Raw genomic sequence first — 54,699 nt, 5'->3', positions numbered from 1 at the left:
TCCAGTCGTTCGTCTTGAAGCGGTCGTAGATCAGGTCGAAGCGCAGCGTCAGGTTCTTCTGCAGCGTGTAGTTGCTGTAGAAGCGCAGGGTCGTGCGCTGGCTGTGGATGTCGGGCAGCAGGGCCTCCGGCGGCACGATGGCCTCGACGCCGTGGACGTTGGTGTCGCGCCCCCATTGCACGTCGGCCCCGAGTTCCAGCTTGCTCATGGGCTGGCCGCGCACGCCCAGGCCGTAGGCCAGGCCCTTGTTGCGCAGGTGCGCCTTCCAGTTCTGGGCCGGGATCAGCGTGCCGTTGGCGCTGGTCTGCGTGGACTGGTCGATCTTGTTGTCGTCGTACGACGCGAAGCCGTACAGCTGCCAGGCATCGGAGAGCGTGTAGTTGGCGTCGAGCGCGAGGGCGGTGGCCTTGCCGGTCTCCGGCCCCAGGGTACGGGTGTCGTAATCGTCCTTGGCGAAGTCGAGCAGCGTCTGCACCTGCAGCGCCGGCAACGGCAGCCAGTCGAGGCTCAGGCGCATCTTGCTTCGCTTGCGGTCCGCGAAGTGCACGGGGTCCACGAGGTCGTTCGCGACGTTGTTGTTGGCCGGCAGGAAGTCGGAGCCGCCGCGGTTGGCGAACGAAAGCGTCAGCGCGCCGTTGAGGGTTTCTGAGATGCTGCGGCGCGCCTCGAACCTCAGGGTGGTCTCGTCGTTCTCCTCGCGCCAGCTGGCCTGCCGCACCGGCAGGGTCGAACGCTTGCGCTTTTCCCAGTCGAGGCCGCCGATCAGCTTGATGCCGCTCGGCAGCAGGTACGCGGCCTCGCCCTTGGCCGACGTGGTGGTGCGCGAGAAGGGCGTGTTGAAGCCGTCGCGCCCGGCCGAGGGGGTCAGGAACTGGACCCGGGGCGTCTTGTCGTCCCGGTCCTCGTAGCGGATGTTCGCCAGCAGCGTGAGCTCGCGGCTCGCCCGCGACGTGATGCCGGCCTGCAGTTGCGTGACGTCCATGCGGCCGTTGAGGCTCGTCTGCGTGTTGCCGGGGAAGTCGGGCGCGGTGAAGAAGGTCTCGTTCTGCCGCATCCGGGTGTAGGCGGCCTTGAAGTTGGCCCGCGTGGCGGGCGAGAAGTTGTAGCCGCCGTTCAGGAACAGCTGGTGGGAGTCGTTGCTGGGGGGCAGCGCGATGTCGACGCCGGTGTTGACGTCCAGAACCTTGTTCTTGTTGTTGAACAGCGTGCCGTAGTAGCCGCCCAGGAGCTGGTACTTCTCGGTCTGGTAGCCGAGCGTGGCTTCCAGCTGCTGCGTGCGGTAGTCGATGGGATCGGTGAGGAAGTCCCCGGTGCCGCGCCCGAACATGCGCGCGCCGGTCTTGGTCTCGTGCGTGTAGCGCACCTTGAAGCCCAGGGCGGGCGACAGCTCCTTGTCGAAACCGAGGCCGAAGCGGTCGCGCCGGGTGTCGAGGAAGACGTTGCGCGGCGCCGTGCCGTTGATCGTCTGGGCGGGGTCGCCGATGCCGGTGAGGCCGGTGTTGGGGATGAGCGGTTCGTTGCGCGGGATCTGGCTGAAGTCGATGAAGCCGCGCCAGTTGCCCTGCCGCTCGTACTCGCCGCGCAGTTCGCGGTTGTCGAGCCCGAGGTTGCGCGCGGACGCGCGGTACCAGGTGCCCGTCTCGTCGACGCGCCGGTTGTAGTCCAGGTCCAGCAGAAGGTAGCCCTTCTGGTCGCTCAACCCGTTGTACTGGCCGCCGCGCCGGTCGTCGTCGGTGAGGTAGCCGAGCCCGACCCGCCCGGACGACTCGGGTTTGCTCAGTTGCTTGATTTCGTCTTCGTCGGCGATGGCGGGCGTTCCGGCGGCGAGCAGTGCGACCCCCGCCAGGAGACGGCCGGTCGCGGAGCGGACGGGCTTCGTGTTCCTCATTTTTCAGCTCCCTTGGCTAGCGTCGCAGCGACCGGGACTCGGCGTTGTTGGTCGGATTGCTGCCGCCGTGGATCTGCGTGTGGCAGTTCAGGCAGGCGCGCCCCTGGGTGATGCCGCGCGTGCCGGCGTTCGTCCCCAGGCCGTTCAGCAGCCCCGGCACGTTGCCGCGGTGGCTGGTCGGCTCGTGGCACTGCTGGCACAGGAAGGGCGGCCGCGTCTTCAGCAGGTTGGCGATGCTGCTGCCGTGCGGGTTGTGGCAGATGGTGCAGTCGTCCGTCACCGGCTGGTGGTTGAAGATGAAGGGCCCGCGCTTCTCCATGTGGCACGTGTAGCAGGTGTCGACCACGGTGTCGCGCACCAGCAGCTTCACGCCGGCGGTGCCGTGCGGGTTGTGGCAGTCCGAGCAGCCCACCTTGCCCTCGGTGATCGGGTGGTGCGACATCCGCGTGATCTGGGCCCGCTGCTCCTTGTGGCACATGAAGCAGACCTCCGACTGCGTGACCCGGTCGCGCACGCGGTCGTGCTGCACGTGGACCTGGTGGCAGTTGCTGCAGGCGACGTCGCGCGTCTCGTGCATGCTGCCCTGCCAGTGGATGCGCTTGTCGCCCTGGTGGCACTTCAGGCAGGGCGCATTGAGCGTCTGGGCGGGCAGGATCATGCGCTTGCTGACCACGGGGGCCAGGTTCTCGGCCGCGAAGTTCTTCACCCGCGCCGAGGGCAGCCCGCGCAGCGGCCCGTCGAAGACGATGTCCGGCTTCGGCCGCTCCTTCTGGCCTTCCGCCTTCTGGTTCTTCACGTGCCGCGTGCTCTCGCCGTGGCAACTGGTGCAGGTCGGGGTGCGGGCGTCGGCCACGGTGCCGTGGCGCGTCTTGCCGATGCCGAAGACCGGGTAGGCCTCGGATTCGTCGTGGCACTCGGTGCAGACGGCGTCGCCCTTGAGCACGACGTCGTCGGCCGCGAGCCCGGGCGGCGAAGCGAGGAGCAGGGCGATGAACCCGAGGCAGGACAACAACCGCTGGCGTATCTCTGTCACGACATCACCTTTCTGCGATCTGCGAAAGGCCGTCGCACGCTTGCTGCGGCTGGCCCAATCCCCGTGCGGCGCATCCTCGTTTGGGGGGTTTGGCTCTGCCATTGGACGTAGGTCCAATTGCATGGAAAGGTTCCCCATAGCTTCTAGAGGTCTTCCCCTAGACGCACCGTGGGAAAAAATCGGTCAAAATCGCACGACCGTTCGTTTTATTTTCCCCGGATCCTCCACCATGCCCGTCACCGACCTGCCCCTGAAGCCCGCCCGTGCGCGCGAGGGCAAGGCCTTGCAGAAGGGCCAGCAGACCAAGGCGGCCATCGTCGACGCCGCCCTCGGCCTCGCCACCCAGATCGGCCTGGAAGGCCTGTCCATCGGCGCCCTGGCCGAAGTCACCCAGATGAGCAAGTCGGGCGTGTTCGCCCACTTCGGCTCGCGCGAGGAACTGCAGATCTCGGTGGTCCGCGAATACCACGCCCGCTTCGAGCAGGAGGTGTTCTTCCCGGCCATGCACGAGGCGCGCGGGCTGCCGCGCCTGCGCGCCATGTTCGCCAACTGGATGAAGCGCACCTCGATCGAGATCGACTCCGGCTGCATCTACATCAGCGGCGCCGTCGAATTCGACGACCGCCCCGGCCCCGTGCGCGACGCCCTGGCGTCCTCCGTGCAGACCTGGCACGCCGCCATGCTGCGGGCCATCGCCCAGGCCAAGGAAGAGGGCCACGTGGACGCCGCCACCGACGACGAGCAGATGCTCTTCGAGATCCACGCCCTGATCCTCGCGCTGCACTACGAGGCGCGCTTCCTCAAGATCCCCGACTCGATCGCCCATGCCAACAAGGGCTTCGAGAACATCCTGCAGCGCTACGGCGCCCCGCCGCGGCCCGCCCTCAAGTCCGTTTCCAGAACCCCTCGCCCGACCCGGAACGCCAAGGAGTAAAGAAGAGATGCCCAGCTACACCCCGCCTTTGCGCGACATGCAGTTCGTGATCCACGAAGTGTTCAACCTGGCGGAGGAACTCAAGCCCTGTCCGCGCCATGCCGACCTCGACGCCGACACCATCAACGCGGTGCTGGAGGAAGGCGGCAAGTTCGCGGCCGAAGTCACCCTCCCGTTGAACCGCATCGGCGACGAACAGGGCTGCACGCTCGACCCGAAGACGCACGAGGTCGCCACCCCCGAGGGCTTCAAGGAGGCTTACGCGAAGTACGTGGAAGGCGGCTGGCCCTCCCTGTCCTGCGACCCGGACTTCGGCGGCCAGGGCCTGCCCTTCGCGCTGAACCAGTGCCTGTACGAGATGCTGAACAGCGCCAACCAGGCCTGGACCATGTACCCCGGGCTGTCGCACGGCGCCTACGAGGCGCTGCACGCGCACGGAACCCCCGAGCAGAAGAAGCTGTACCTGACCAAGCTGGTGAGCGGCGAGTGGACCGGCACCATGTGCCTCACCGAGCCGCACTGCGGCACCGACCTCGGGCTGCTGCGCACCAAGGCCGAACCGCAGGCCGACGGCAGCTACCGGCTGACCGGCGCCAAGATCTTCATCTCGGCGGGCGAGCACGACATGGCGCCCAACATCGTCCACCTGGTGCTGGCGCGACTGCCGGACGCGCCGGCGGGCAGCAAGGGCATCTCGCTGTTCGTGGTGCCGAAGTACCACGTGAAGGCCGACGGTTCCATCGGCGAGCGCAACGGCATCCATTGCACGGGCCTGGAGCACAAGATGGGCATCCACGGCAACGCCACCGCGCAGCTGGTGCTGGAAGACGCCGTCGGCACACTGGTGGGCGAGCCGAACAAGGGCCTGCCCGCCATGTTCGTGATGATGAACGCGGCGCGCCTGGGGGTGGGCAACCAGTCGCTGGGCCTCACCGAAGTGGCGTTCCAGAACGCGCTGGCCTATGCCAAGGAGCGCATCCAGATGCGCTCCCTGAGCGGCCCCAAGGCCAAGGACCAGCCGGCCGACCCGATCATCGTGCACCCGGACGTGCGCAAGATGCTGCTCACCGCGAAGGCCTATGCCGAAGGCGGCCGCGCGCTGGCGGTCTTCTGCACCATGTTGCTGGACAAGGAGCTGTACCACCCCGACGCCAAGGTGCGCGCCGAATCCGGCGAGCTGGTGGCGCTGCTCACGCCCATCGTCAAGGCCTTCCTCACCGACAACGGCCACGTCGCCACCAACGCCTGCCTGCAGGTGTTCGGCGGCCACGGCTACATCGAGGAGCACGGCATGTCGCAGTTCGCGCGCGACAACCGCATCAACATGATCTACGAGGGCACGAACACCGTGCAGTCGCTGGACCTGCTGGGGCGCAAGGTGCTGTCCAACAACGGCGCCACGCTGAAGAAGTTCGGCAAGCTGGTGGCGCGGCTGGTGGAGGAAGAGGGCGTCAACGAGAAGATGGCCGAGTTCATCAACCCGATCGCCTACCTGGGCGACCAGATGACCAAGTTCACCACCGAGATCGGCTTCAAGGGCTACCAGAACCCCGACGAGGTCGGCGCCGCCGCCACCGACTACCTGCGCGTCCTGGGCCACCTCGCGTTCGGCTACTTCTGGGCCCGCATGGCGCAGGTGGCGCTCAGGCAGATCGACGCCGGCAACGCCGACCCGTTCTACCAGGCCAAGCTGCAGACCGCGCGCTTCTACTTCGCGCGCCTGTTCCCCGAGACGGCCACGCTGATGCGCACGGCGCGTTCCGGCGCGAAGGTGCTGCTCGACACGGACGCGGCGCTGGCATGATGCGCTCCCTCGTCTTCCTCGGTGCCGCGTTCGCGCTGTCCGGCGCGTTCGCGCAGATGACGCCCGTCGGCCTGTGGCGCAGCATCGACGACAAGACCGGCGAGGCGAAGGCGGAGATCCGCATCGTCGACAACGGCGGCGTGCTCACGGGGCGCATCGAGAAGTCGCTCAAGAAGGACGGCAAGCCGACCTGCGAGGAGTGCAGGGACGAGCGCAAGGGCCAGGCCATCAACGGACTGGAGATCATCCGCGGCGCGAAGAAGGCGGAAGGCCAGGACGCCTGGGAGAACGGGAAGATCCTGGACCCCGAGAACGGCAAGGAATACACGCTGCGCATGGCGCCCGTCGAAGGCGGGCAGAAGCTGCAGGTGCGCGGCTACATCGGGCCGTTCTTCCGCACGCAGACCTGGGTGCGGGTGCAGTGAAACAACAAGGAGTTGCCGTGTACAAGGAACACGACGGAACCGGCGTCGGCGGCAGGGCCGCGTCGGAAGAAGGCAAGGCCAGGGCGGCGCAGCGCTTCCTGGTGCGCAAGGTCGCCGTGCTCGGCGCCGGCGTCATGGGCGCGCAGATCGCGGCGCACCTCGTCAACGTGAAGGTGCCCGTGGTGCTGTTCGACCTGCCCGCCAGGGAAGGCCCGAAGAACGGCATCGTCACGAAGTCGGTGGAAGGGCTGAAGAAGCTCAAGCCCTCGCCGCTGGGCGTGCCCGAGGACGCCGCGCTGATCCAGCAGGCCAACTACGAGGAGCACCTGGCGCTGCTGGGCGAATGCGACCTCGTGATCGAGGCCATCGCCGAGCGCATGGACTGGAAGCTGGACCTGTACCGGAAGATCGCGCCGCACGTCGCGCCGCACGCGATCGTGGCCTCGAACACCTCGGGGCTGTCGATCACGAAACTGTCGGAGGCGCTGCCGGAGGCGATCCAGCCGCGCTTCTGCGGCATCCACTTCTTCAATCCGCCGCGGTACATGTACCTGGTGGAACTGATCGCCACGCCGACGACCAGCCCGCAGATCCTGGACGACCTCGAGAGCTTCGTCACCAGCGGTCTCGGCAAGGGCGTGGTGCGGGCCAAGGACACGCCCAACTTCATCGCCAACCGGGTCGGCATCGCCGGCATGCTGGGCACGATGCGCGAGGTGGAGAACTTCGGCCTCACCTTCGACGTGGTGGACGACCTGACCGGCAAGAAGCTTGGGCGGGCCTCCAGCGGCACCTTCCGCACCGCGGACGTGGTGGGGCTGGACACGATGGCGCACGTGATCAAGACGCTGCAGGACACGCTGTCGGCCGAGACCGACCCGTTCTACGGCAGCTTCGGCACGCCCGAAGTGCTGCGGGCGCTGCTGGAGAAGGGCCACCTGGGGCAGAAGACCCGGGCCGGCTTCTACAAGAAGGTCGGCCGCGACATCCTGCGCTTCGACCTGGCCCGCAACGACTACGTCCCGGGCGGCGAGAAGGCCGACGAGGTCTACGGCCGCATGCTGAAGAAGCCGGCGGCGGAGCGCCTGAAGCTGCTGCGCAATGCCAGCGGCGCGCAGGGCCGCTTCCTGTGGTCCATCCTGCGCAACAGCTTCCACTATGCGGCCGTGCACCTGGCCACCATCGCCGAGACCGCGCGCGACGTGGACCAGGCGATGCGCTGGGGCTTCGGCATGAAGCAGGGCCCCTTCGAGCTGTGGCAGGAGGCGGGCTGGCTGCAGGTGGCGCAGTGGATCCAGGAAGACATCGCCGCCGGCAAGGCGCTGTCGGATGCGCCGCTGCCAAGCTGGGTGTTCGAAGGGCCGGTCGCCGAGGCGGGTGGCGTGCACACGGCGCAAGGCTCGTTCAATCCGACGACGGGCCGCTTCGAGCCGCGCCGCGTGCTGCCCGTGCACGGCCGGCAGCTGTTCCCGGAACTGCTGCGCGGCGAGGCCGGGCCGCGCTTCGAGACCGCCGGCACGACGGTGCACGAGGACAAGAACCTGCGCCTCTGGACGCTCGACCACGAGGTGCTGATCGTCAGCCTGAAGACCAAGATGCACACCATCAGCCCCGAGGTGTGCGAAGGGCTGCAGCAGGCGATCGAGGCGGCCGAGAAGGAGTACCAGGGGCTGGTGATCTGGTCCGGCGACGAGCCTTTCAGCGCGGGCGCGGACCTCGAGTCCACGCTGCCCGCCTTCGTGGCGGTGGGCGTGGCGGCGATCGAGGATGCCGAGGGCTTCATGCAGCAGACCATGCTGCGCCTGCGCTATGCGAGCGTGCCGGTGGTGGCCGCCATCCGCGGGCTGGCGCTCGGCGGCGGCTGCGAACTGGGCCTGTATTCGAGCCGGCGCGTGGCAGCGATGGAGAGCTACATCGGCCTCGTCGAGGTGGGCGTGGGGCTGGTGCCGGGGGCCGGCGGCCTGACCTACATCGCGCGGCGCGCGGCGGAGAACGCGGCCACGAGCACCGACAAGGACCTGCTGAAGTTCCTCACCGAGGGCTTCACCGCGGCAGCGATGGCGAAGGTGGGCACCAGCGCCATCGAGTCGCGCAAGCTGGGTTACCTGCTGGACAGCGACGTCGTCGTGCCGAACAAGGACGAGCTCCTGTACGTGGCGCTGCAGCAGGCGAAGTCGCTGTACGACGCGGGCTACCGTCCGCCGCACCGGCGCATGTTCCCGGTGGCGGGCCGCAGCGCGAAGGCCACCATCCAGGGCCAGCTCGTGAACCTGCGCGACGGCGGCTTCGCCAGCCGGCACGACTTCCACATCGCTTCCCTGATCGCCGACGTGGTGACGGGCGGCGACGTGGACGCGAACACGCTGGTGACCGAGGACTACCTGATGGCGCTGGAACGCAAGGCCTTCTGCGCGCTGGTGCAGCACCCGAAGACGCAGGAGCGGATCCTGGGGATGCTGAGCACGGGCAAGCCGGTGCGGAACTGAAGGAGCAGGACAGGATGAAAGAACAGCCATGACCCGACAAATCCAGGACGCCTACATCGTCGCCGCCACCCGCTCCCCCATCGGGCGCTCCCATCGCGGCTTCTTCCGCAACACGCGGCCCGACGATCTGCTTGCCGCGGTGCTGAAGTCCGCGCTGGCGCAGGTTCCCGGGCTCGACCCGCAGGCCGTCGAAGACGTGATCTGCGGCTGCGCCATCCCCGAAGGGGCGCAAGGCCTCAACGTCGCGCGCGTGGCCACCGTGCTCGCGGGACTGCCCAAGAGCGTCGGCGGCATCACGGTCAACCGCTTCTGCGCCTCCGGCCTCTCCGCCGTGCAGATGGCCGCCGACCGCATCCGCGTCGGCGAGGCCGACGTGATGATCGCCGCCGGCACCGAGAGCATGAGCCTGGTGCCGATGATGGGCAACTCGCCCTCGCTGTCGCCCTCCATCTTCGCCAACCCCGACGATCTCGAGTCCTATGGCATCGCCTACGGCATGGGCCTCACCGCCGAAAAGGTGGCGCGCCAGTGGAAGGTGTCCCGCGAGGCGCAGGACGAGTTCGCGTACCGCTCGCACATGAAGGCCATCGCCGCGATGCAGGCCGGCGAGTTCGCCGACGAGATCACGGAGATCGAAGTGGCCGAGCGCTCCCTCGACCTCGAGTCGGCGGAAGTGGACGTCCGCACGCGCAAGGTGAGCCTCGACGAAGGCGCCCGGCCCGACACCACGGTCGAAACCCTGGGCAAGCTCAGGCCCGTGTTCGCCGCCCGTGGCAGCGTGACGGCCGGCAACAGCTCGCAGACGTCCGACGGCGCCGGCGCACTGATCCTCGCCAGCGAGGCCGCAGTCAAACGCTTCGGCCTGCAGCCGCTCGCCCGCTTCGTCAGCTTCGCCAGCCGCGGCGTGCCGCCCCACATCATGGGCATCGGCCCGATCGAGGCGATCCCGGCCGCGCTCAAGTCCGCCGGCCTGAAGCAGGACGCCCTCGACTGGATCGAGCTGAACGAAGCCTTCGCCGCGCAGTCGCTGGCCGTGATCGACACCCTGGGGCTCGACCCCGCCAAGGTCAACCCGATGGGTGGCGCGATCGCCCTCGGCCATCCGCTGGGCGCGACCGGCGCGATCCGCGCCGCCACCGTCGTGCACGCGCTGCGCCGCAGGAACCTGAAATACGGCATGGTGACCATGTGCGTCGGCATGGGGCAGGGCGCCGCGGGCATCTTCGAGCGCGTCTGAGGGGATGCACGCCTTCGCATGACGGTCTACTATCACGTCGACGCGGCGCAGTTCGCGGCCACGGGATCGGGCCACCTGCTGCTGCAGGCGCGCGGCCAGGGCTTCGGCGGCGGCTATTTCGACCACGGCGGCCAGCCGTGGGACGAAGGCGGCAGCTTCCTGGCCACCACGCACCAAGTCGTCTACTGCAAGGAGTGAGCCGCATGGCTGCAGACTCGAGCCGCCCCGTCGCGCTGGTGGTGGGCGCCGGCGACGCCACTGGCGGCGCCATCGCGCGCCGCTTCGCCCGCGGGGGCTACGCCGTCTGCGCCACGCGCCGCAACGTGGAGAAGCTGCAGCCGCTGCTGGACCGGATCCGGGCCGAGGGCGGCGAGGCCCACGGCTTCGCCTCCGATGCCCGCAAGGAGGACGAGGTCGCGGCCCTCTACGAGGACATCGAGGCGCGCATCGGGCCCATCGAGGTCCTGGTCTTCAACATCGGCGCCAACGTGGCCTCCAGCATCCTGGAGGAGACGGCGCGCAGGTACTTCAAGGTCTGGGAGATGGCCTGCTTCGCCGGCTTCCTCAACGGCCGCCAGGCGGCGCGCTGCATGGCCCCGCGCGGCAAGGGCACGATCCTGTTCACCGGCGCGACGGCCTCGCTGCGGGGCTCCGCCAGCTTCGCCGCCTTCGCGGGGGCGAAGCACGCGCTGCGGGCGCTGGCGCAGAGCATGGCGCGCGAGCTCGGCCCGCGCGGCATCCACGTCGCGCACGTCGTCATCGACGGCGCGATCGACACCGAATTCATCCGCGGGAATTTTCCCGAGCGCTATGCGCTGAAGGACCAGGATGGCATCCTGAACCCCGAGCACATCGCCGAGAGCTACTGGATGCTGCACACGCAGCCGCGCGACGCCTGGACCCACGAGCTGGACCTGCGGCCGTGGATCGAGAAGTTCTGAGCAAGGAGACCTGCCATGACCCGAGCCGTCGAATTCTTCTTCGATGTCGGCAGCCCCGCCACCTACCTCGCCTGGACCCAGCTGCCCGGGATCGTGCGGCAGGCCGGCGCCGAGATCGAGTACCGGCCGATCCTGCTGGGCGGCGTGTTCCAGGCCACCGGCAACCGTTCGCCGATGGAGGTGCCGGCCAAGGGCCAGTACATGCAGGACGACCTGCAGCGCTACGCCCGGCGCTACGGCGTGCCGTTCAAGCACAATCCGTTCTTCCCGGTGAACACGCTGGCGCTGATGCGCATGGTGCTGGGCCTGCAGCTGCGCGAGCCGCAGCGCATGGTTGCCTTCGTCGACGCGGTGCTCCGCGCGATGTGGGTCGACGGCCGCAACATGGGCGATCCGGCCGTCGTCGGCGCGGTGCTGCGCGAAGCCGGCTTCGATCCGGAGCAGATGCTGGCGCTGGCCAACGACCCCGCGATCAAGGACGACCTGAAGGTCGCGACCCAGGAGGCGGTGCAGCGCGGCGTGTTCGGCGCGCCGACCTTCTTCGTCGGCGGCGAGATGTTCTGGGGCCAGGACCGGCTCGATTTCGTGAAAGAAGCCTTGCAATGACGATGAACGACGAAGTGCTGGTGCACGCCGAAGGCGGGGTGATGACCCTCACCCTCAACCGCCTCGCGCGCAAGAACTCCCTGACCGGCGCGATGTACGCCGCGCTCGCCGACGCGATCGCGCGGGCCCAGGAGGACGCCTCCGTGCGGGTGGTGCTGGTGCAGGGGCACGAGACGGTGTTCTGCGCCGGCAACGACATCGGCGACTTCCTGAACCAGCCGCCCTCGGGCGAGGATTCGCCGGTGTTCCGCTTCCTGCGCGGCATCGCGGGCCTGGGCAAGCCCCTGGTCGCGGCCGTGTGCGGGCCGGCCGTGGGCATCGGCACCACGATGCTGTTCCACTGCGACCTGGTGTACGCGGGCGACAACGCGGCGTTCTCGCTGCCCTTCGTGAACCTGGGCCTGTGCCCCGAGGCGGCTTCGAGCCTGCTGGCGCCGCAGCTCCTCGGCTACCACCGCGCGGCCGAGGCGCTGCTGCTCGGCGAGCCCTTCATGGCCGAAGCGGCGCTGGAAGTGGGCCTGGTGAACCGCGTGCTGCCGCCGACCGAGGCGAATGGCTACGCGCAGGCGCAGGCGCGCAAGCTGGCCGCCAAGCCGCTCGCGAGCCTGGTCGAGACCAAGCGCCTGATGAAGAAGGGGCAGCAGCAGGCGGTGCTGCAGCAGATGGCGGACGAAGGCGAGAGCTTCCGCCGCATGCTGGTGGCGCCGGCGGCGAAGGAGGCCTTCACGGCCTTCATGGAAAAGCGCAAGCCGGATTTCTCGAAGCTCTGACGCGGTAATCCGCGGGCGCCCCGTGGCCGCCGCTCCCGCGGAGGCGGGGGCGACGATGCACGCACGAAGGAGGCGCGAACGCATGGACCTCAAGGACAAGACCCTCTTCATCACCGGCGCCTCGCGCGGCATCGGCCTGGCGATCGCGAAGCGCGCGGCGGCCGACGGCGCCAACGTCGTCATCGCCGCCAAGACCGCCGAGCCCGATCCCCGGCTTCCAGGCACCATCTACAGCGCGGCCGAGGAGATCCGTGCGGCGGGCGGCCAGGCGCTGCCGCTGCAGGTGGACATCCGCGACGAGGCTGCCGTGCTGGACGCCGTCGAGCGCGCCGTGGTCACCTTCGGCGGCATCGACATCCTGGTCAACAACGCCAGCGCGATCAGCCTCACCGACACCGAGCACACGCCGCTCAAGCGCTACGACCTCATGAACGGGATCAACGCGCGCGGCACCTGGCTCTGCACCCAGGCCTGCCTGCCGGCGCTGAAGAAGTCGGCCGCCGCCGGGCGCAACCCGCACGTGCTCAGCATGTCGCCGCCGCTGTCGATGAAGACCCGCTGGTTCGAGCATCACACCGCCTACACCATGGCCAAGTACGGCATGAGCATGTGCACGCTCGGCCATGCGGGGGAATTCCGCAAGTACGGCATCGCGGTCAACAGCCTGTGGCCGCGCACGGCCATCGCCACGGCGGCGCTGCAGATGATCCCCGGCGTCGACATCGGCGCCTGCCGCAAGCCCGAGATCCTGGCCGATGCCGCGTACCTGGTCCTGACCTCGGACGTGCGGGACGAGCGCAACAGCGGCAACTTCTACATCGACGACGAACTGCTCGCGGCGCACGGGCACACGGACCTCGACCGCTATTCGGTGACGCCCGGCACCACGCGCTTCGTGCCCGACTTCTTCGTCGACTGACGCCCTCCGTCCGGGTCCGGACCCAGGGGGGCACCGCCCCGCGCGCTCTGGGTGCTCGGGGCGGGGCGCATGCTCGCGCGGGCGCGGGCGTGACGGGACGCCCCGTCACGCGGATGGCGGGAAATCCTTATGATCCCCCGCATGGCCTACATGCTCCTCATCGTCGAAGACCCGGCCCAGCGCGGCACGCGCACGCGCGCCGAGGGCGAGGCGGTGTTCCAGCGCATGCGCGATTTCGCCGAGACGCTGAAGCGGCAGGACAAGCTGCTCGCGGTCGAATCGCTGGCCTCGCAGCAGAAGGCCGCGCGCGTGCGGGTGCGCGGCGGCCAGGCGCAGGTGCTCGACGGCCCGTTCGCGGAAGCGAAGGAAATGGTCGGCGGCTTCTTCCTGCTCGATTGCGACAGCCAGGAAGAGGCCCTCGCCATCGCCCGCCGCTGCCCGGCCGCCGAATGGGCGACCGTGGAGGTGCGGGAGACGGCGCCCTGCTACCTCTGACGCCTTACTTGGGCGCCTTGGTGCGCAGCTGCGCGATGTAGCGCAGTTCGGCCTGTGCCGTGCGGTCGGCCGGATCGAGCTTCACGCACTCGTTGTACAGCTTCTCGGCGCCGTCCAGGTCCTTCTTCTCCACCATCACGAATGCCTGGCCGCGCAGGGCGCGGGCCAGTTCGCGGTTGCGCACGGTGCCGGGCGAGAACTCGCGGGCGTCGCTCTCGGCCCGCTTGAACTCCTTGATGGCCTCTTCCCACGCCTTGTTCTTCAGCAGCAGCTGGCCCAGCTCCGCGCGGTAGGCGGCGTTGTGCGGAGCGAGCGCCACCGCGGCCTCGATGGCCGCCTTGGCCTCGGGCATGCGCTTCATCTCGGTCAGGATGAAGCTCTTCAGGTAGTACGCATCGCCCCAGGTGGACGGATAGATGCCGGCTTCGGTGGCCTCCTTGCCGGGGCTGGGTGCGCGCCCGACCTCGTTGAGGTAGGCCTGGCTCTCGACCGGGCCGCGCGAGGCGAACACCTGGCGCTTGCCGCGGCGATAGCGGTCCTCATACGATTGGGCGACGGCGTCGGCCAGCACCAGCGCTTCCTGCAGCTTGCCGCCGCGCATCAGGCGCGAGACTTCGTCCAGTTCCGCCGTGTTCTCGGTCTGGCGCGGCGCGGGCGGCGGCGAGGCCGAAGCCGCCTGCGCGGGGGGCGTGGCCTGCGCCAGCGCGACGTTCAACGCGCAGGCCAGGACACCGGGGACGAGCAAACGAACGCTAACCATGATCAAACTTCCTCCTCGTGACAAATTGTGACTCGCGCATGGCCGAGTTGTGGAGGCACTTTGGTGCCATCTGGGGTTTTTCCCGATCGGTGGGCGTCGAAAGTGTCGCGATCCACACGTCGTGGGGAAGAGGCCGCAGCCGGCCTTGCCACCAAGGAACCGACCATGCGATTCATGATCCTCGTCAAGGCCACCCCCGACAGCGAGGCCGGCCGCTTCCCCGAGGACAGCGACAAGCTGTTCCAGGCCATGGCCGCATACCACGAGGAGCTCTCGCGCGCCGGCGCGCTGCTGGATGCGTCCGGGCTGCAACCGAGCGCCAGGGGCTGGCGGGTGCAGTACGACGGCGGCAGGCGCACGGTCGTCGACGGGCCGTTCACCGAAAGCAAGGAACTCGTCGCCGGGTACACCCTGATCCAGACCCGCACCCGCGACGAGGCCGTCGAGTGGTCGCGCCGCTTCCCCAACCCGGTGGGGGAGGGCATCGCGTGCCACATCGAGGTGCGCCAGCTGTACGAACTGGAAGACTTCGAAGGCCTGCTGCAGGAGCAGACCGCCGGACGCTTCCGCGACATCGGAATCCGTTGAAGGAGCACGCCATGGCCCGCCAGATCTTCGTCAACCTGCCGATCCGGGACATGGAGCGCTCCCGGGCCTTCTTCGGCGCGCTCGGCTTCTCCTTCAACCCGCAGTTCAGCAACGAACAGGGCGCCTGCATGGTGGTCTCCGAGACCATCTACGTGATGCTGCTGGTCGAGTCCTTCTTCCAGACCTTCACCGCCAAGCGGATCGCCGACGCCCGCGAGGCCACCGAGGTGCTGGTCTGCCTGTCGTGCGACAGCCGCGCCGAGGTCGACGCGCTCGTGCAGAAGGCCCGCGCCGCGGGGGGCACCGTGCCCCGCACGCCGCAGGATCACGGTTTCATGTACGCCCATGGCTTCGAGGACCCGGACGGCCACGTCTGGGAGCTGGTGTGGATGGACCCGAACGCGGCGCCGCCGCACGGGGGCTGAACCGGTGCACTCGGCCACGCACCAGGCGATCGCCGCCGTGTGGCGGATCGACGCGGCGCGCATCGTCGCCGTCGTGGCCCGGATGGTGCGCGACGTGGGCGTGGCCGAGGAACTGGCGCAGGACGCGCTGGTCGCGGCGCTGGAGCACTGGCCGCGCGACGGCATCCCGGACAACCCGGCGGCCTGGCTGATGACCGCGGCGAAGCACCGGGCCCTCGACCACCTGCGGCACGCGAAGATGCAGGACGCGAAGCTGCAGGAGGTGGGCCTGGACCTGGAAGCGCAGGAGGCGCTGGTCGTGCCCGACTTCGTGGACGCCCTGGACGCGGCGCGGCAGGACGACATCGGCGACGACCTGCTGCGCCTGGTCTTCACCGCCTGCCACCCGGTGCTGCCGGCCGAGGCGCGGGTGGCGCTCACGCTGCGGCTGCTGGGCGGGCTCACCACCCACGAGATCGCCCGCGCCTACCTGGTGCCCGAGGCCACGATCGCCCAGCGCATCGTGCGCGCCAAGCGCACGCTCGCCAACGCCAGGGTGCCCTACGAAGTGCCGCGCGGCGCGGAGCTGGCGCCGCGGCTCGCCTCGGTGCTCGAGGTGGTGTACCTGGTGTTCAACGAGGGCTACACCGCGACCGCCGGTGCCGACTGGATGCGGCCGGAACTGGCGCAGGAGGCGCTGCGGCTGGGCCGCATGCTGGCCGGCATCGCACCCCGCGAAGCGGAGGTGCACGGCCTGCTGGCGCTCATGGAACTGCAGGCCTCGCGCATGGCGGCGCGCACCGACGCGCAGGGCCGGCCCATCCTGCTGGCCGACCAGGACCGGCGACGCTGGGATCCCCTGTTGATCCACCGCGGCCTGGCGGCGCTGGAGCGCGCCGGCGCGCTGGGCGGCGCGCGCGGCCCCTACGCGCTGCAGGCCGCCATCGCCGCCTGCCATGCGCGCGCCCCCTCCAGCGCGGAGACGGACTGGCCGCGCATCGCGGCGCTGTACGGAACCCTGGCCGAAGTCGCGCCCTCGCCGGTGGTGGAACTCAATCGCGCCGTCGCCATCGCCCAGGCTGGCGGGCTGACGGAGGCGCTCGCGATCGTGGAGCGCCTGCGCGCGGACGCGGCCCTGCGCCGCTACCAGTGGCTGCCGGGCGTGCATGGCGACCTGCTGGAGAAGCTGGGCCGGCACGAGGAAGCCCGCGCGGCCTTCCTCGAAGCCGCGGCGCTGGCGGGCAATGCGCGCGAGCGGGAGCTGATGGAGCAGCGGGCGCGGGCGTTGCCCGCCCGGCCGGGTGCGCCCGCCGTCAATGCAGCTTCGCATTGAGTGGCTTCACGACGGCTTCGACGTCGAGGTCGTCGAGCTCACCCTTCCTGTCCTTGAAGACCAGGGTCAGCCGCAGCTTCTGGCCCGGCTGCAGGGTGTCCTTCAGGTCCAGCAGCATCACGTGGTAGCCGCCCGGCTTGAGGTCGACCGGCTTGGCCGCGGGCAGGGCAATGCCTTTCACCGCGCGCATCCGCATGACCATCTGGTCGTCCAACGCCATCTCGTGGATCTCGACCACGCCCGCCGCCGGCGAGCGTGCGCCCACCAGGGTGAGCTCCTCCGAGGCGGTCAGCTTCATGAACGCGCCGCTGGTCTTCTGGCCCGGGACGGTGGCGCGCACCCAGGCGTCCTCCACCGTCACGTCTGCGAGGGCGGAGCCGGCGGCCAGCAGGCCCGCCAGCGCGAGGAACGAGGCCTTCATGGCGCGTCCCCTCAGGCGAGCAGCTGGCGCAGGTCGTGCGCGCATTCCTCGGCGGACTGCGCGTGGCGCAGCGCGACGCGCAGCTTGCCCTGCGGATCGAAGCCGTAGGACAGCAGGGAGTGGTCCAGCGTGTACGAGGAACCGGTCGGCACCTTCTTGAAGAACACCTTGAAGTCGTCGGCCACGGTCTTCGTGGCCTGCGGGTCGCCCCACAGCGCGACGAAGCTCGGGTCGAAGGCCTTCGTGTAGTTGGAGAGCACCTCCGGCTGGTCGCGCTCGGGGTCGAGCGTGACGAACAGGACCTGCAGCTTGTCGGCGTCCTTCCCGAGCTGGGCGCGGATCTGCGCGGCGCGCACCAGCACCGTGGGGCAGGCGTCCGGGCACTGCGTGAAGCCGAAGTGCAGCAGCACCATCTTGCCGCGCCAGTCGGCCAGCGAGCGGTCGCGGCCGTCGCGGTCCTTCAGGTGGAAGTCGCGGCCGTAGGTGGCGTCGGTGAGGTCGACGCCCTTGAAGCTGGCGCGCGCCGGCTGGTGGTCGCAGCCGGCCAGCAAGGCCAGGCCGCCCAGCAGCAGGGTACGGCGGGTGGGAGTGGAAAGGCGATTCATCGGGGGGCTCCGGGTTCTGTGATGAAACCGATCTTGCGCAGTCCGACGCGCTGCGCGGCCGCCATCGCACGGGCGACCTTCTCGTAGCGCACGGCCTTGTCGCCGCGGATGTGCAGTTCGGGCTGCGGGTCCTTGATGGCCTCGGCCTGGAGCAGCTCGTCCAGGTCCTCGTCGGCCACCCTGGATTCGTTCCAGTAGTAGGCGCCCTGCGCGTCGACGCCCAGTCGCACCGTGTGCGGCCTGGTGTCCTGCGCGTGGTTCTGGGCGCGCGGCAGGTCGATGTTGACCGCGTGCTTCATGACGGGCACCGTGATGATGAACACGATCAGCAGCACCAGCATGACGTCCACCAGCGGCGTCATGTTGATCTCGTTCATCACCTCGGAGGTGTCGTCCTGGGTGCCGAAGGCCATGGCGTGCTCCTCAGGCCTTCTTCAGCTGCAGCACCTTGCGTTCGCCGCCGGCGACGCGGGCGCCGGTGACGAAGTAGGCATGCAGGTCGTGGGCGAAGCGATTGAGCTTGTGCAGCACGCGCTTGTTGCCGCGCACCAGGGCGTTGTAGCCCAGCACCGCGGGGATGGCCACCGCGAGGCCCAGGGCCGTCATGATCAGCGCCTCGCCGATCGGCCCCGCGACCTTGTCGATGGTGGCCTGGCCGGCGACGCCGATGGACATCAGCGCGTGGTAGATGCCCCAGACCGTGCCGAACAGGCCCACGAAGGGCGCGGTGGAGCCGACCGAGGCGAGGATCGCCAGCCCCGCCTGCAGCTGCGCGGTGCAATCGTCGATGGCGTTGCGCAGGCAGCGCGTGACCCAGTCGCTCGCGTCCATGCCGTCCTGCAGCCGCGGGCGCCCATCCTTCTGCAGGATGTGGGCGGAGGCATCGCGGCCTTCCAGGGCCAGCGTGCGGAAGGGATTGTCCTCGTCGGGGCCGAGCTGCGCGAGGCCGGCGGCGAAGTCGGTCGCGGTCCAGAACTGCTCCGTCGCCTTCGCCTGCTTCGCGCAGCGGCGCTGGTCCAGCGCCTTCACCGAGATGACCGCCCAGGAGGCGAGCGACATGCCCCCCAGCAGCAGGAACACCCCCCGGGTGACGAGATCGCCCTGGGACCAGACGTTGGCAAGACCGAAATGGGGATGCATGGGACTCACTCCAGGACGAAATTGATGGGAACGCTGAACCACATGGCCGTCGCCACGCCGCCCTTCTTGCCGGGGACGTAGCGCCAGCGCTGCACGGTCGCGAGCGCGGCCGCGTCGAGGCGATCGAAGCCGCTCGAGGCCTTGACCTTCGCCTGCTGCGCGTTGCCGTCGGTGCCGATCAGGACGTCGACCAGCACCTGGCCCTGCTCGCGCAGCTTGCGGCTGATCGCCGGATAGGCCGGCTTCGGGTTCTGCAGGTAGTCGGCATCGGTCGAAGGCAGTTCGACCGCCGCGGCCGGCGCGGCCTTGGCGACGACCACGGGAGCCGCGGGAGGGGCCGGCGGCGCGGCCTGCGCCACGGGTTGCGCGATCGGCGCCAGCGCGACCTGCGTGGCGGCCGCGGTGGGCGCTTCGGGCGCCGGCTCGGGCGCGGGCTTCGCCACGGGCATGGGCGCCGGGGCGGGCGGCGGCAGCGGCGCGACCTTGCGCGCGACCGGCTGCGGCAGCGCCTTCGGCGGCTCCACCGGCTTGGGCGGCGTCACCACCTGCGGCGGCTCGGGCTCGATCAGCACCGCCATGATCGTCTCCGGCACCACGGCCTCGACGGCGCGGCGCACCAGGCCGCTCTGCAGGGCCCAGACGGCGCCCACGTGCAGCAGCAGCACGCTGGAAGCAATGGCGAGGTTGCGTTGGGTCTTCACGGCATCCAACCCTGCGCAAGAACCGTGCGCGCCACGCGCTGGCGCCAGGCCATGGCCAGTTCGAGCACGGCGACCACCGTCGCCGACAGCGCGAACAGCGGCATGGCGACCAGCAGGATCGCGCCCGCGATCCAGGCCCCCACCGGCACCGCGGCCCAGGAGCCGGGCAGCAGGCGCGGCAGCACCGCGCCGCCCTGCCGGCGGCGCAGCAGGAACATGGCCCAGCCGGAGACCAGCGAGAACACCACGCCGGCGCCGAACACGAACAGCAGGGCCTGGTTCCACCAGCCGAATTCGCCGCGGTGGAAGGGGATGCCGATGGCGGTGCCCTTGCTGAACACGGTCTGGTCTTCCCAGCCGGTCTGGAACAGCGTCTGGCCGCTGTAGGCATCCAGCACCAGGTTGATCTTGCTCGAAGGTTCGGTCTGCTCCGAGCTGTTGATGCGCCACACGCCCTGGGCGCCGCGCGGCGGCGTCATCAGCAGCGTGACTTCGGGCGCCTTCGTGCGCGCGGCCTGCAGCACCGCTTCCCACGCGAGCGCCTGCTGCCCGGGCAGGGCGCTGGATTGCAGGCCCTTGGGCGCCGACGGGGGCGCCTGGCCGATCGCGTCCCGGAAGCCGCGGATCTGGTCGCCGGCGTGCTTGCTCCAGGTGAGCCCGGTGGCCAGGATGACGAGGCTCATCACCGACAGCGCCACGCCGAGGAAGCCGTGCCACTGCTTCCACGCGGTGCGCCCGCGCGCCGACGCCTCGGGCAGCGCGCGCGACTGGCCGCGCGGCCACCACAGCCAGATGCCGGTGAGCAGCATGATCATCATCCAGCTGGCGCTCAGCTCGATCATCCAGCGCCAGGTGTCGCCCTGCAGCAGCGAGGAGTGCAGCCTCTTGGACCACATGCCGAAGCGCTCCATCTCGCCGTGGCTGCCCAGCACCTGCGCGGTGTAGGGGTCCACGTACACCACGGTGCCCCGCGGGAGGCGGTCGCCGCCCGCGGTGGCGGTGGAGGTCACGTTGGCGATCGGGGCCGGCCGGTCCGCGGCCTGCACGTGACCGGCGTGACCGGCGTGGCCCGCCTGCGCTTCGTTCCCGCCAGTGCTGCCGTGGGCGCCGTGGCCGGACTGCGCCGCGATGCTCCCGTGCCGGGCCGGGGCGAACACCACCTGCACCGAGCGGTCCGCCTGGCCGGGGATCACCACCGTCTTGAGGTGCTGGTCCGCCGGCGCCGCCGCCTTCGCCGCCGCCACCGTCATGTCGAGCGGCAGCATCGCCCCTTCCGGCACGACGCGATCGATCTGCTTGTGCAGCGAGCCCTCGATCTGCGGCGTGAACACGTAGAGCAGCCCCGTCAGGGCGGCGACGATCGCGAACGGCGACGCGATCAGCGCGGCCCAGAAGTGGATCCGCAGGAACAGGCTGCGGCGGCGGGCGATCAGGCTGTGCGGGGTGCCCATGGCTTTCCCTCCTCCTTAAAGGTCGACCTTCACTTCCGCCACGTAGCTCCGGTTCGGGTACGGGTGGAAGTTCCAGTAGGCGTAGTTGTTGACGTTGTCGATGCCGAAGGCCAGCGAGGTGGACTTCGTGGCCTGGTAGTGGGCGCGCAGGTCGACGACGAAGAACTTGCTCACGCCCTGGTAGGTGTAGCCGTTGACGTCGCTGTTGTTCAGCGTGCGGAACTGCTGGCCGCTGTAGCGCGCCGCGACGGTGGTCGTGAGCTGCGGGTTCCAGTGGTAGGCCGCGACGGCCGTGGCGCGCCAGTCGGGGATGTTGGGCTGGCGCTTGCCGATGGTGTCGCCGGGCGTGGTGACGAAGCCGGCGTTCTCCTTGATGACGGAGTGCGCGTAGGTGACGCTGCCCTGCAGGTCCAGACCCGGCATCCACACGTCGGTCCCGTTGGCCACGAACTCCAGGCCGTAGGTGTCGATGCGGCCGACGTTCTGCACGCGAGTCACATTCTTGTTGATCGTCGGCTCGAGGGTGGTCTGCGAGAACAGGGCGTCCTTCGTGCGCTCGGCGAAGAAGGTGCCTCGGGTCAGTACGTTGCCATACGGCTTCTCGGCGCCGAGCTCGAAAGTCCAGGACTTCTCGGGCCGCAGGTTCGCGTCGTTGACGAACTGCGAATTCGAGGTCGATGTCGCGCCATAGAGTTCCTGCACGGTGGGGAAGCGCACCGCGCGGCCCAGCGCTGCCTTGAGCACGGCGTCCTGGTTGAACTGCCAGGACAGCGCCGCCTTCGGCGAGAAGTGGTTCTCGGAGCGCGCAGGCCAGTCGGTGTCGACCGCCGGGCTCCCGCCCGGGATGCGGGTGCGGCCGTCGTACGCCTGCCAGTGCTCGTAGCGGCCGCCCAGCACGGTCTTCCAGTCCGGAGCGAAGGCCCAGGCGTCCTGTCCCCAAATGCTGCGCAGGCGCGTGCGGCCGCCGACGTCGCTGACCCGCTGGCCAGACGGGCCGTTGAGCCAACTGCCCACCGCATTGGTAGTGAGGTAATCGAGGTTGTAGCTGTCCTGCTGAAGGCCGGCGTCGATGATGTGCGCGCCCTTGGCGCCGAAGGGCCGCCATGTGCCGCGCGCCGCCAGCGTGTTCCAGCCCGTGCCGCTGCCGTCCGCGATGGTGCCGGCGCCGCCGCTGGAGGCGCCCGGGGGCGTGTTGGTTCCGCTGGTCTGCCGCTTGATGTCCTTGTCGTAGTCGTACAGGCTGGCCGAGAGCTCCCAGTCGAAGGTGCCCTGGGTGTTGCTCTTGACCGAGAAGCCGTGCATGAAGTGCGTCAGGGACTCCTCGGTGAGGGGGAAGTCGGACGCGGAGAGCGGGGGCGTGAAGGCGACGCCGTTGATGTTGATGGGGCCGCTGAACACCGGCTGGCCGGAGGCGTCGCGCAGGTAGGTCTGCGAGGTGCCGCTGGACTTGTTCTGCCACACGCCCAGCGTGTACGCGGCCCGCACCGCCGGCGTGAAGTCGTAGGACACCTTGGCCTTAAGGTGGTCCTGCTTCGTGTGGTACTGGGTGCTCGTGCCCAGGATATACCAGGCCTCGTTGGCGTTGTTGCGATCGAGCACCGCGCCGGTCACGGGCTTGCCCGCGGTGCCGGGTGTTCCCTGCTTGGCCACCAGCCGCGTGGGGAAGGTCAGGGGCTGGCTCTCGCTGTCGGTGTGGTTCACGTTGAACCACCAGCCCCAGTCGCCCGAACGGTTGCCGGCGCCGGCGCTGACTTCCCAGGAGCGGAAGGTCTCGTCGGTGTTGTAGAGGCTGAAGGGCTGCACCACGAAGCCGGCCTTGCCGTGCGCCTCGAACTGCGTCGGCATGCGCGTCGTGTACTCCACCACCGCACCCACCGAGTTGCCCGGATACGCCGCCGAGAACGGGCCGTACATCACGTCGACGCGCTCGATCTCCTCCGGCGTCACCAGGCCCCAGCGGGGCGGGAAGCTCAGGCCGCCGACGCCGTTGCCCAGGTAGTTGGACAGCAGGATGCCGTCGGCGTAGACGGCGGAGCGGGCGCTGTTGCCGGTGCCGGAGGCGCGGCTGGAGAGGATCGCGTGGTTGTAGTCGCCGATGTAGCGCTTGCGCACCAGCAGGCTGGGGAAGTACTTCAGCGCGTCTTCGCTGTCCGTGGCGTTGATGGTCTGGTCGATCTGCTCGCGCGTGATCCCTTCCATGGTGGCGGGGATCTGCGTGGGCAGGGAGGTCGGCTGGCCACCGGTGATGGTGACCACGCCAAGGGCTTTGCTGGGCGCCTCCTGGGCGGCAGCGAGGATCGGGAAGGCCATGGCGATTGCCAGGGCCATGCGTTTCTTGCGCATCTGCGACTCCGTTCTTCTGACAAGGCGATGCCGGCGGGCACGGGCGTGCCTTGGGCGTTTCTTCGACTGCGTCAGGCGAGTGGCGGGGCGCGCGCGGGGTAGGGCGAGGCGGCCTGGGCCGCGTGGACGACGGGAAGCAGCGGCGCGGGGGCCGCCACGGGCGGCTGCTGCGCCGCGAACACGATGTCGACGGAGGGCAGCCCCGTCAGGACGCACATGCGGCAGTCCTTGGTGTGGTCGTGCCCGTGGCCGGCATCGCCGTCGGCGCCGGCCATCAGCTTGGTGCCGCCGCCGCCGGAGCAGACCACGTCGAAGCCCTGGGTCTGCAACGCCGGGGCGGCGACCGCCACGCCGACCGACAACACGAACCACGCCAGCACGAGGCGGGCAAGGCGGTGGGCGCGGCGCAGGCTTTCCATGACGCAGGGGAAGTAGCAAAGGGTGGGCCACCGCCGTGCCGCCGTGGCGCCTGCCTCTGTCACACCCGGAAACACCTGCCGCGCGGAGGCCGCTTCGGGCGTGGGGGATGGGGGGGAATCCCCAACCTTGGGGCCCTCCGCTTCCCCACTTTCGTGCCGGAATGTCGCCGGCCACGCGTCGCTCCTACAGGACTTTCCGACCGTTCCCACGGCGCCGCCGGTCCCTTGCCTCTACCGTGGCAGCCCATGGCAAAGGAACGACGCGCCCCCGACCGGGGCCCTGGCGCCGGGGCGGAACCGGCACCGTCCGGCCGCGGCTTCGTCCGCGTGCGCGGCGCCCGCGAGCACAACCTGAAGGACGTGGACGTCGACGTCCCGCGCGATGCCCTCGTGGTGTTCAGCGGCGTGTCGGGCTCGGGCAAATCCTCGCTCGCCTTCGGCACGATCTACGCCGAGGCGCAGCGCCGCTACCTGGAGTCGGTGTCGCCCTATGCCCGGCGCCTGATCGACCAGGCCGGCGTGCCCGACGTCGACGCCATCGACGGCCTGCCGCCCGCCGTGGCCCTGCAGCAGCAGCGCGGGACGCCCAGCGCCCGCTCCTCGGTCGGCAGCCTCACCACGATCTCCAGCGTGCTGCGCATGCTCTATTCGCGCGTCGGCGACCGTCCGCCCGGCCACCCCATGCTGTATGCCGAGGACTTCTCGCCCAACACGCCGCAGGGCGCCTGCCCGCGCTGCCACGGCCAGGGGCGGGTGTACGACGCGACCGAGGCGTCCATGGTGCCGGACGATTCGCTCAGCATCCGCGAGCGGGCGATCGCCGCCTGGCCGCCGGCCTGGCACGGGCAGAACCTGCGCGACATCCTCGTGTCCCTGGGGCACAACGTGGACAAGCCCTGGCATGCGCTGCCGCGCAGGCTGCGCGACTGGATCCTGTTCACCGACGAGACGCCCACCGTGCCCGTGTACCCCGGCTTCACCCCGAAGGAGACGAAGGCCGCGCTGCGCAGCCGCATGGAGCCGGCCTACATGGGCACCTTCACCAGCGCGCGCAACTACGTGCTGCACACCTTCGCCAGCACGCAGAGCGCGATGATGCGCAAGCGCGTCTCGCAGTTCCTGGTGGGCGCGCCCTGCCCGGCGTGCGAGGGCAAGCGGCTCAAGCCGGAGGCCCTGGCGGTGACTTTCGCCGGGCACGACATCGGCGCGCTGTCGCAGTTGCCGATCGAGACGGTCGCCCAGCTGCTCGCACCGGCCGCCGAAGGGCGCCTGCAGAAGGCGAATGCTTTCGTGCCGGAGGAGCAGCGGCTCGCGGCCCGGCGCCTGGCGCAGGAGCTGGAGGCGCGGCTGCGCGTCCTGCAGCAGCTCGGGCTGGGCTATCTCTCCCTGGAGCGCAGCACGCCCACCCTGTCGCCCGGCGAGCTGCAACGCCTGCGCCTCGCGACCCAGCTGTCCTCGCAGCTGTTCGGCGTGATCTACGTGCTGGACGAACCCTCGGCGGGCCTGCACCCGGCCGACGGCGAGGCCCTGCTGGACGCCCTGCAGCGCCTGAAGGCGAGCGGCAATTCGGTCTACGTGGTGGAGCACGACCTGGCGCTGATGCGCCGCGCCGACTGGCTGGTCGATGTCGGCCCGGCCGCCGGCGAGCGCGGCGGGCGCGTCCTGTACAGCGGGCCGCCGCCCGGGCTGGCGCAGGTGCGCGAGTCGCAGACCCGGCCCTACCTGTTCGGCGAACTGAAGCTGCCGCGCAGGACGCCCCGCGCGGCGCGCGGCTGGCTGCGGCTGGAAGGCATCACGCGCAACAACCTGCGCGAGGTCGACGTGGCCCTCCCGCTCGCCTGCCTGACGGCGGTGACGGGCGTGTCCGGCTCGGGCAAGTCGACGCTCGTGACGCGCGCGCTGCTGGAGCTGGTCGCCCGGCACCTGGGCAGCGCCCTGCCGGATGCCGAGGAGGAAGTCGACGGCGAAATGGCAGCCGACGCGCGCGATGGCACCTGGTCGGGACGGCTCGCCGGCGACAGCGCCGCCATCCGCCGGCTGGTGCAGGTGGACCAGAAGCCGATCGGCCGCACGCCGCGCTCCAATCTCGCGACCTACACCGGGCTGTTCGATGCCGTGCGCAAGCTGTTCGCGGCCACGCCGGCCGCGCGCCGGCGGCGCTACGACCCCGGCCGCTTCTCCTTCAACCTGCCCAAGGGCCGCTGCGCCACCTGCGAGGGCGAGGGCTTCGTCGAGGTGGAACTGCTGTTCATGCCCAGCGTGTACGCGCCCTGCCCGGACTGCCACGGGGCGCGCTACAACGCGCAGACGCTGGAGATCCAGTGGCGCGGGCGCAGCATCGCCGAGGTGCTGGCGATGACCGTGGAAGAGGCCGCCGCGTTCTTCGCCGGCGAAGCGCAGGTGGAGCGGCCGCTGCAGGTCCTGCTGGAGATCGGGGTGGGCTACCTGCGCCTGGGCCAGCCCGCCACCGAGCTCTCGGGCGGCGAGGCCCAGCGGATCAAGCTCGCCACCGAGCTGCAGCGCCCGCACCGCGGAGACACGCTCTACGTGCTGGACGAGCCCACCACCGGGCTGCATGCCGCCGACGCGGACCGGCTGATGCTGCAGCTGCAGCGCCTGGTGGACGAGGGCAACACCGCCGTCGTGGTGGAGCACGAGATGCGCGTGGTCGCCCAGAGCGACTGGGTGGTGGACATGGGGCCCGGCGCCGGCGAGCAGGGCGGGCGTGTCGTGGCCACCGGCACGCCGGAGCAGGTGGCCGCGTCGCGCGGCAGCCGCACCGCCGCGTACCTGGCCCAATGCCTGCGCTCGCGTGCGGGATCCGCGGGTTAGACTTCGACGAGCATGCCACCCACCACCACCGTCATGTTCGCCGACCTCACCGGCAGCACGGCGGTCTTCGAGAGGATGGGCAACGCCGCCGCGACGAAGACGGTCACGGCGCTCACCGACTGGATGGCCGAGGTCTCGCAGGTGCACGGCGGGCGGGTGGTGAAGACCCTGGGCGACGGCGTGCTGGCCCTGTTCCCCGGCGGCGCCGACGCGGTCGAGGCGGCCGTGCAGCTGCAGCGCGAACACGCGCGCCGCAGCAACCGGCACGGCCCCATGCAGCGCCTGCAGCTGCAGGTGGGCCTGGCCTGCGGCGAGGTGGTGGAGGTCGCGGGCGACTGCTTCGGCGACGCGGTCAACGTGGCCGCGCGGCTGTCCGACCTCTCCGGCGCGCGCCAGATCCTCGCCACCGACACGGTGGTGGAGCAGATGCGTTCGGCGCCCCCGGGCGCCCATTTCCATCCGCTCGGGCCGGTGCCGATCCGCGGCCGCGCCCAGGCGTGCCGCCTGTTCCGCATCGACTGGGAAGAGGATTCGTCGACCGACATGATGACGATCCCCGCCTTCGCCAACACCTTCCAGCCGGTGCCCACGGACGTCGGGGCCGGCGCGATCGAGCTGCACCACATGGAACGCAGCCGCACCTTCGCCAGCGACGAGCTGCCGGTGCACCTGGGGCGCGCCCGCGAGGCCGAGTTCCTGGTGCCGGACCCGCGCGTGTCGCGCCTGCACGCCCGCATCGACTGGCACAACCAGGCTTTCGTGCTGGTGGACCTGAGCAGCAACGGCACCTGCGTGCGCTTCCAGGGCGCGTCCACCGAGCTGCGGCTGCGCCGCGACGAATGCGTGCTGCACGGCAGCGGAGAGATCGCCCTCGGCCCCGAGTTCACGGACTGGTCGTTGCCTGCCGTCCGGTTTGAGCTCAAACTGCGCTGAGTCATGACGCCGCACCACGGCCCGGTCTTCCGCTCCGGCTGGGACGCCGGATCGCCTGTCGCGCTGCAGCGGCGCGAGGCCATGCTCCAGCAGGTGGCCCGCTTGCGGGCCCTGGAGCAGCGCGCGGACGCGAAGTCGGCCGAGGCCCGGCCCGTGTTCGAGCGCCGGGGGCAGCTGCTGCCGCGCGAACGCATCGGCCTGCTGCTCGACGCCGGCCGTCCCTTCCTGCCGCTGTGCACGCTGGCCGGCTACCTGCAGGACCAGAAGGACCCCGCGGCCTCGGTGCCGGGCGGCGGGATCGTCGCGGGCATCGGCTTCGTCTCCGGCGTGCGCTGCATGGTGGTGGCGAGCGATTCGGGCATCGACGCCGGGGCGATCCAGCCCATGGGGCTCGAGAAGATCCTGCGCGCGCAGGAGCTGGCGCTGGCGAACCGGCTGCCCTTCCTGCACCTCGTGGAGAGCGCCGGCGCCAACCTGATGCGCTACCGGGTCGAGACCTTCGTGCAGGGCGGCGCGCTGTTCCGCAACCTGGCCCTGCTGTCCGCCGCGGGCATCCCCGTGGTCACCGTGCAGCACGGTTCCGGCACGGCGGGCGGGGCCTACATGCCCGGGCTGTCGGACATCGTCATCATGGTGCGGGGGCGCTCGCGCGCCTTCCTCGCCGGTCCGCCGCTGCTGAAGGCCGCGACCGGCGAAGTCGCGACCGAGGAGGAGCTCGGGGGCGCGGAGATGCACACGCGGGTGTCCGGCCTGGGCGAGTACCTCGCGGAGGACGACCGCCATGCGCTGGGCATCGCGCGGGAGGTGCTGGCGCGCACCGGATGGCAGGAGCCGGTGGGGAAATTGGAATCTGACCCCAATAAGGAGGAACTGCTGTCGCTGATGCCCGCCAACCTGCGCGAGCCGGTGGACCTGCGCGAGGTCATGGTGCGGCTGGTCGACGACGCGGGGCTGCTCGAATTCAAGCAACTCCATGGCGCAGCCACGGTGTGCGCGCAGGGGCGCCTGGGCGGGCACGCGGTCGGGTTCGTCGGCAACAACGGGCCGATCGACGTGGCGGGGGCCAACAAGGCGACGCACTTCATCCAGTGGATGTGCCAGCTGGGGCACCCCATCGTGTACCTGCAGAACACCACCGGCTACATCGTCGGCCGGCAGAGCGAGCAGGAGGGCATGATCAAGCACGGCAGCAAGATGATCCAGGCCGTGGCCAATGCGACGGTGCCGCAGCTCACCATCCAGTGCGGGGCCTCCTACGGCGCCGGCAACTACGGCATGTGCGGACGCGCCTATGCGCCGCGCTTCCTTTTCAGCTGGCCCGGCGCGCGCACCGCGGTGATGGGCGGCGAGCAGGCCGCGCGCACCATGCAGATCGTCAGCGAGGCGGCGGCGGCCCGCAAGGGCGAGACGCCCGACCCGGCCCGCCTGCAGGCGCAGTTCGAGCGCATCGTGGACATGCTCGAGGGGCAGGCGGACGCCTTCCACACCTCGGGCCTGCTGCTGGACGACGGCGTGATCGATCCGCGCGACACCCGCGCGGTGCTGGCGTTCTGCCTCGACACCGTCGCCGCGGCACAGGCGAAGCCGCTGCGGCCCGTGCAGTTCGGCGTCGCGCGTATGTGAGGAGCCGGCCATGCACTACAGCCACGAACACCTCGAGCTCCAGAAGACGCTGCGACGCTTCATCGCCGAGGAAATCAATCCGCACGTCGACGAATGGGAGGAGGCCGAGATCTTCCCCGCGCACCAGGTGTTCAGGCGCCTCGGCGAACTGGGCCTGCTGGGGCTGACGAAGCCGGAGGAATACGGCGGCGCGGGGCTCGACTACTCCTGGTCCATGGCGATGGCCGAGACGCTGGGCCACGTGGAGTGCGGCGGCGTGCCGATGGCCATCGGCGTGCAGACCGACATGGCCACGCCGGCGCTGGCCCGCTTCGGCAGCGACGCGCTGCGGCGCGAGTTCCTGGCCCCGGCCATCGCCGGCGACATGGTGGCCTGCGTCGGGGTCAGCGAGCCGGGCGCGGGCAGCGATGTCTCGGGCATCAAGAGCCGGGCGCGCAAGGACGGCGGCGACTACCTCCTCACCGGCCAGAAGATGTGGATCACCAACAGCCTGCAGGCCGACTGGATGTGCATGCTGGTGAACACGGGCGAGGGGCCCGTCCACCGGAACAAGAGCCTGGTGATCGTGCCGATGCGGGAGAACGGCAGGCTGCGCCCCGGCATCGAGGTCGCGCGCAAGATCCGCAAGATCGGCATGAACAGCAGCGACACGGGGCTGATCTACTTCGACGAGGTGCGGGTGCCGCAGCGCTTCCGCATCGGCGAGGAGGGGCAGGGCTTCATCTACCAGATGCAGCAGTTCCAGGAGGAGCGCCTGTGGGCCGCGGCCAACTGCCTGGCCTCGCTGTCCAACTGCATCCAGTGGACCGTCGAATGGGCGCGCGAACGCAAGCTGTTCGGCGCCACGCTCGCGGACCAGCAATGGGTGCAGTTCAAGCTGGCGGAACTGAAGACCGAGGTGGAGTCGCTGCGCGCGCTGACCTACCGCGCCTGCGACCTCTACGTGCGGGGCGAGGACGTGCTCGAACTCGCCTCCATGGCCAAGCTGAAGGCCGGCCGCCTCAATCGCCTGGTGCCCGACACCTGCCTGCAGTTCTGGGGCGGCATGGGCTACACCTGGGAGAACAAGGTCTCGCGCATGTTCCGCGACGGCCGGCTGGTGTCGATCGGCGGCGGCGCCGACGAGGTGATGCTGGGCATCATCGCGAAGCTGATGGGGCTCGCGAAGCGGCGGCCGGGGCCGGAATGAAGATCCGCCGCGTCCTGGTCGCCAACCGCGGCGAGATCGCCCGCCGCATCTTCCGCACGGCCCACCGGCTGGGGCTGGACACCGTCGCCGTGTACTCCGAGGCCGACCGCGGCGCCCTGCACGTGCAGGAGGCGACCGAGGCGCACCCCCTCGGCGGCGCCGCGGTGGATTCCTACCTGCGCATCGACAGCCTCGTGGAGGCCGCCCGCGCCTGCGGCGCCGACGCCGTGCATCCGGGCTACGGCTTCCTGAGCGAGAACGAGGAGTTCGCGCGGGCCGTCGCCGACGTCGGCCTGCTGTGGATCGGTCCCAGCCCGGAAGCGCTGCGCGCGCTGGGCAGCAAGGCCCGCGCGAAGGAACTGGCGCATGCGCGGGGCATCCCCTGCCTGCCCGGCTACCAAGGGCCCGACCAGTCGGACGAGCGCCTGCTCGCCGCCGCCCGGGACCTCGGCTACCCCCTGATGGTCAAGGCCAGCGCCGGCGGCGGCGGCCGCGGCATGCGGCTGGTGACCGACGCGGCGCAACTGCCCGCCGCCCTGCAGCTGGCGCGCTCCGAGGCGCAGGCCGCCTTCGGCGATGGCGAGCTGCTGCTCGAACGCGCGCTGCCGCACCCGCGCCACGTGGAAGTGCAGGTGATCGCCGACATGCACGGCCGCTGCCTGTACCTGGGCGAGCGCGACTGCTCGGTGCAGCGCCGCCACCAGAAGCTGATCGAGGAGTCGCCCAGCCCCTCGGTCGATCCCGCCCTGCGCGAGCGCCTCGGCCAGCAGGCGGTGGAACTCGCGCGCGCGGCCGGCTACGTGGGCGTGGGGACCGTGGAGTTCCTGCTCGACGAGCATGGCCGCTCCTGGCTGCTGGAGATGAACGCGCGGCTGCAGGTGGAGCACGCGGTCACCGAGATGGTGAGCGGGCTGGATCTCGTCGAGTGGCAACTGCGCATCGCCGGGGGCGAGCGCCTGCCGTACCGCCAGGAGCACCTCAACCTGCAGGGCCACGCGGTGGAGGCGCGCCTGTGCGCCGAGGACGCGGCCTTCCTGCCGCAGGCCGGACGCATCCAGGCGTTCCACGCGCCACCGGCGGGCGAATCGCGCAACGGCGGCACGCGCCTGCGTTTCGAGCACGCGCTGTTCGAGGGGCTGGCCGTCACTCCGCACTACGACTCGCTGCTGGGCAAGCTGATCGCCCACGGGCCCACGCGGGAGCAGGCCATCGCGCGCCTGCTGTCGGCGCTCGATGCGCTGTGCGTGCTGGGGCTGCCCACCAACCGGCGGCTGCTCGCGGCCTGCCTGCGCCACCCCGTGTTCGCGGCCGGGGAGGCCCGCATCGACTTCCTCGAGCAGCATGGCGACGCGATGCGGCGCGCGCTGGCCGCCGAGGAATTCGGCGCGGCGCCCACGGCGGCGCTCGCGCTGCTGCTGCCCCAGGGGCCGGCCGCGGCCCTCCCTTCGCCCTTCACGCGCCCGTGGCGCGTGCGGCACCACGGGGACCTGCTGGACCTGCCGGTGTGCGAGGCCGACGGCGTCGTGCCGCCCCCGGTCCACGTGGCGCTGGTCCGGCCGGGCTGCTGGCACCTGCAGCACGGCGCGGTGGACCTGTTCCTGGAGGACGCCTCCTGCGATCCCCCCGCCGGCGCGGCGCTCGCCCGGGCCGCCGACGAACTGCGCGTGCCCTTCAACGGCAAGGTCGTCGCGGTGCATGCCCGGCCCGGCGTTGCGGTGCGCAAGGGCGACACGCTGGTGGTCGTGGAGTCCATGAAGCTGGAGCACGCGCTGGGCGCCGCCCGCGACGGCACGGTGCGCAGCCTGCACGTGCATCCGGGGCAGCAGGTGGCCGCCTCGCAGGTCCTCGTGACCTTCGAGTCGGCGGCGTGAACGCGCGGCGGACGGCGCCGGGGCAGGCGCTGCGCCACAATGCGCACCATGACACGCCAACCGCCCGCCCTGTCCCTGGAATTCGAGGACGAATTCGTCGCCGGCCTGCGCGCCATCTTCGAGGAGAAGATCGTGTTCAACCGGGTGCTGGGCCTGCAGGTCGTCTCCCTGCGCCCCGACAAGGTCGTCGGCCGCATCGCCATGAAGCCGGAACTGGTGGGGCACTACCTCCACAACCGCGTGCACGGCGGCGTGATCAGCGCCGGCCTCGACGCCATGGGCGGGCTGGCGGTGATGGCCGCCTCCGGGGCGCGCCACATGGAGGAGCCGCCGCTGCAGCGCCTGCAGCGCTTCGGCAAGCTGGGCACGATCGACCTGCGCATCGACTACCTGCGGCCGGCGGTCGGGGACCATTTCGAACTGCAGGCGGAGGTGCTGCGCCTCGGCTCGCGCGTCGCCACCACGCGCATGGAATTCCTGGGCGCGGACGGCAAGCTGCTCGCGTGCGGCGCGGGTGCGTACATCGTTTCCTGATCCGCCCCATGTAGCGTGAACGCGCCCGCGCCGCTGCTCGGCCCCGGCCACGCCCTCACCCTGATCGTCGGCGTGGTGGTCGGCGCCGGCATCTTCAAGGCGCCGTCGCTGGTCGCCGGCCTGGCGGGCAGCGCGGAGTGGATGTTCATCGCGTGGCTGCTGGGGGGCGCGGTCTCCCTGGTCGGCGCCCTGTGCTACGCCGAGCTCACGAGCGCGTGGCCGCATGCCGGCGGCGACTACCACTTCCTGCGGCGCGCCTTCGGCCCCGGCGTCTCCTTCCTGTTCGCGTGGGCGCGCTTCTCGGTGATCGCGACCGGGTCGATCGCGCTGCTGGCGTTCGTCTACGGCGACTACATGCAGCAGCTGCTGCCGCTGGGCCCTTCGGGCGCGTCGCTGCACGCCGCGCTGGCGGTGCTGCTGCTGTGGGCCGTGAACGCGCGCGGCCTCCTCGCCGGCGCCTCCACGCAGGGCTGGCTCACCGTGCTGGAAGTCGGCGGGCTGGTGTCGCTGGTGGTCGCCGCGCTCTGGCTGCTGGCGGCGGGCCACGCGCCGACGGCGTCGGCCGCGGCGGCGGCCGACGCGCCTTCGGCCCGTGCGTTCGGGCTCGCGATGGTGTTCGTGCTCCTCACCTACGGCGGCTAGAACGAAGCCGCCTACCTCGGCGCCGAGATGCGCCGGCAGGGCGACATCGTGCGGGCCCTGCTGTGGTCCATCCTGCTGATCACGGTGCTGTACCTGCTGGTGAACTGGGGCTACCTGCGCGGGCTGGGCTTCGAGCGCATGGCGAAGTCCGAGGCCGTCGCGGCCGACCTGATGCGCGCCGCCTTCGGCGCGGCCGGCGAGAAGCTGGTGTCCGCGCTGGTGGCGCTGTCGGCGCTGACCTCCATCAACGCCACCATGATCGTCGGCGCCCGCACGCAATACGCGCTGGGACGCGACTGGCCGCTGCTGGCGACGCTGGGGATCTGGGATCGCGCGCGCGGCCTGCCCGTGCGCGCGATGCAGCTGCAGAACCTCACCGCGCTGCTGCTGGTGCTGCTGGGCGCCTGGACCGGGGGCGGCTTCCGCGCGATGGTGGAGTTCACCGCGCCGGTGTTCTGGCTGTTCTTCCTGCTGGTGGGCGTCGCGCTGTTCGTGCTGCGCGGGCGCGAGCCGCGGCGCGCGCGGCCGTTCCGGGTGCCGCTCTATCCCCTGCTGCCGGCGCTGTTCTGCGCGAGCTGCGCGTTCATGCTCTGGTCCAGCCTCTCGTACGTCTACAGCCAGGCCCTGGGCGGCTTCAACGCGGCCTGGATCGGGCTGGGCGTGCTGGCCGTCGGCGCCCTGCTGCTCGCGCTGCTGCGCGCGCGTTCCGGCGCGCCCGCCCCGCATCCCGCCGACTGAAGGAGCCGCCATGGTCCCGCGACGCACCGTGCTTTCCGCCCTCGTCCTGCTGCCGGGCGCCGCCCGGGCCCAGGAAGCCGAGCCGCGGCGCCCCGACGTGCCCTACGTCCCGACGCCGCCCGAGGTGGTGCGCACGATGCTGCAGATGGCGCGCGTGCGCAAGGGCGACGTGGTCTACGACCTCGGCTGCGGCGACGGCCGCATCGTGATCGAGGCGGCGCGGCGCCACGGCGTGCGCGGGGTGGGCATCGACATCGACCCCCAGCGCATCCGGGAGGCCCGCTCGAACGCCCGCAACGCCCGCGTGGAGGACCGGACGGAGTTCCGCGTCGCCGACCTGTTCGAGAGCGATTTCTCGGAGGCGACGGTGGTCACGCTCTATCTCCTGCCGCAGCTGAACCTCCGCCTGCGGCCGCGGCTGTGGGAGCAGTTGAAGGTCGGCACGCGGGTCGTGTCGCACGGCTTCGACATGGGCGAGGAATGGCCGCCCGAGCGCACCGAGGTGGTGGGCGGCAGCGCGATCTTCTACTGGACCATCCGGCCGGAGCATAAAGGGCGCTAGGAGCCGGGGCGGCAGGGAAACGGGTCTGAGGGCCTGGCTTCCCGGTCCGTCACAGCGGCGGCATCATGGCCTGCTGGCGCGCCGAAGCCAGCATCTCCCAGCTCACGAGGAATACCGCCGCGATCACCGGGCCGATCACGAAGCCGTTGAGCCCGAACACGACGATGCCCCCCAGCGTGGCGACCAGCACCAGGAAGTCGGGCATGCGCGTGTCCTTGCCGACCAGGATGGGCCGCAGCACGTTGTCCACCAGGCCGATCACGACCGCGCCCCACAGGGCGAGGCCGATGCCCTTCACCACCGCCCCGGTGAAGAAGTAATAGAGCGCCACCGGTCCCCAGACCATCGCTGCGCCGACGGCGGGCAGCAGCGACAGCAGCGCCATCACCGCGCCCCACAGCACCGCGCCCGTCAGGCCCAGGACCCCGAAGGCCAGGGCGCCCAGCGTGCCCTGCACCAGCGCCACCACGATGTTGCCCTTGACGGTGGCGCGCACGACGGTGGCGAACTGCGTCAGCAGCCGGCGCGTGTGCTGCGGGTGAAGCGGGATCGCGCGGGCGATGCCCTGCGAGATCTGCTCGCCGTCGCGGAACAGGAAGAACAGCATGTACAGCATCACGAAGAAGGCGACGATGAAGTCCAGCGTGACCTGCCCCAGGCCCACCACGCGGCTGGTGAGGACCTGCCCGCTGGCGCCGACCGCCGCCATCATCCGCTGCTGCAGGGCCGCCAGGTCGGTCATTCCGAAGCGGTGCAGCACCGCGCGCGCCCATTCGGGCAGGGCGGCGATGAAGCGCCGGAAGTACTCCGTGAACTGGATCTCGCCGGAGCGCATCTTCTCCACCACCAGCGAGGCTTCCTGCGCGATGGAGGCGGCCACCATGGCGAGCGGCAGGATCACGATCAGCAGGATGACGGTGAGCGAAGCGAGCGCCGCCATGTTGCGGCGGCCATGGCTGCCCTGCACGAAGCGCTGGTGCATCGGCCAGAACACGATGGCGATGAAGATCGCCCAGCAGATCGCGCCGAAGAAGGGCCACAGGATGAGCAGGAACAGCAGCGTGGCCGCCAGCACCAGCAGCAGCAGCGACTTGAACTCCAGGTTGGGGTTCTTCAGCGGGTTCGGCGAACTCATCCGGCGGAGCGTACCAACAATCGCAAGAGCCGGGGCGGCTTCGGAGCGGCGCCGGCCCTGCCCCCGAGGCGCCGCCGCCCGGCGGAAAGGTGGCGCGCCGCGGCACCCTGCGGTCTAATGGCCCGCATGGATGTCCCTGCCGTGCATGTGGAGAGGGTGGAATCCGTCACGATCGTGACGCTCGATCGGCCCCACGTCCGCAATGCCGTGGACGGCGCCACGGCCCGCCAGCTCTACGATGCCTTCCTCGCCTTCGAGGAGGATGCGCAGGCGCGGGTGGCCGTCTTCCACGGGGCCCACGGCCATTTCTGCGCCGGCTGGGACCTGCAATACGGCGCCCGCATGGCCCAGGGCCCCGGCGCGGCGGAACTGACCCGCCAGCTGGGCTTCGCGGAAGGCGAAGGGCGCAGCGCGGCGCCGATGGGCCCCACGCGCCTGCTGCTGTCCAAGCCGGTGATCGCCGCCGTGAGCGGCGCCGCCGTCGCCGGCGGCATGGAACTCGCGCTCTGGTGCGACCTGCGGGTGATGGAGGAAGACGCCTTCTTCGGCATCTACTGCCGCCGCTTCGGCGTGCCGCTGATCGACGGCGGCACCGTGCGCCTGCCGCGGCTGGTCGGCATGGGCCACGCCATGGACCTGATCCTCACCGGGCGCAAGGTGGAGGCGCGCGAGGCGCTGGCCATGGGCCTGGCCAATCGCGTGGTGCCGCGCGGCCGCGCGCGCGAGGAGGCGATCGCGCTGGCCTCCCGCCTCGCCGCCTTCCCGCAGGAGACGATGCGGGCCGACCGCATCAATGCCTACGAGCAGTGGGACAAGCCCCTGCCGCAGGCCCTGCGCGAGGAGTGGGAACGCAGCCGCTGCCGCATCCTGGACGGGGTCGCGGGCGCCGTCCGCTTCGCCGAAGGAAAGGGCCGGCACGGGAGCGCCGTGGAAGAGGGCGCCGGGGGGGAGTGACCCCTCAGCGCGGGATCGGCTTCGGCCGCCCGTTCTCGTCGATCGCCACGTAGGTCAGCGATGCCTCGGTGACCTTGCAGAACTGCCCCTGGTCGCGGAAGCTCTCGGAATAGACCTCCACGTCGACCGTCACCGAAGTGCGGCCGATGCGCTCGACGGCGGCGAAGAAGCTCAGGATGTCGCCCACGCGCACGGGCTGCTTGAACACGAACTGGTTCACCGCCACCGTCGCCATGCGGCCGCGGATGATGCGCGCCGGCAGGACGGAGCCGGCCAGGTCGACCTGGGCCATGACCCAGCCGCCGAAGATGTCGCCGTTGCCGTTGGTGTCGGCCGGCATCGGGATCACCTTCAGCACGAGTTCCTTGTCGGTGGGAGGCGTGGCCGGGCCATGGGGCGGCAGCGCGTCACTTGGTTTTGCGGACATGGGCACAATCTGGAGCAAGTCTTTTCATCGATTGTCCCCCATGCGTCGCGGCGGCGAACTGTCCTCCTCCCTTGCACCCCCCGCGGCCGCGGCCGCTGCGCCGCGGCCCGGCCGCTCCGACTGGGCCACGCTCGCCCGCCTGTTCCCCTACCTGTGGCAGTACAAGTGGCGCGTGTCCGCGGCGCTGGCCTTCATGGTGGGCGCCAAGGTCGCCAACGTGGGCGTGCCCATGCTGCTGAAGGAGCTGGTCGACGCGATGAACGTGAAGCCCGGCAGCGCCACGGCCTTGCTGGTGGTGCCGGTGGGACTGCTGGTTATCTACGGCCTGCTGCGCCTGTCGACCTCGCTGTTCACGGAACTGCGCGAGCTGGTGTTCGCCAAGGCCACGCAGGGCGCGGCGCGGAGCATCGCGCTGGAGACCTTCCGGCACCTGCATGCGCTGTCGCTGCGCTTCCACCTGGAGCGGCAGACCGGGGGCATGACCCGCGACATCGAGCGGGGCGTGCGCGGCATCGAGTCGCTGATCTCGTACTCCCTCTACAGCATCGTGCCCACGCTGATCGAGGTGACGCTGGTGCTGACCATCCTGGCCGTGAAGTTCGACGCCTGGTTCGCCTGGATCACCATCGCGGCGCTGGTCGTCTACATCTCCTTCACCGTCACCGTCACCGAGTGGCGCACGCAATTCCGGCGCGAAGCCAACGAGTTCGATTCCGCCGCGCACACCAAGGCGGTGGATTCGCTGCTGAACTACGAGACGGTCAAGTACTTCAACAACGAGGACTTCGAGGCGAACCGCTACGACCAGAGCCTCGAGAAGCTGCGCCGGGCCCGGCTGAAGAGCCAGACGACGCTGTCGCTGCTGAACACGGGGCAGCAGGTGATCATCGCGGTGGGCCTCGTGGCGATGCTGTGGCGCGCCACCCAGGGCGTGGTGGACGGCCGCATGACCCTGGGCGACCTGGTGATGATCAACGGCTTCATGATCCAGCTGTACATCCCGCTCAATTTCCTGGGCGTGCTGTACCGCGAGATCAAGCAGAGCCTCACCGACCTGGACAAGATGTTCGCGCTGATGGAGCGCGAGCGCGAGGTGGCCGACAAGCCGGGCGCGCAAGCGCTTCCCCCCGGGGCGGCCGACTGGTCCGTCCGATTCGAGCACGTCAGCTTCCACTACGACCCCGCGCGTCCCATCCTGCGCGACGTCTCCTTCGAGATCCCCGCCGGCAGGACGGTGGCCGTGGTGGGGCCCTCGGGCGCCGGCAAGTCGACGCTCGCCCGCCTGCTGTACCGCTTCTACGACGTGCAGCAGGGTCGCATCGCCATCGCCGGCCACGACCTGCGCGACGTCACGCAGGCCAGCGTGCGGCAGGCGATCGGCATCGTGCCGCAGGACACGGTGCTGTTCAACGACACGGTCGAATACAACATCGCCTACGGCCGCCCGGGTGCGAGCCGCGAGGAGGTGGAGGAGGCGGCCCGCGCCGCGCGCATCCACGACTTCATCGCGTCCACGCCCCGGGGCTACCAGACCATGGTGGGCGAGCGCGGCCTGAAACTCTCCGGCGGCGAGAAGCAGCGCGTGGCGATCGCCCGCACGCTGCTGAAGGACCCGCCCATCCTGATCTTCGACGAGGCCACCTCGGCGCTGGACAGCGCCAACGAGCGCGCGATCCAGGCGGAGCTGAAGAGCGCGGCGCAGAACAAGACCACGCTGGTGATCGCGCACCGCCTGTCCACGGTGGTGGACGCGCACGAGATCCTGGTGATGGAGGCCGGCCGCATCGTCGAACGCGGCACCCACCAGGAACTCCTGGCGCAAGGCGGCCGCTATGCCGACATGTGGGCCCTGCAGCAGAGCGCCGAGGCCGAGACGTTCACCGAAGTGATGGGGATGTAGCTTGGCGAGCGTGGCCGAAACCGAGTTCGCCGGGTACGTCGGCTTCGACGAATTCCGCGCCGGGCTGCCCTCGGGCCGCTTCCGCGTGGTCGTCGATCCGAAGCTCGCCCGCCGCTACGTGTCGCAGCGCCTGCTGCTGATGATCGTGGTCATGCCCGTCATCGGGCTCGGCATCGCCCTCGCGCTGCTGGGCGCGCGCTGGACTGGCGCGCTGATGGTCGCGGCCGGGATCGTGTTCCACCGCCTCGTGCTGTGGCAGGCGCCGCACATCCTGCTGCACATGGCGGCGCGCGACCCGAAGGTGTACGAGCACGCGACGCAGCACGGGTTGATGGAGATCCGGCGTGCGTGAGCCGCCCGCTGGTCGGCCTGCGCGGCCTGCTACCTGCACCTTTTGATCTCGTACTCCAGCCGCACCGAAACGAATCCCAGCCACTGGCCGGTATCGACCTGCTGCTGGCCGTACACCGTGCCATAGATCTTGTGGGTGCGGGTGACGACGCGGTTGTTGTCGGACAGTTCCAGCGAGTCCTTCACCGTCTTCGTTCCGCCCTTGCCGTCGCCCCAATGCTGTTTCCGCCCGGCATCCACGAACAGGTCGTAGTGCAGGGTCCCGGGGTCGCGATGGCGCATTTCGCGGTCCGGCTCCGCGGGGAGCCCCTGCAGTTCGTAGTCCACGTCCATCCGGAACCCATCCGCATTCGTCCTCGTGCACGTGATGCTGATCGTGCTCTCGGCAAAGATCGGCGATGCGTTGGCGCCCATCACATGGCGGCCGAAGCTGTAGACCGGTGTCGAAAGCTGGCACTCCGCCGGCCGCACGGGGCAGGCCGAGGATCTCCGGCCCGCCTGCGCCCCGGCCGCCAGCGGAAGCAGCGCACAACAGACCACCGACAGGAGGCGTGTCATCTGCACGTGAAGTTCCCCAGCGTCGACCCCGACGCGAAGCCGGATGGCAGATCCACCGTGGCGCGGCACTCGCGTTCGCCGATCTGCACGCGCAGCGCGTTGGACTTGCCGCGCTCGAGGCCGCTGACGTAGACGCGTCCCTGCCGCGCCACCGGGAATTCCTCGCTGGCTTCGCCGATCCGCACCGATGCGCCCGCCGGCACCGGCTTGCCGTCCGGATCGGTCAGGGTGAGCGTGGCCGACAGCCTGCGCGCGACGCCCATGTCCACCAGGACGCCCATGCGGTTCGCGATCTTCAGCCGCTTCGCGTTGTCGCCGAACGAGCCCTCGAGGGGGATGTCCTCCGCCTCGAAGGCGATCGTGCTGGGCAGGAACCCGGACAGGCGCGGGATGACGGCAATGCCGCCGGCGTCGGTCTTGCCGAGCGGCTGGCCGTTGCCGTAGACCCGCACGTCCGGGAAGTCCGCCACCTTCACGATGGCGAAGCTCTGGTCGAGGTAGCGCGAGAGCCGCGTTTCGCCACCGGCCGCGGCGACGCCGCCCCGCACGTAGGCGCGGGTGGAGCGGGTGCCGAAGGCGTCCGCGACCTCGAGTCCGAACTGCCCGGCGCCGGTCTGCAGGAAGGCCCCGAGCTCCGCGCGCCGCGCGCCGGACTGCTGGCCCGCGAGGATGCGATAGCCGAAGCTGTCGGTCTCCAGCAGGTTGCGGCTCACGTCCAGCAGCACGTCGGTCTTGGCGAAGTCGCTGCGGCGTTCGACCGTGGCGGTGGCGAAGTCGCGCTCGCCCAGCGGAAGGGCCAGCGTGAGCGAAAAGACGGTGCTGGCCGGTTGCGTGCCCCAGAAGCGCGACACGTTGGCGGTCAGCGTCGCCGAGCGCGAGAGCGTCAGGGTCCAGCCGAGCGTGGCGGTGTTGAACTCGCCCGAAGTGTCGGTGGTGCGCAGCCACAGCGCGTTCACCCAGTTCCGCGCGCCGACGCGCGCGGAAGCAGAGAACTGGCGCACGCCCAGGGTACGGACCTGCCCCGGCTCGAAAGCGATGTCGACGTAGTCCGGGCTGCGCTGCTCCACCGCGGCGCCGATGCTCCAGTTGCGCTCGTTGCGCTGGAAGAAAGCCTTGCCGAGCCGGCCGTGCCCCAGTCCGCTGCTCGCGGCGCCCCCCACTCCCACGAGTCCGAGGACCGGCATGGTGACCTGCACCACGCCGCCCAGGTTGCCGCGGTCAGCCATCCCTTCCGCGTGCCCTTCAAGCGTCAGCCAGTCGGTCACGCCATAGCGGTGGGTGGCGACGGCCGCCCAGTCGCCATAGGAATTGCTTTCGACGGCGTAGTCGCGCCGCAGCACGCCGGCCTCGTAGGAGAAGTCGTGCAGACCCTTCTTCAGCATCTCGTCGTAGCGCACGTAAGGCACCACCACCGTCGACTCCTTGCCGAACAGGTCGCGCACCACCACCTGCACGTTGCCCGCGCCGACCGGAACGGGCAGGTTGCTCACCGAGAAGGGGCCGGGCCTGACCTGCGTGGAGTAGGCCTTGGCGTTGCCGATGTAGACGTCGACCGTCGACGGCACCGTGGCCGTGCCGGACACGTCCCCCGTCGGATAGGTCACCAGCAGCGGCGCCGTGGCGAAATTGCGCTGGTATTGCACGCCGGCCATGCGCACCGCCGCGCCGTAGTTGCCCGGGCGGGTGATCGTGTCCCCCAGGACGAAGCTCGTGATGCGTTCCGGATCGTCGCGGCGAAAGGCCGTGTCGAGGCGGATGGTGCCGCGGTCCCTGTTGCCGCTGAAGTAGCTGGAGGTGAACAGGCCGGGCCGCCCGAATGCCCCGAACTCCCAGTTCGCGCCGAGCGAGCTGAGCCCTGCCGTGCGGTCGTAGCGCAGGTCGTAGTTCAGGAAGCCGCCGCGCCCGTAGGTCATGGGCAGCTGGTCCTCCGTCACGACCGACGCCCGCGAGCCGCCATGCAAATCGGGCGGAAAGTCGAGCACCAGGGTGAGCTGCCCCGGATCGAGCTCGTACCGCAGGCCGAGGCCTTCGACGCAGAGCCAGCGCCCGCCCGCGAAGTCCTGCAGCGTCATCTTCTCCGTGGCGATGCCCCAGCGTGCGAGATCGGGCTGGGCGAGGTAGAGCGGGCCGCCCGGCGCCAGGAAGCGCACCCGCGCCACCTCGCGCTCCTCGCCGTTGACGATCGGCTGCACCAGCAGCAATTCCACCCGCGAGGCGCGTTCGACGCCGGCTTCGCATTCCGGCGTCGCGGCGTGCACGTCCAGCAGAGGGGCGGTGATGACGGCCGCTGTCAGGGCCAGGAGCCTGCCATCCGTCGTTGCGGTCTCCTTGCGTACGTAAAGTACGCGGCCTCGACCGCCGCGCCTGGGCTGGCAGGCTCCCAGATCCCGGCGCAGGCCCGTTTCTCTGCCACCCAGGCTCCTCGGAAGTCGCACATGGCTTCAGCGCTTGACGTCGGCACTGAAGGTGCCGCGGTCGGTGATGACCTTCAGCTTCATGGGCCCGTCGGCCTGGAACTTGAGGGGGTAGTCTCCCTTCAAGGTGTTGCCGACCAGGACGTAGGCCGCGCTCGGCACCTTGAGCAGCTCACCGGCCTTCGCGGAGCTCACCACCCATTCCCGCAGCTTGAGGTTGGCCTTGCCGGTGTTGCGCAGCTCGATCTTGAGCACGTCGTTCTCCAGCAACGCCGACAAGGCGGCATCGCCCTTGGCGACCGGCCCGGAGCTCGGCGCCACGAACAGCGGCACCGCCATGGACACGAGGGTCTTCAGCGTGTTCGGACGGACTTCCTGTGCGGCGGCGACTTCGTCGATGAAGATCCGGTAGGCATGCTCGGCGGCATCCTGCGGACGATTGAGCTGGACCCGCACGACCTGCACCGCCCCCTTTTCGAGGCGGAAGGTCGTCGGCGCGAGCAGCACGTCGTCGGTCTGGGCATAGGAGTCGTTGCGGTTCTCCTGCTTCCAGCTCATCGCCCGCGCCTCGAAGGTCTTCGCCTCGCCCGTGTTCGTGACGGTGAGCGACCCGGTGCGGCCCGGGCCCAGCTCGACGCGCAGCGGCACGACGGCGAATCCGTCCGCCTGCGCGGCGCAGCAGATCAAGAGAGACGCCCACAGGCAGACGGTGCGCAGCATGGCAAGGTCCTAGTAGTAGATGCGTACCGTGATGGTGTCGGCATAGTCCCCCACCGGCACGACCTGCGCGGCAGGGACGGAACCGTAGACGGTGTGCTCCTGCGACAGGCCGTTGCCGACGCCGGTCACCGTGTCGGTGCCTTGCGTGTTGCCCCAGATCCTGGTGCGCGCCGAATCGGAATAGAGCTGGTAGTTCAGCACGCCGGTCGGGGCGGAGACCATGCGGCGCTGGTTGACCGTCGCACCCGGCGAGGTGCCCTGGTTGAGTCCGATCTGGTAGCCGGCGTTGGGCGTGCAGGTCGCGTGCAGCAAGGTCGTGCCCTGGAGCGGGGTGCCGGATTGCGCGCTGTAGGCGCCGAAGTTGAGATCGGTCGCGACGATGTCGCAGGCGGCATTCACGCGCGCCTGAACCTTGAAGGTCGCCGTGCTCGATTTCTGTTGCGCGTTGAGCCCGGCCCAGGGCCATGCCGCCAGGACCAGGAGGACACCAAGATGCTTCTTCATCGCCTGTCACCTCCAGCTCGTTCGTCGATTGCCGCCCTCTGTCGATGGCCCGGCGCCCGCGCGCAGGAGCGCGCCGCGTGGAGCCCTCGTCGACCACGCGCTGCAATCTAGACAGGGGTGCAGCGCCCGGCCATGAGACTTTGGTCCAATGGGACGAAGTACGCCGGCCTTGCCACGCGGTCAGAACTGGACGCGAACGGTGATCACGTCGCTGTAGATGCCGTCCCGGACCCGCTGGCCCGCCCGGATTTCACCGTAGACGGGGACCGTCTGCGGCAGGCCGGTCGTCGGCACCTCGAGGGTGTCCTCGCCGGGCGTATCGCCCCAGTTGAGCGTCCGCCCCGGGTCCTGGTAGAGGCCATAGTCCAGCCGGTCCAGGCCGGACTCGAAATTCAGCTTGCGCCTCGACGTGGTCGCCCCGAACGTGGTGCCGCGATCGAGGCTCACCTCCACGACCAGGCCGGGAGCGCAAAGCAGCGCGATGGAGGTCTGCCCGCGCGTCGGTGCTCCCCGCTCGGCGTCGTAGGCCCCGAAATCCAGGTCCGTGGCGGTGACGCTGCAGGAGGCGACGATCTCGATCCGCACCGGCATGCCCGAAGTCGCGAAGAAGGTCTGGCCGACGGGCGCCGTCGGCAAGCCTGCCAGGGCAAGGAACGCGACGATCGCTCGTTGCGCCGGGGAGCCGGGTGCGCGCATCGCCATGGGCGGATGGTAGCGCCGGCGTGCCGGTGCTTCGCGCGGCGGGTCCGCCCTCTTGCGTGAGCCGATGCCGCTCGCCTAAGCTGCGAGCCCCGCTTGCGTCGCGCGAGGACCCGCTCATGAAGGACCCGTCTTCCGTCCGCCCATGGCTTGCCCTGCGGGCCTTGCTGCTGCTCGTCTCCGTCCTGCTGTGGCCCGCTGCCGCGTCGGCGCAGCTCCGCGTGATGATCTCGGGCGGCTTCTCCGGCCCCTACGAACAGCTGCTGCCGGAGTTCGAGCGCGCCACCGGCATCCAGGTCACCACGGGGTCGGGCTCGTCGCAGGGCACGGGGCCGCAGACGATCGCCGCGCAGCTCGCACGCGGCGTTCCCGCCGACGTCGTCATCCTGTCCCGCGAAGGCCTCGCGGAGCTGGTCGCCGCCAGGCGGATCGCCCCCGGCACCGACGTGGACCTCGCGCGCACACCCCTGGGCGTTGCGGTGCGCGCGGGCGCGCCCAAGCCGGACGTCTCCACCGTGGAGGCGCTGAAGCAGGCGCTGCTGCGGGCGGGGGCGATTGCCGTGCCGAGCAGCACCAGCGGCATCTTCCTGACGAAGGAAGTGTTTCCGCGCATGGGCATCGCCGACCGCATCCACGTGAAGGCCACGCCGCGCGGCACCGGCGCGACCGCGATGGTGGCCGCGGGCGAGGCCGACCTCGCCGTGATGCCGGTCAGCGAGATCGTCCACGCCCAGGGCGTCGAGCTCGCGGGCGTGATCGCGGAGGAGATCCAGCTGCACCAGTCCTTCGCCGCGGCGATGGTGGCGGGGTCGCAGCAGGCCGACGCGGCCCGGCAGCTCATCGCGTTCCTGGCCTCCGAGCGCGCGGCGCCTGCCATCCGCAGCGGCGGCATGGTCCCGCTCGGCAAAGGCCGGCCCTAGGCTGCTGGCGCTGGCTCATCCTGGCCGTCGCTGCTAGCATCGCCCTCCCGAACCAGGAGGCACCATGGCCAGCAACACCGTCCGCCTGCATCGCGTGCTGCGCACCCGCCCGGACCGGCTCTACCGGGCCTTCCTCGATCCCGATGCGATGGCCAAGTGGCTGCCGCCCTACGGCTTCACCGCCCGGGTGCACCAGATGGACGCGAAGGTCGACGGCAAGTGGCGCATGTCGTTCACCAATTTCTCCACCGGCCACAGCCATTCCTTCGGCGGACGCTACCTGGAGCTGGTGCCCGGCCAGCGCCTGCGCTACACGAGTGCCTTCGACGATCCGAACCTGCCCGGAGAGATGGTCACCACCGTCACGCTGCGGGAGGTGTCCTGCGGCACCGAGCTGGAGGCGGTGCAGGAAGGCATCCCCGCGGTCATCCCCGCGGAGGCCTGCTATCTCGGCTGGCAGGAGTCGCTTCTGCAGCTGGCGCGGCTGGTGGAGCCCGAGATCCCGGAGTAGGCCGGCGCCGGAGCGCCAGCGAAAACCCGGACGATCCCTTCAGCGCCGCACCAGCGGCGACAGCATCCACAGCCCCAGCGCCGGCCCGATGGCCAGCGCCGGCAGCACCGCCGCGAGCGGCCAGGCCTGCGCGGCCCGCACGAAGATCTCGATGCTCGCCACCGAGATCGCGAAGCCGATGCAGTTGGTGAAGGTCAGCACGCTGCCCACGACCGCCGGCGGCGCATTCTGCGCCGTGAGCGTGGAGAACTGCGGCGAATCTCCCGACACCGTCGCGCCCCACAACAGCATCCAGGCGATGAACAGGGGCAGCGGCGCGACCAGCATCAGGGGCGAAGCCACGCAGCAGGCCGCGCTGGTCGCCAGCTGCAGCTGGGCGACGCGGGCGCTGCCCAGCGAGCGCACCATCAGGCCGCCCCCCACGCAGCCCGCGAAGCCGGCGCCGATCGCCCAGAAGGCGGCGGCGCTGACGCTGGTGCCGGCCAGCCGCGTGGCCATCACCACCGGCACCAGCACGATGAAGGAGTACAGCTCCCACATGTGGCCGAAATAGCCGAACACCGAGGCGCGCAGCCGCCGGTCCGACCAGATCAGGCCCAGCGCGCGGGGCGTGATGCGCGCGGCGCGCAGCACCTGCGGATGGGGCGGCACCAGCACCGCCGTGGCGAGCCCGCCGGCGGCGGCCAGCAGGGAGACGGCGAGCACCACCAACTGCCAGGGGGCGAGCCCACCGGCGCTGGACGCCGGCCCGCTGCCGTCGCCGGCCAGGGCCCGCAGTCCGTGCGGCAGGGCGGTGCCCAGCACCAGGGCGCCGATCAGCACGCCCATCACGGCGCCCAAGCGTTCTCGGTACCAGCTGGCGGCGATCTTCATGCCCACGGGGTACACGCCCGCCAGCAGGAAGCCGATCGCGAAGCGCAGCGCGAGCAAAACGCCGAGCCGGCCGCCGGCCAGCAGCATCGCCGCGTTGCACAAGGCGCCGAGCACCGAACAGGCCAGGAACACCCGCGCGGGCGGAAAGCGGTCGGCCAGCATGAGCAGCGCGAAGGCGAGCGTGCCCGCCACGAAGCCGAGCTGCACGGCGGAGGTGAGCGATCCCAGCGCGGCCGGCGGCAGGGCCCAGTCGCGCTGCAGGTCGGGCATGACCGCGTTGACGGCGAACCACAGCGAGGTGCTGGCGAACTGCGACAGCACGATCACCGGCAGAATGTGGCGAGGGACGGCCGTGCTCATCGGGCGAGCATAAGGGCTGGCGGGCAGCGGCGCATCCCGGGAGCTTCCCATGACGCAAGACGAACAGCAGATCCGCGACCTGGTCCGCACCTGGATGGAGGCTACGCAGGCCGGCGACACCGAAACCGTGCTGGGCCTGATGACGGAGGACGTCGTCTTCCTGGTGCCGGGACGCGAACCCATGCGCAAGGAGGAGTTCGCGGCGACCGCGCGGGCGCAGGCGGCTCCCGGCGGGCCGCGCATCGAAGGCCGCAGCGAGATCCAGGAAGTGCAGGTCGCGGGCGACTGGGCCTTCCTCTGGAGCCGCCTGCGCGTGAAGGTCACGCCCCCGGGCGGCGCGGCGGCGGTGGAACGCTCCGGGCACACCCTGACCGTGCTGCGCAAGGAGCAGGGCCGCTGGCGCCTGGCGCGCGACGCGAACCTGCTCGCCTGAGCCCGCCTTGCGCATCGGCCTCGTTTCCGACACGCACGACCTGCTGCGGCCGGAGGTGCTGGACTACCTGCGGGGCAGCGACCACATCGTGCACGCCGGCGACATCTGCGGCGAGGCCGTGCTGGCGGAACTGGCACGGCTCGCGCCGCTCACCGCCGTGCGCGGCAACAACGACCGGGGCGCGTGGGCGCAGCGCCTGCGCGAGCGCGAAGTGCTGCGGCTCGGCGGGGCGACGCTGCTGGTGCTTCACGACATTGCGGACCTGCGGCTCGCGCCGGATACTGCCGGGGCCGGCACGGTGGTCTGCGGGCATTCGCACCAGCCCCGCGTCGAGCAACGCGACGGCGTGCTGGTCGTGAACCCGGGCAGCGCGGGGCCGCGGCGCTTCCGGCTGCCGATCTCCGCCGGCGAACTGATCGTGGAGCAGGGGCGCGTGACCGCGCGCCTCGCAACCTTCTGAAGGAGGAGCGATGCTGCAGGTCCGCGACATCGACCACCTCGTGCTGCGCGTGCGGGACGTGGCCGCCATGGTCCGTTTCTACGGCGAGGTCCTGGGCTGCCCGGTGCAGCGGGTCGACGACCGGATCGGGCTGGTGCAGCTGCGCGCCGGCCGCGGCCTGATCGACCTGATCCCCGTGGACAGCGAGATCGGCCGCGCGGGCGGCGCGGCGCCCGGGCGCGAAGGCCGCAACCTGGACCACTTCTGCCTGCGGGTGGAACCCTGGGACGCCGAGGCGATCCGGGCCCACCTGCGCGCGCACGGCGTCGAACCGGGGCCGGTGGCGCAGCGCTTCGGGGCCGAAGGGCAGGGCCCTTCGATGTACCTGGCCGATCCGGAAGGCAACACGGTGGAACTGAAGGGTCCGCCGAACCCGCCGGCCGCTTGACGAATCCGGCCGACACGCGCCGGCATGTGCCTTGCGGACACTCCGGCCATGAAACGCCCCAACACCCATCGCCTGTCGCGCCAGGCCACCGAACTCGCCGTCGCCGTGCCCCAGGTCGTGGCGCACCGGCTGACGCGCCTCGCCCTCGCCGGCCCGTGGCCCGACGCGCGCGACCGGCGCGAGTTCCACGTCATGGGCCAGGAAAAGGTGCATGCCTTCTGGCAGTCCTGGTTCGCCATGGGCTGGGCCGTGATGCAAGCCATGCAGCAGGCCTGGATGGCGTCGCTGAAGGGCGCGCAGGTGCCCTTCGTCGACATGTCCCATGTGCTGGCACGGGGCATGGCGCCGGTGCATCGGAAGGCGACGGCCAATGCGCGGAGGCTGCGCGGGGTGCCGCTGCGCTAGTTCGACCCGGGCCGCTGCGCCGCCGGCCGGCCATGGCAATAATCCGCCATGGAAACCAAATGGCTGGAAGACTTCGTCAGCCTTGCCGAAACCCGCAGCTTCAGCCGCTCGGCGCAGCTGCGGCACGTGACGCAGCCCGCCTTCTCGCGCCGCATCCAGGCGCTGGAGGCCTGGGCCGGGACCGACCTCGTCGACCGCAGCTCCTATCCGACGCGGCTCACGCCCGCCGGCGAGACGCTCTACGCGCAGTCGCTGGAGATGCTGCAGGCCCTCCAAAGCACGCGCGCGATGCTGCGCGGCCACGCCTCGGCCGGCCAGGACGTGATCGAGTTCGCCGTGCCGCACACCCTGGCCTTCACCTTCTTCCCCGCCTGGATGTCCAGCCTGCGCGAGAAGTTCGGGCCCATCAAGAGCCGCCTCATCGCGCTGAACGTGCATGACGCGGTGATGCGCCTGATGGAGGGCAGCTGCGACCTGCTGATCGCCTACCACCACGCCGCGCAGCCGCTGCAGCTCGACGCCGACCGCTACGAGGTCGTCACCCTGGGTCAGGAAACGCTCGCGCCCTACTGCAGGCCGAACGGCGCCGGCGAGGCCCAGTTCCGCCTGCCAGGCCGCCCCGCGCAGCCGCTACCCTACCTGGGCTACGCGCCCGGCGCGTACCTGGGGCAGGTCACGGACCACCTCCTGAAGGGGGCCGGCACCGCGATCCACCTCGATCGCGTCTACGAGACCGACATGGCCGAAGGCCTCAAGGTGATGGCCCTCGAGGGCCACGGCATCGCCTTCCTGCCCTATAGCGCCGTCAAGAAGGAGCTGCGCGCGCACAAGCTGGTGAGCCCCGTGCCGCCGGACCTGGGCGGGCTGGAGATCACCATGGACGTGCGGGCCTACCGCGAACGTCCCACGGGCAAGCACGTCCCCAAGGGGACGGCGCAGTCGCTTTGGAACTTCCTGGTGAACGAAGGCGGCGCGGCCTCGCTCCTGAAGGACTGATGCCGCAGGCATGCCACCGGGCATAAACCCTGCTTACGGGACTGCTTTCCCGGGCCTAAGCTGACGACGCCTCCGGCTCGGGCCGGCGCCTTGCCGCGCCGCCCTAGAATTTCGGGTTGGGTTCCAGTTGCAACACTAGGAGATTTGAATGAAGAAAAAGTACCTGCTGGCCTTCGCGCTCTCGGCCCTCGCAGCCAGCAGCGCCTTCGCGCAGTTGAACGACACCCTGGCCAAGGCCAAGGCGACGGGCAAGGTGGTGATGGGTACCCGTGAATCGTCGGCGCCCCTGGCCTACACCCTGGGCAACAACCAGTACACCGGCTACCACGTCGAACTGTGCCAGCGCATCCTGAAGGCGGTGCTGCCCGGCATTCCCGTGGAATACGTGGCCGTGACTTCCGCCAACCGCATCCCGCTGGTGCAGAACGGCACCGTGGACATCGAGTGCGGCTCCACCACCAACAACGCCGCGCGCCAGAAGGACGTCGCCTTCGCGCTCACGACCTACGTGACCGAAGTGCGCACGGCGGTGAAGTCCGGCGCCAAGATCGCATCGGTGGCCGACCTGAACGGCAAGACCGTGGCCACCACCACCGGCACGACTTCCGTCGCGCTGCTGCGCAAGAACAAGCGCGCGCAGAACATCCAGTTCAACGAGGTGTACGGCAAGGACCACGCCGACAGCTTCCTGCTGCTCGAATCCGGCCGCGCCGACGCCTTCGTGATGGACGACAACATCCTGGCGGGCCTGATCGCCGGTTCCAAGAATCCGAAGGACTTCAAGATCGTGGGCGAGACCCTGAACGTCGAGCCGATCGCGATCATGATCCGCAAGGACGACCCGAAGTTCAAGGCGGCGGTGGACGACTACATCCGCAAGGCCATGAAGGACGGCGAGATCAAGCTGCTGTACAAGAAGTGGTTCCTGGATCCGATCCCGCCGAAGAACGTGGCAGTGAACCTGCCCATGGGCAAGATCCTGTCCGAACTGGTGGCCAAGCCCTCGGACGCCCCGGCCGAAGAATTCAACAAGTAAGCTGAGCGTCCCCGCGCCGGCCTGCGCCCCCGTGGCGCGGCCGGCGCAGTCACAACGAGCGAGGAGAAACGATGGCCCTGGACTGGCAGGTCTTTTGCCAGGACACGATCGAAAGGACGGTCGTGGCCGGCTGCTTCGGCAGCGGCGGCGCGAGCGGCACGCAGACCTACCTGGACTGGTTGATCTCCGCCTGGGGACAGACCGTGCTGGTGGCGGCGATCTCGCTGGTGGTGGCGCTGGTGGTGGGCTCCGTGGTCGGCACGCTGCGCACGCTGCCGGACAGCCCCGTGCTGGTGCGCATCGGCAACGTGTGGGTCGAGTTCTTCCGCAACATCCCGCTGCTGGTGCAGATCTTCCTCTGGTACCACGTGGTGCCGGTGGTCTTCCCCGTGTTCGCCGACACGCCCAAGCTGCTGCTGGTCGTGATGGGGCTCGGCCTCTTCACCTCCGCGCGCATCGCCGAACAGGTGCGGGCGGGCGTCCAGGCGCTGCCGCGCGGCCAGCGCTACGCGGGCATGGCCCTGGGCTTCACGACGCCGCAGTACTACCGCTACGTGCTGCTGCCCATGGCCTTCCGCATCATCGTGCCCCCGCTCACCAGCGAGGCGATGAACATCTTCAAGAATTCCTCGGTGGCTTTCGCCGTCTCCATCACGGAGCTGACCTTCTTTGCCCAGCAGGCGGGCGAGGAGACCTCGCGCGGCGTCGAGATCTACCTGGCGGTGACGGGCCTGTACGTCATCTCCGCCTTCGCCATCAACCGCGTGATGGCCTTCATCGAGCGGCGCGTGCGGGTGCCGGGCTTCGTTGCCAGCACCGGCGGGGGGCATTGACATGCTCGACTTCACGGTCTTCACCCCCGAGGTCTTCAAGGCCTACATCCTCCAGGGGCTGTACTTCAGCGTGATTCTGACCGCCGTGGCCACGGCGGGCGGCATCGTCTTCGGCACCGCGCTGGCGCTGATGCGCCTGTCCGGCATCAAGGCGCTGGAGCTGGTCGCGGCCACCTACGTCAACGGCATGCGCTCCATCCCGCTGCTGATGGTGCTGCTGTGGTTCTTCCTGATGGTGCCGCTGGTCATCGGCCGGCCCATCGGCGCCGAACTCTCGGCGCTGATCACCTTCATCGCCTTCGAGGCGGCGTACTTCAGCGAGATCGTGCGCGCGGGCATCCAGTCGATCTCGCGCGGGCAGGTCTTCGCCGGCCAGGCGCTGGGCATGAGCTACGGGCAGAACATGCGGCTGGTGATCCTGCCGCAGGCCTTCCGCAACATGATCCCGGTGTTCCTGACGCAGACCATCATCCTGTTCCAGGACACCTCGCTGGTCTACATCATCACCGCCCACGACATGCTGCACGGCTTCACCGTGGCGGGCAACAACCTGAGCCGTCCGCGCGAGTCCTACATCCTCGCGGCCATCATCTACTTCATCATCTGCTTCAGCCTGTCCTGGATCGTCAAGCGCGTCCAGCAGAAGGTCGCGATCATTCGATAAGAGAAAGAGCCCGCCATGAGCGAATCCCAGGCGATGATCGACATCCGCAAGGTGTCCAAATGGTATGGACCGGTGCAAGTGCTCAACGAATGCAGCGTGCGCATCGACAAGAGCGACGTGGTGGTGGTGTGCGGGCCCTCGGGCTCGGGCAAGTCCACCCTGATCAAGACGGTCAACGCGCTGGAGCCGTTCCAGAAGGGCGACATCTTCGTCAACGGCGTGCAGGTCAACGACCCGAAGACGGACCTGCCCAAGCTGCGCAGCCGCGTCGGCATGGTGTTCCAGCACTTCGAGCTGTTCCCGCACCTGTCGGTGACCGAGAACCTCACCATCGCGCAGGTGAAGGTGCTGGGCCGCTCGCAGGACGAGGCGAAGGCGCGCGGCCTCAAGATGCTGGACCGCGTGGGCCTCATGGCGCACAAGGACAAGTTCCCGGGCCAGCTCTCCGGCGGCCAGCAGCAGCGGGTGGCCATCGCCCGCGCGCTGTCGATGGACCCCGTCGTGATGCTGTTCGACGAGCCGACCTCGGCGCTCGACCCCGAGATGGTGGGCGAGGTGCTGGACGTGATGGTGAACCTGGCGAAGGAGGGCATGACCATGATGGTCGTCACCCACGAGATGGGCTTCGCCAAGAAGGTCGCCAACCGCGTGATCTTCATGGACGTGGGCGGCCGGCTGCTGGAGGACTGCAGCAAGGACGAATTCTTCGGCAACCTCGACGCCCGCCAGGCGCGCACGAAAGATTTCCTGAACAAGATCCTGGCGCACTGAAGTCCTCCTCCCTCCCCTTCGGGGGAGGGCCGGAGCGGAGCGCGCCAGCGCAGAGGCAGTTCCCCTTCCGTCGGTGGGAGAATCCCCCCATGTCCCAGACCCTCACCATCACCCGCCCCGACGACTGGCACCTGCACGTGCGGGACGGCGCGGCCATGGCCTCGGTCGTGCGGCACTCCGCCGCGCAGTTCGGCCGGGCGCTGATCATGCCCAACCTCAAGCCGCCGATCATCACGGCGGCGATGGCCACCGCCTACCGCGAGCGCATCCTGGCCGCCGTGCCCAAGGCCTTCGGCTTCCAGCCGCTGATGTCGCTGTACCTCACCGACAACCTGCCGCCCAGCGAGATCCCGCGCGCCAGGGCCGCCGGCGTCGTGGCGGTGAAGCTCTACCCGGCGGGCGCCACCACCAACAGCGACTTCGGCGTGACCGACATCCGCAAGACCTTCCACACGCTGGACATGATGCAGCGCGAAGGCATCCTGCTGCTGGTGCACGGCGAGGCCACCGATCCGTCGGTGGACGTGTTCGACCGCGAGGCGGTGTTCATCGACAGGCACCTGGTCCCGCTGCGCCGCGACTTCCCCGAGCTGAAGATCGTGCTGGAGCACATGACCACGCGCGAGGCGGTGCAGTACGTGACCGAGTCCGACGCGTACCTCGCCGGCACGATCACGGCGCACCACCTGCTGTACAACCGCAACGCGCTGTTCATGGGCGGCATCCGGCCGCATTACTACTGCCTGCCGGTCCTCAAGCGCGAGGAGCACCGCCGGGCCCTGGTGCAGGCCGCCACCAGCGGCAACCCGAAGTTCTTCCTGGGCACCGACAGCGCCCCGCATGCCGCCGTGCTGAAGGAGCACGCCAGCGGCTGCGCCGGCTGCTACACGGCCTTCTCCGCGATGGAACTGTATGCGGAGGCCTTCGAGGCCGCCGAGGCGCTGGACAAGCTCGAAGGCTTCGCCAGCTTCCACGGCGCCGACTTCTACGGCCTGCCGCGCAACACGGGCCGGCTGACGCTCAAGAAGCAGCCCTGGCAGGTGCCCGAGTCGCTGCCCTTCGGCGAGGCCCAGGTCAAGCCGCTGCGCGCCGGGGAGATGCTGTCGTGGCGGACCTTCGTCGAATGACGAGCCGCGAGCCGCGCGCCGGCGACGCCGCCGCGATCCTGATCGACGCCGACAACCTGTCGGCCGCGGCCCTCGACCAGGCCTTCACGCACATGGCGCACCAGGGCTGGCACGTGACGCTGCGCCGCGCCTACGGCGGCCACGAGAAGCTCGCCGGCATGAAGGACTGCCTGCTGCGCCACGGCGTGCGCTCGCTCGTGAACAACGGCAAGGGCACCACCGACGCGCTGCTGGTGGTCGATGCGATGGACCTGCTGCATGAAGCGCGGCTGCCGCCCGTGGTGGCGATCGCCTCCAGCGACGCCGATTTCGCGCCGCTCGCGGTGCGGCTGCGCGAGGCCGGCATCCGGGTCGTCTGCTTCGCGCAGACCGGCAAGTCGGCCGACGTCGAACTGGCCCGCTGCTACGACCAGCTGGTGCCCGTCGAGGGCTCGGCTTCCGAATCCGCACCCGCCGCTCCCGTGCGGGCCGCCCGGACGCCCCGCAAGGCCGCGGCGAAGAAGAAGCCCGCGGCGCCGCCGGATCCGGTGCGCGACGTGCTGGAAAGCATCGAGGGCTTTCGCGAGGGCCGCGAGATCCCGATGAACGAGGTGG

The 54,699-nt window shown here is 70.2% G+C and carries 56 protein-coding genes and 1 pseudogene (2 of these 57 only partly in view); 38 read left to right on the top strand and 19 right to left on the bottom strand.

All coding sequences use genetic code 11. From position 1 onward, the window contains the following. Both JJ685_RS07815 and JJ685_RS07810 read right to left on the bottom strand, forming a co-directional pair. On the bottom strand, window positions 1-1,888 hold the 5' portion of the coding sequence (locus JJ685_RS07815) for an MtrB/PioB family decaheme-associated outer membrane protein (RefSeq protein WP_201673609.1). 98 nt of this gene lie to the left of the window's left edge; 1,888 of the gene's 1,986 nt are visible here — the first part of the coding sequence; the start codon lies at window positions 1,886-1,888; its stop codon lies beyond the left edge, outside the window. A gap of 16 nt (window positions 1,889-1,904) precedes the next feature. After that, the gene (locus tag JJ685_RS07810; protein WP_201673608.1) at window positions 1,905-2,921 is read right to left on the bottom strand and encodes a DmsE family decaheme c-type cytochrome; all 1,017 of its coding nucleotides are present in this window, start codon (window positions 2,919-2,921) and stop codon (window positions 1,905-1,907) included. Between the two features lie 229 nt (window positions 2,922-3,150). Between JJ685_RS07810 and JJ685_RS07805 the strand changes: the two genes are divergently transcribed. The 11 genes from JJ685_RS07805 (at window position 3,151) to JJ685_RS07755 (ending at window position 13,538) form a co-directional block, all read left to right on the top strand. Further along, window positions 3,151-3,855, top strand: a complete 705-nt coding sequence (locus JJ685_RS07805; RefSeq protein ID WP_201673607.1) for a TetR/AcrR family transcriptional regulator — start codon at window positions 3,151-3,153, stop codon at window positions 3,853-3,855. A gap of 7 nt (window positions 3,856-3,862) precedes the next feature. After that, a complete protein-coding gene (locus JJ685_RS07800) occupies window positions 3,863-5,659 on the top strand; it encodes an acyl-CoA dehydrogenase C-terminal domain-containing protein (RefSeq protein WP_201673606.1) in 1,797 nt (598 codons plus the stop codon). Beyond that, window positions 5,656-6,084, top strand: coding sequence for a DUF2147 domain-containing protein (locus tag JJ685_RS07795; protein WP_201673605.1), 429 nt, complete (start codon window positions 5,656-5,658; stop codon window positions 6,082-6,084). The genes JJ685_RS07800 and JJ685_RS07795 overlap by 4 nt, the downstream gene beginning before the upstream one ends. 101 nt (window positions 6,085-6,185) lie before the next feature. Continuing rightward, complete coding sequence (locus tag JJ685_RS07790; protein WP_201673731.1) at window positions 6,186-8,570, top strand: 3-hydroxyacyl-CoA dehydrogenase/enoyl-CoA hydratase family protein; 2,385 nt, start codon at window positions 6,186-6,188, stop codon at window positions 8,568-8,570. A 28-nt stretch (window positions 8,571-8,598) separates the two neighbouring features. After that, entirely contained in the window at window positions 8,599-9,807 is a 1,209-nt protein-coding gene (locus tag JJ685_RS07785; protein ID WP_201673604.1) for an acetyl-CoA C-acyltransferase, read from the top strand. 18 nt (window positions 9,808-9,825) lie between these two features. After that, window positions 9,826-10,005, top strand: a complete 180-nt coding sequence (locus JJ685_RS07780; RefSeq protein ID WP_201673603.1) for a hypothetical protein — start codon at window positions 9,826-9,828, stop codon at window positions 10,003-10,005. 5 nt (window positions 10,006-10,010) lie between these two features. After that, window positions 10,011-10,748, top strand: a complete 738-nt coding sequence (locus JJ685_RS07775; RefSeq protein ID WP_201673602.1) for an SDR family oxidoreductase — start codon at window positions 10,011-10,013, stop codon at window positions 10,746-10,748. Window positions 10,749-10,763: 15 nt separating this feature from the next. Continuing rightward, a complete protein-coding gene (locus tag JJ685_RS07770; protein WP_201673601.1) occupies window positions 10,764-11,354 on the top strand; it encodes a 2-hydroxychromene-2-carboxylate isomerase in 591 nt (196 codons plus the stop codon). 2 nt (window positions 11,355-11,356) lie between these two features. Further along, window positions 11,357-12,124, top strand: coding sequence for an enoyl-CoA hydratase (locus JJ685_RS07765; protein ID WP_201673730.1), 768 nt, complete (start codon window positions 11,357-11,359; stop codon window positions 12,122-12,124). Between the two features lie 82 nt (window positions 12,125-12,206). Next, window positions 12,207-13,043: an SDR family oxidoreductase gene (locus JJ685_RS07760; RefSeq protein ID WP_201673600.1), complete on the top strand. Its 837-nt coding sequence runs from the start codon at window positions 12,207-12,209 to the stop codon at window positions 13,041-13,043. Between the two features lie 141 nt (window positions 13,044-13,184). Further along, window positions 13,185-13,538 carry a YciI family protein gene (locus tag JJ685_RS07755; RefSeq protein ID WP_201673599.1) on the top strand — a complete coding sequence of 118 codons (354 nt, stop codon included), beginning with the start codon at window positions 13,185-13,187 and terminating at the stop codon, window positions 13,536-13,538. A gap of 4 nt (window positions 13,539-13,542) precedes the next feature. On the opposite strand, the gene JJ685_RS07750 is transcribed toward JJ685_RS07755, so the two are convergent. Next, window positions 13,543-14,298 carry a tetratricopeptide repeat protein gene (locus JJ685_RS07750; protein ID WP_201673598.1) on the bottom strand — a complete coding sequence of 252 codons (756 nt, stop codon included), beginning with the start codon at window positions 14,296-14,298 and terminating at the stop codon, window positions 13,543-13,545. A gap of 165 nt (window positions 14,299-14,463) precedes the next feature. Here JJ685_RS07750 and JJ685_RS07745 point away from each other — a divergent pair, with 165 nt between their 5' ends. The 3 genes from JJ685_RS07745 to JJ685_RS07735 are packed head-to-tail and all read left to right on the top strand — an operon-like array spanning window position 14,464 to window position 16,623. Continuing rightward, the gene (locus JJ685_RS07745) at window positions 14,464-14,886 is read left to right on the top strand and encodes a YciI family protein (protein ID WP_201673597.1); all 423 of its coding nucleotides are present in this window, start codon (window positions 14,464-14,466) and stop codon (window positions 14,884-14,886) included. Window positions 14,887-14,897: 11 nt separating this feature from the next. Next, a complete protein-coding gene (locus tag JJ685_RS07740; protein ID WP_201673596.1) occupies window positions 14,898-15,311 on the top strand; it encodes a VOC family protein in 414 nt (137 codons plus the stop codon). Between the two features lie 4 nt (window positions 15,312-15,315). Beyond that, window positions 15,316-16,623, top strand: a complete 1,308-nt coding sequence (locus JJ685_RS07735; RefSeq protein ID WP_330901715.1) for an RNA polymerase sigma factor — start codon at window positions 15,316-15,318, stop codon at window positions 16,621-16,623. On the opposite strand, the gene JJ685_RS07730 is transcribed toward JJ685_RS07735, so the two are convergent. The 8 genes from JJ685_RS07730 to JJ685_RS07695 all read right to left on the bottom strand — a co-directional run bounded on the left by JJ685_RS07730 (window position 16,604) and on the right by JJ685_RS07695 (window position 23,703). Then, window positions 16,604-17,044 carry a copper chaperone PCu(A)C gene (locus tag JJ685_RS07730; RefSeq protein WP_201673594.1) on the bottom strand — a complete coding sequence of 147 codons (441 nt, stop codon included), beginning with the start codon at window positions 17,042-17,044 and terminating at the stop codon, window positions 16,604-16,606. The genes JJ685_RS07735 and JJ685_RS07730 overlap by 20 nt on opposite strands. Window positions 17,045-17,055: 11 nt before the next feature. After that, a complete protein-coding gene (locus tag JJ685_RS07725) occupies window positions 17,056-17,649 on the bottom strand; it encodes an SCO family protein (RefSeq protein ID WP_201673593.1) in 594 nt (197 codons plus the stop codon). Next, complete coding sequence (locus JJ685_RS07720) at window positions 17,646-18,062, bottom strand: ExbD/TolR family protein (protein WP_201673592.1); 417 nt, start codon at window positions 18,060-18,062, stop codon at window positions 17,646-17,648. The genes JJ685_RS07725 and JJ685_RS07720 overlap by 4 nt, the downstream gene beginning before the upstream one ends. A 10-nt stretch (window positions 18,063-18,072) precedes the next feature. Next, the gene (locus JJ685_RS07715) at window positions 18,073-18,789 is read right to left on the bottom strand and encodes a MotA/TolQ/ExbB proton channel family protein (RefSeq protein WP_201673591.1); all 717 of its coding nucleotides are present in this window, start codon (window positions 18,787-18,789) and stop codon (window positions 18,073-18,075) included. Between the two features lie 5 nt (window positions 18,790-18,794). Then, entirely contained in the window at window positions 18,795-19,490 is a 696-nt protein-coding gene (locus tag JJ685_RS07710) for an energy transducer TonB (protein ID WP_330901714.1), read from the bottom strand. After that, the gene (locus JJ685_RS07705) at window positions 19,487-20,941 is read right to left on the bottom strand and encodes a PepSY-associated TM helix domain-containing protein (protein ID WP_201673589.1); all 1,455 of its coding nucleotides are present in this window, start codon (window positions 20,939-20,941) and stop codon (window positions 19,487-19,489) included. Before JJ685_RS07705 ends, JJ685_RS07710 begins: the two co-directional genes overlap by 4 nt. Window positions 20,942-20,956: 15 nt before the next feature. Then, window positions 20,957-23,284: a TonB-dependent receptor gene (locus JJ685_RS07700; RefSeq protein ID WP_201673588.1), complete on the bottom strand. Its 2,328-nt coding sequence runs from the start codon at window positions 23,282-23,284 to the stop codon at window positions 20,957-20,959. Between the two features lie 71 nt (window positions 23,285-23,355). Continuing rightward, on the bottom strand, window positions 23,356-23,703 hold the full coding sequence (locus JJ685_RS07695; RefSeq protein ID WP_201673587.1) for a DUF2946 family protein: 348 nt from the start codon (window positions 23,701-23,703) through the stop codon (window positions 23,356-23,358). Between the two features lie 246 nt (window positions 23,704-23,949). On the opposite strand from JJ685_RS07695, the gene JJ685_RS07690 reads away from it, so the two are divergent. The 8 genes and pseudogenes from JJ685_RS07690 to JJ685_RS07655 all read left to right on the top strand — a co-directional run bounded on the left by JJ685_RS07690 (window position 23,950) and on the right by JJ685_RS07655 (window position 34,627). Then, a complete protein-coding gene (locus JJ685_RS07690) occupies window positions 23,950-26,535 on the top strand; it encodes an excinuclease ABC subunit UvrA (protein WP_201673586.1) in 2,586 nt (861 codons plus the stop codon). A 12-nt stretch (window positions 26,536-26,547) separates the two neighbouring features. Further along, window positions 26,548-27,468 (top strand): adenylate/guanylate cyclase domain-containing protein, encoded by a 921-nt coding sequence (locus JJ685_RS07685; RefSeq protein ID WP_201673585.1) that lies wholly within the window; start codon window positions 26,548-26,550, stop codon window positions 27,466-27,468. Window positions 27,469-27,471: 3 nt separating this feature from the next. Beyond that, the gene (locus tag JJ685_RS07680) at window positions 27,472-29,091 is read left to right on the top strand and encodes an acyl-CoA carboxylase subunit beta (protein ID WP_201673584.1); all 1,620 of its coding nucleotides are present in this window, start codon (window positions 27,472-27,474) and stop codon (window positions 29,089-29,091) included. Between the two features lie 10 nt (window positions 29,092-29,101). Then, window positions 29,102-30,280 (top strand): acyl-CoA dehydrogenase family protein, encoded by a 1,179-nt coding sequence (locus JJ685_RS07675; RefSeq protein ID WP_201673583.1) that lies wholly within the window; start codon window positions 29,102-29,104, stop codon window positions 30,278-30,280. Window positions 30,281-30,282: 2 nt separating this feature from the next. Beyond that, the gene (locus JJ685_RS07670) at window positions 30,283-32,151 is read left to right on the top strand and encodes an acetyl/propionyl/methylcrotonyl-CoA carboxylase subunit alpha (RefSeq protein ID WP_330901728.1); all 1,869 of its coding nucleotides are present in this window, start codon (window positions 30,283-30,285) and stop codon (window positions 32,149-32,151) included. Window positions 32,152-32,199: 48 nt separating this feature from the next. Continuing rightward, window positions 32,200-32,685 carry a thioesterase family protein gene (locus tag JJ685_RS07665; RefSeq protein ID WP_201673581.1) on the top strand — a complete coding sequence of 162 codons (486 nt, stop codon included), beginning with the start codon at window positions 32,200-32,202 and terminating at the stop codon, window positions 32,683-32,685. A gap of 15 nt (window positions 32,686-32,700) precedes the next feature. Next, window positions 32,701-34,065, top strand: a pseudogene (locus JJ685_RS07660) (APC family permease). Between the two features lie 10 nt (window positions 34,066-34,075). Next, window positions 34,076-34,627, top strand: a complete 552-nt coding sequence (locus tag JJ685_RS07655) for an SAM-dependent methyltransferase (RefSeq protein ID WP_201673580.1) — start codon at window positions 34,076-34,078, stop codon at window positions 34,625-34,627. 49 nt (window positions 34,628-34,676) lie between these two features. Here the strand turns inward: JJ685_RS07655 and JJ685_RS07650 are convergent, their stop codons facing one another. After that, window positions 34,677-35,762, bottom strand: coding sequence for an AI-2E family transporter (locus JJ685_RS07650; protein WP_201673579.1), 1,086 nt, complete (start codon window positions 35,760-35,762; stop codon window positions 34,677-34,679). Window positions 35,763-35,888: 126 nt separating this feature from the next. Here JJ685_RS07650 and JJ685_RS07645 point away from each other — a divergent pair, with 126 nt between their 5' ends. Continuing rightward, window positions 35,889-36,716 carry a crotonase/enoyl-CoA hydratase family protein gene (locus JJ685_RS07645; protein ID WP_201673578.1) on the top strand — a complete coding sequence of 276 codons (828 nt, stop codon included), beginning with the start codon at window positions 35,889-35,891 and terminating at the stop codon, window positions 36,714-36,716. A gap of 4 nt (window positions 36,717-36,720) precedes the next feature. Here JJ685_RS07645 and JJ685_RS07640 read toward each other — a convergent pair whose 3' ends face one another. Next, complete coding sequence (locus JJ685_RS07640) at window positions 36,721-37,143, bottom strand: acyl-CoA thioesterase (protein WP_201673577.1); 423 nt, start codon at window positions 37,141-37,143, stop codon at window positions 36,721-36,723. A 40-nt stretch (window positions 37,144-37,183) separates the two neighbouring features. Here JJ685_RS07640 and JJ685_RS07635 point away from each other — a divergent pair, with 40 nt between their 5' ends. Continuing rightward, window positions 37,184-39,043, top strand: a complete 1,860-nt coding sequence (locus JJ685_RS07635) for an ABCB family ABC transporter ATP-binding protein/permease (protein ID WP_201673576.1) — start codon at window positions 37,184-37,186, stop codon at window positions 39,041-39,043. A gap of 10 nt (window positions 39,044-39,053) precedes the next feature. Further along, a complete protein-coding gene (locus JJ685_RS07630; RefSeq protein ID WP_330901713.1) occupies window positions 39,054-39,395 on the top strand; it encodes a hypothetical protein in 342 nt (113 codons plus the stop codon). A 29-nt stretch (window positions 39,396-39,424) separates the two neighbouring features. Here JJ685_RS07630 and JJ685_RS07625 read toward each other — a convergent pair whose 3' ends face one another. The 5 genes from JJ685_RS07625 to JJ685_RS07605 all read right to left on the bottom strand — a co-directional run bounded on the left by JJ685_RS07625 (window position 39,425) and on the right by JJ685_RS07605 (window position 44,292). After that, window positions 39,425-39,952, bottom strand: coding sequence for a spore coat protein U domain-containing protein (locus JJ685_RS07625; RefSeq protein WP_236598835.1), 528 nt, complete (start codon window positions 39,950-39,952; stop codon window positions 39,425-39,427). Next, window positions 39,949-42,210, bottom strand: a complete 2,262-nt coding sequence (locus JJ685_RS07620) for a fimbria/pilus outer membrane usher protein (protein WP_201673573.1) — start codon at window positions 42,208-42,210, stop codon at window positions 39,949-39,951. The genes JJ685_RS07625 and JJ685_RS07620 overlap by 4 nt, the downstream gene beginning before the upstream one ends. Before the next feature lie 183 nt (window positions 42,211-42,393). Further along, window positions 42,394-43,086, bottom strand: coding sequence for a fimbrial biogenesis chaperone (locus JJ685_RS07615; protein WP_201673572.1), 693 nt, complete (start codon window positions 43,084-43,086; stop codon window positions 42,394-42,396). A gap of 9 nt (window positions 43,087-43,095) precedes the next feature. After that, entirely contained in the window at window positions 43,096-43,590 is a 495-nt protein-coding gene (locus tag JJ685_RS07610) for a Csu type fimbrial protein (RefSeq protein WP_201673571.1), read from the bottom strand. A gap of 180 nt (window positions 43,591-43,770) precedes the next feature. Further along, window positions 43,771-44,292: a Csu type fimbrial protein gene (locus JJ685_RS07605; RefSeq protein WP_201673570.1), complete on the bottom strand. Its 522-nt coding sequence runs from the start codon at window positions 44,290-44,292 to the stop codon at window positions 43,771-43,773. Window positions 44,293-44,408: 116 nt separating this feature from the next. Here JJ685_RS07605 and JJ685_RS07600 point away from each other — a divergent pair, with 116 nt between their 5' ends. Both JJ685_RS07600 and JJ685_RS07595 read left to right on the top strand, forming a co-directional pair. Next, the gene (locus tag JJ685_RS07600; RefSeq protein WP_201673569.1) at window positions 44,409-45,209 is read left to right on the top strand and encodes a substrate-binding domain-containing protein; all 801 of its coding nucleotides are present in this window, start codon (window positions 44,409-44,411) and stop codon (window positions 45,207-45,209) included. Window positions 45,210-45,273: 64 nt separating this feature from the next. Beyond that, the gene (locus JJ685_RS07595; RefSeq protein ID WP_201673568.1) at window positions 45,274-45,720 is read left to right on the top strand and encodes an SRPBCC family protein; all 447 of its coding nucleotides are present in this window, start codon (window positions 45,274-45,276) and stop codon (window positions 45,718-45,720) included. A gap of 39 nt (window positions 45,721-45,759) precedes the next feature. Here the strand turns inward: JJ685_RS07595 and JJ685_RS07590 are convergent, their stop codons facing one another. Further along, the gene (locus tag JJ685_RS07590) at window positions 45,760-46,953 is read right to left on the bottom strand and encodes an MFS transporter (protein ID WP_201673567.1); all 1,194 of its coding nucleotides are present in this window, start codon (window positions 46,951-46,953) and stop codon (window positions 45,760-45,762) included. Window positions 46,954-47,002: 49 nt separating this feature from the next. Here JJ685_RS07590 and JJ685_RS07585 point away from each other — a divergent pair, with 49 nt between their 5' ends. The 11 genes from JJ685_RS07585 to JJ685_RS07535 all read left to right on the top strand — a co-directional run. Further along, entirely contained in the window at window positions 47,003-47,386 is a 384-nt protein-coding gene (locus JJ685_RS07585) for a YybH family protein (RefSeq protein ID WP_201673566.1), read from the top strand. A 7-nt stretch (window positions 47,387-47,393) separates the two neighbouring features. Continuing rightward, window positions 47,394-47,846, top strand: a complete 453-nt coding sequence (locus tag JJ685_RS07580; protein ID WP_201673565.1) for a metallophosphoesterase family protein — start codon at window positions 47,394-47,396, stop codon at window positions 47,844-47,846. Window positions 47,847-47,856: 10 nt separating this feature from the next. Next, the gene (locus JJ685_RS07575) at window positions 47,857-48,273 is read left to right on the top strand and encodes a VOC family protein (protein ID WP_201673564.1); all 417 of its coding nucleotides are present in this window, start codon (window positions 47,857-47,859) and stop codon (window positions 48,271-48,273) included. Window positions 48,274-48,321: 48 nt separating this feature from the next. Further along, window positions 48,322-48,678, top strand: coding sequence for a polyhydroxyalkanoate granule-associated phasin (locus JJ685_RS07570; RefSeq protein ID WP_201673563.1), 357 nt, complete (start codon window positions 48,322-48,324; stop codon window positions 48,676-48,678). 48 nt (window positions 48,679-48,726) lie between these two features. Beyond that, on the top strand, window positions 48,727-49,674 hold the full coding sequence (locus JJ685_RS07565) for a LysR substrate-binding domain-containing protein (RefSeq protein ID WP_201673562.1): 948 nt from the start codon (window positions 48,727-48,729) through the stop codon (window positions 49,672-49,674). Between the two features lie 148 nt (window positions 49,675-49,822). Next, window positions 49,823-50,710, top strand: a complete 888-nt coding sequence (locus tag JJ685_RS07560; protein WP_201673561.1) for an amino acid ABC transporter substrate-binding protein — start codon at window positions 49,823-49,825, stop codon at window positions 50,708-50,710. A 71-nt stretch (window positions 50,711-50,781) separates the two neighbouring features. Next, window positions 50,782-51,543: an amino acid ABC transporter permease gene (locus tag JJ685_RS07555; protein ID WP_201673560.1), complete on the top strand. Its 762-nt coding sequence runs from the start codon at window positions 50,782-50,784 to the stop codon at window positions 51,541-51,543. Window position 51,544: 1 nt separating this feature from the next. Then, window positions 51,545-52,207, top strand: a complete 663-nt coding sequence (locus tag JJ685_RS07550; protein WP_236598702.1) for an amino acid ABC transporter permease — start codon at window positions 51,545-51,547, stop codon at window positions 52,205-52,207. Between the two features lie 33 nt (window positions 52,208-52,240). Beyond that, window positions 52,241-52,978, top strand: coding sequence for an amino acid ABC transporter ATP-binding protein (locus JJ685_RS07545; protein WP_201673728.1), 738 nt, complete (start codon window positions 52,241-52,243; stop codon window positions 52,976-52,978). Between the two features lie 89 nt (window positions 52,979-53,067). After that, the gene (gene pyrC, locus JJ685_RS07540) at window positions 53,068-54,105 is read left to right on the top strand and encodes a dihydroorotase (protein WP_201673559.1); all 1,038 of its coding nucleotides are present in this window, start codon (window positions 53,068-53,070) and stop codon (window positions 54,103-54,105) included. Next, window positions 54,102-54,699, top strand: the 5' portion of a protein-coding gene (locus JJ685_RS07535; protein ID WP_201673558.1) for an NYN domain-containing protein. 113 nt of this gene lie beyond the right edge of the window; only the first 598 of its 711 coding nucleotides appear in the window; the start codon lies at window positions 54,102-54,104; its stop codon lies beyond the right edge, outside the window. The genes pyrC and JJ685_RS07535 overlap by 4 nt, the downstream gene beginning before the upstream one ends.

The sequence above is a fragment of the Ramlibacter monticola genome (assembly GCF_016722785.1).
GTDB lineage: Bacteria > Pseudomonadota > Gammaproteobacteria > Burkholderiales > Burkholderiaceae_C > Ramlibacter > Ramlibacter monticola.
This window is presented reverse-complemented; position numbering and strand designations above follow the sequence as displayed.

Bases quoted from the DNA above. Each gene is read 5' to 3' on its own strand.
- JJ685_RS07805 (WP_201673607.1), top strand. From the start codon at position 3,151: ATGCCCGTCACCGACCTGCCCCTGAAGCCCGCCCGTGCGCGCGAGGGC.
- JJ685_RS07800 (WP_201673606.1), top strand. From the start codon at position 3,863: ATGCCCAGCTACACCCCGCCTTTGCGCGACATGCAGTTCGTGATCCAC.
- JJ685_RS07795 (WP_201673605.1), top strand. From the start codon at position 5,656: ATGATGCGCTCCCTCGTCTTCCTCGGTGCCGCGTTCGCGCTGTCCGGC.
- JJ685_RS07785 (WP_201673604.1), top strand. From the start codon at position 8,599: ATGACCCGACAAATCCAGGACGCCTACATCGTCGCCGCCACCCGCTCC.
- JJ685_RS07780 (WP_201673603.1), top strand. From the start codon at position 9,826: ATGACGGTCTACTATCACGTCGACGCGGCGCAGTTCGCGGCCACGGGA.
- JJ685_RS07775 (WP_201673602.1), top strand. From the start codon at position 10,011: ATGGCTGCAGACTCGAGCCGCCCCGTCGCGCTGGTGGTGGGCGCCGGC.
- JJ685_RS07770 (WP_201673601.1), top strand. From the start codon at position 10,764: ATGACCCGAGCCGTCGAATTCTTCTTCGATGTCGGCAGCCCCGCCACC.
- JJ685_RS07765 (WP_201673730.1), top strand. From the start codon at position 11,357: ATGAACGACGAAGTGCTGGTGCACGCCGAAGGCGGGGTGATGACCCTC.
- JJ685_RS07760 (WP_201673600.1), top strand. From the start codon at position 12,207: ATGGACCTCAAGGACAAGACCCTCTTCATCACCGGCGCCTCGCGCGGC.
- JJ685_RS07755 (WP_201673599.1), top strand. From the start codon at position 13,185: ATGGCCTACATGCTCCTCATCGTCGAAGACCCGGCCCAGCGCGGCACG.
- JJ685_RS07750 (WP_201673598.1), bottom strand. From the start codon at position 14,298: ATGGTTAGCGTTCGTTTGCTCGTCCCCGGTGTCCTGGCCTGCGCGTTG.
- JJ685_RS07745 (WP_201673597.1), top strand. From the start codon at position 14,464: ATGCGATTCATGATCCTCGTCAAGGCCACCCCCGACAGCGAGGCCGGC.
- JJ685_RS07740 (WP_201673596.1), top strand. From the start codon at position 14,898: ATGGCCCGCCAGATCTTCGTCAACCTGCCGATCCGGGACATGGAGCGC.
- JJ685_RS07730 (WP_201673594.1), bottom strand. From the start codon at position 17,044: ATGAAGGCCTCGTTCCTCGCGCTGGCGGGCCTGCTGGCCGCCGGCTCC.
- JJ685_RS07725 (WP_201673593.1), bottom strand. From the start codon at position 17,649: ATGAATCGCCTTTCCACTCCCACCCGCCGTACCCTGCTGCTGGGCGGC.
- JJ685_RS07720 (WP_201673592.1), bottom strand. From the start codon at position 18,062: ATGGCCTTCGGCACCCAGGACGACACCTCCGAGGTGATGAACGAGATC.
- JJ685_RS07715 (WP_201673591.1), bottom strand. From the start codon at position 18,789: ATGCATCCCCATTTCGGTCTTGCCAACGTCTGGTCCCAGGGCGATCTC.
- JJ685_RS07705 (WP_201673589.1), bottom strand. From the start codon at position 20,941: ATGGGCACCCCGCACAGCCTGATCGCCCGCCGCCGCAGCCTGTTCCTG.
- JJ685_RS07700 (WP_201673588.1), bottom strand. From the start codon at position 23,284: ATGCGCAAGAAACGCATGGCCCTGGCAATCGCCATGGCCTTCCCGATC.
- JJ685_RS07695 (WP_201673587.1), bottom strand. From the start codon at position 23,703: ATGGAAAGCCTGCGCCGCGCCCACCGCCTTGCCCGCCTCGTGCTGGCG.
- JJ685_RS07690 (WP_201673586.1), top strand. From the start codon at position 23,950: ATGGCAAAGGAACGACGCGCCCCCGACCGGGGCCCTGGCGCCGGGGCG.
- JJ685_RS07685 (WP_201673585.1), top strand. From the start codon at position 26,548: ATGCCACCCACCACCACCGTCATGTTCGCCGACCTCACCGGCAGCACG.
- JJ685_RS07680 (WP_201673584.1), top strand. From the start codon at position 27,472: ATGACGCCGCACCACGGCCCGGTCTTCCGCTCCGGCTGGGACGCCGGA.
- JJ685_RS07675 (WP_201673583.1), top strand. From the start codon at position 29,102: ATGCACTACAGCCACGAACACCTCGAGCTCCAGAAGACGCTGCGACGC.
- JJ685_RS07665 (WP_201673581.1), top strand. From the start codon at position 32,200: ATGACACGCCAACCGCCCGCCCTGTCCCTGGAATTCGAGGACGAATTC.
- JJ685_RS07655 (WP_201673580.1), top strand. From the start codon at position 34,076: ATGGTCCCGCGACGCACCGTGCTTTCCGCCCTCGTCCTGCTGCCGGGC.
- JJ685_RS07650 (WP_201673579.1), bottom strand. From the start codon at position 35,762: ATGAGTTCGCCGAACCCGCTGAAGAACCCCAACCTGGAGTTCAAGTCG.
- JJ685_RS07645 (WP_201673578.1), top strand. From the start codon at position 35,889: ATGGATGTCCCTGCCGTGCATGTGGAGAGGGTGGAATCCGTCACGATC.
- JJ685_RS07640 (WP_201673577.1), bottom strand. From the start codon at position 37,143: ATGTCCGCAAAACCAAGTGACGCGCTGCCGCCCCATGGCCCGGCCACG.
- JJ685_RS07635 (WP_201673576.1), top strand. From the start codon at position 37,184: ATGCGTCGCGGCGGCGAACTGTCCTCCTCCCTTGCACCCCCCGCGGCC.
- JJ685_RS07625 (WP_236598835.1), bottom strand. From the start codon at position 39,952: ATGACACGCCTCCTGTCGGTGGTCTGTTGTGCGCTGCTTCCGCTGGCG.
- JJ685_RS07615 (WP_201673572.1), bottom strand. From the start codon at position 43,086: ATGCTGCGCACCGTCTGCCTGTGGGCGTCTCTCTTGATCTGCTGCGCC.
- JJ685_RS07610 (WP_201673571.1), bottom strand. From the start codon at position 43,590: ATGAAGAAGCATCTTGGTGTCCTCCTGGTCCTGGCGGCATGGCCCTGG.
- JJ685_RS07605 (WP_201673570.1), bottom strand. From the start codon at position 44,292: ATGGCGATGCGCGCACCCGGCTCCCCGGCGCAACGAGCGATCGTCGCG.
- JJ685_RS07600 (WP_201673569.1), top strand. From the start codon at position 44,409: ATGAAGGACCCGTCTTCCGTCCGCCCATGGCTTGCCCTGCGGGCCTTG.
- JJ685_RS07595 (WP_201673568.1), top strand. From the start codon at position 45,274: ATGGCCAGCAACACCGTCCGCCTGCATCGCGTGCTGCGCACCCGCCCG.
- JJ685_RS07590 (WP_201673567.1), bottom strand. From the start codon at position 46,953: ATGAGCACGGCCGTCCCTCGCCACATTCTGCCGGTGATCGTGCTGTCG.
- JJ685_RS07585 (WP_201673566.1), top strand. From the start codon at position 47,003: ATGACGCAAGACGAACAGCAGATCCGCGACCTGGTCCGCACCTGGATG.
- JJ685_RS07575 (WP_201673564.1), top strand. From the start codon at position 47,857: ATGCTGCAGGTCCGCGACATCGACCACCTCGTGCTGCGCGTGCGGGAC.
- JJ685_RS07570 (WP_201673563.1), top strand. From the start codon at position 48,322: ATGAAACGCCCCAACACCCATCGCCTGTCGCGCCAGGCCACCGAACTC.
- JJ685_RS07565 (WP_201673562.1), top strand. From the start codon at position 48,727: ATGGAAACCAAATGGCTGGAAGACTTCGTCAGCCTTGCCGAAACCCGC.
- JJ685_RS07560 (WP_201673561.1), top strand. From the start codon at position 49,823: ATGAAGAAAAAGTACCTGCTGGCCTTCGCGCTCTCGGCCCTCGCAGCC.
- JJ685_RS07555 (WP_201673560.1), top strand. From the start codon at position 50,782: ATGGCCCTGGACTGGCAGGTCTTTTGCCAGGACACGATCGAAAGGACG.
- JJ685_RS07550 (WP_236598702.1), top strand. From the start codon at position 51,545: ATGCTCGACTTCACGGTCTTCACCCCCGAGGTCTTCAAGGCCTACATC.
- JJ685_RS07545 (WP_201673728.1), top strand. From the start codon at position 52,241: ATGATCGACATCCGCAAGGTGTCCAAATGGTATGGACCGGTGCAAGTG.
- pyrC (WP_201673559.1), top strand. From the start codon at position 53,068: ATGTCCCAGACCCTCACCATCACCCGCCCCGACGACTGGCACCTGCAC.